Origin of the sequence: Collinsella sp. Sow4_D11, assembly GCF_052116465.1 — a bacterium.
Classification (GTDB): Bacteria; Actinomycetota; Coriobacteriia; order Coriobacteriales; family Coriobacteriaceae; genus Collinsella.
Genome location: NZ_JBQKLA010000005.1, coordinates 1 through 57,061, shown reverse-complemented (window position 1 = coordinate 57,061; position 57,061 = coordinate 1). Strand labels below are relative to the sequence as shown.

At 59.3% G+C, this 57,061-nt stretch carries 54 protein-coding genes and 6 tRNA genes (1 of these 60 cut by a window edge); 36 read left to right on the top strand and 24 right to left on the bottom strand.

The features are described 5' to 3' along the window. A protein-coding gene (gene glgB / locus ACTQ40_RS03565; RefSeq protein ID WP_441563365.1) for a 1,4-alpha-glucan branching protein GlgB crosses the window boundary here: on the bottom strand, positions 1-389 show its beginning. The gene continues 1,870 nt to the left of window position 1, outside the view; the window shows 389 of its 2,259 coding nt (coding positions 1-389); it begins with the start codon at positions 387-389; its stop codon lies off the left edge, out of view. A gap of 97 nt (positions 390-486) precedes the next feature. Here glgB and ACTQ40_RS03560 point away from each other — a divergent pair, with 97 nt between their 5' ends. The 27 genes from ACTQ40_RS03560 to ACTQ40_RS03430 all read left to right on the top strand — a co-directional run bounded on the left by ACTQ40_RS03560 (position 487) and on the right by ACTQ40_RS03430 (position 20,922). Continuing rightward, positions 487-684 (top strand): hypothetical protein, encoded by a 198-nt coding sequence (locus tag ACTQ40_RS03560; protein WP_441563364.1) that lies wholly within the window; start codon positions 487-489, stop codon positions 682-684. A gap of 36 nt (positions 685-720) precedes the next feature. Continuing rightward, a complete protein-coding gene (locus tag ACTQ40_RS03555) occupies positions 721-1,410 on the top strand; it encodes an HAD family hydrolase (RefSeq protein ID WP_441563363.1) in 690 nt (229 codons plus the stop codon). A 9-nt stretch (positions 1,411-1,419) separates the two neighbouring features. Then, positions 1,420-2,085 carry a thiamine diphosphokinase gene (locus ACTQ40_RS03550; protein ID WP_441563362.1) on the top strand — a complete coding sequence of 222 codons (666 nt, stop codon included), beginning with the start codon at positions 1,420-1,422 and terminating at the stop codon, positions 2,083-2,085. Between the two features lie 126 nt (positions 2,086-2,211). Further along, positions 2,212-2,287 (top strand) — tRNA-Ala (locus tag ACTQ40_RS03545). Between the two features lie 385 nt (positions 2,288-2,672). Continuing rightward, a tRNA-Val gene (locus ACTQ40_RS03540) sits at positions 2,673-2,747 on the top strand. A 130-nt stretch (positions 2,748-2,877) separates the two neighbouring features. After that, positions 2,878-2,950 (top strand) — tRNA-Ala (locus ACTQ40_RS03535). Positions 2,951-3,150: 200 nt separating this feature from the next. Continuing rightward, positions 3,151-3,226 (top strand) — tRNA-Ile (locus ACTQ40_RS03530). 317 nt (positions 3,227-3,543) lie between these two features. Continuing rightward, positions 3,544-3,616 (top strand) — tRNA-Ala (locus ACTQ40_RS03525). Between the two features lie 75 nt (positions 3,617-3,691). Next, the gene (locus ACTQ40_RS03520; protein WP_441563361.1) at positions 3,692-5,722 is read left to right on the top strand and encodes an ABC-F family ATP-binding cassette domain-containing protein; all 2,031 of its coding nucleotides are present in this window, start codon (positions 3,692-3,694) and stop codon (positions 5,720-5,722) included. Beyond that, entirely contained in the window at positions 5,709-6,005 is a 297-nt protein-coding gene (locus ACTQ40_RS03515) for a hypothetical protein (RefSeq protein WP_164473297.1), read from the top strand. Before ACTQ40_RS03520 ends, ACTQ40_RS03515 begins: the two co-directional genes overlap by 14 nt. 9 nt (positions 6,006-6,014) lie before the next feature. Beyond that, positions 6,015-6,698: a site-2 protease family protein gene (locus ACTQ40_RS03510; RefSeq protein ID WP_441563360.1), complete on the top strand. Its 684-nt coding sequence runs from the start codon at positions 6,015-6,017 to the stop codon at positions 6,696-6,698. A gap of 84 nt (positions 6,699-6,782) precedes the next feature. Further along, positions 6,783-7,592, top strand: a complete 810-nt coding sequence (locus tag ACTQ40_RS03505) for a segregation and condensation protein A (RefSeq protein WP_427748056.1) — start codon at positions 6,783-6,785, stop codon at positions 7,590-7,592. 11 nt (positions 7,593-7,603) lie between these two features. Beyond that, positions 7,604-8,332: an SMC-Scp complex subunit ScpB gene (gene scpB, locus ACTQ40_RS03500; protein ID WP_427748055.1), complete on the top strand. Its 729-nt coding sequence runs from the start codon at positions 7,604-7,606 to the stop codon at positions 8,330-8,332. Further along, a complete protein-coding gene (locus ACTQ40_RS03495) occupies positions 8,319-9,284 on the top strand; it encodes a pseudouridine synthase (protein ID WP_441563359.1) in 966 nt (321 codons plus the stop codon). The genes scpB and ACTQ40_RS03495 overlap by 14 nt, the downstream gene beginning before the upstream one ends. Positions 9,285-9,350: 66 nt before the next feature. Continuing rightward, on the top strand, positions 9,351-10,037 hold the full coding sequence (gene cmk / locus ACTQ40_RS03490; protein ID WP_441563358.1) for a (d)CMP kinase: 687 nt from the start codon (positions 9,351-9,353) through the stop codon (positions 10,035-10,037). A gap of 3 nt (positions 10,038-10,040) precedes the next feature. Next, positions 10,041-10,769 (top strand): lysophospholipid acyltransferase family protein, encoded by a 729-nt coding sequence (locus tag ACTQ40_RS03485; protein WP_441563357.1) that lies wholly within the window; start codon positions 10,041-10,043, stop codon positions 10,767-10,769. A 2-nt stretch (positions 10,770-10,771) separates the two neighbouring features. Then, positions 10,772-11,668 carry a 4-hydroxy-3-methylbut-2-enyl diphosphate reductase gene (locus ACTQ40_RS03480; RefSeq protein ID WP_441563356.1) on the top strand — a complete coding sequence of 299 codons (897 nt, stop codon included), beginning with the start codon at positions 10,772-10,774 and terminating at the stop codon, positions 11,666-11,668. 2 nt (positions 11,669-11,670) lie between these two features. After that, positions 11,671-13,113 (top strand): DUF512 domain-containing protein, encoded by a 1,443-nt coding sequence (locus ACTQ40_RS03475; protein ID WP_441563355.1) that lies wholly within the window; start codon positions 11,671-11,673, stop codon positions 13,111-13,113. A 10-nt stretch (positions 13,114-13,123) separates the two neighbouring features. After that, positions 13,124-14,458, top strand: a complete 1,335-nt coding sequence (gene der, locus ACTQ40_RS03470; protein ID WP_154516463.1) for a ribosome biogenesis GTPase Der — start codon at positions 13,124-13,126, stop codon at positions 14,456-14,458. Continuing rightward, the gene (gene plsY, locus ACTQ40_RS03465; protein WP_441563354.1) at positions 14,451-15,134 is read left to right on the top strand and encodes a glycerol-3-phosphate 1-O-acyltransferase PlsY; all 684 of its coding nucleotides are present in this window, start codon (positions 14,451-14,453) and stop codon (positions 15,132-15,134) included. Before der ends, plsY begins: the two co-directional genes overlap by 8 nt. A 9-nt stretch (positions 15,135-15,143) precedes the next feature. Continuing rightward, the gene (locus ACTQ40_RS03460) at positions 15,144-16,151 is read left to right on the top strand and encodes an NAD(P)H-dependent glycerol-3-phosphate dehydrogenase (RefSeq protein WP_441563353.1); all 1,008 of its coding nucleotides are present in this window, start codon (positions 15,144-15,146) and stop codon (positions 16,149-16,151) included. 18 nt (positions 16,152-16,169) lie between these two features. After that, entirely contained in the window at positions 16,170-16,841 is a 672-nt protein-coding gene (rpe, locus tag ACTQ40_RS03455) for a ribulose-phosphate 3-epimerase (protein ID WP_441563352.1), read from the top strand. A 6-nt stretch (positions 16,842-16,847) separates the two neighbouring features. Then, positions 16,848-18,026, top strand: a complete 1,179-nt coding sequence (locus tag ACTQ40_RS03450; protein ID WP_441563351.1) for a cysteine desulfurase family protein — start codon at positions 16,848-16,850, stop codon at positions 18,024-18,026. Continuing rightward, a complete protein-coding gene (locus ACTQ40_RS03445) occupies positions 18,023-18,832 on the top strand; it encodes a Nif3-like dinuclear metal center hexameric protein (RefSeq protein ID WP_441563350.1) in 810 nt (269 codons plus the stop codon). The genes ACTQ40_RS03450 and ACTQ40_RS03445 overlap by 4 nt, the downstream gene beginning before the upstream one ends. Next, on the top strand, positions 18,829-19,548 hold the full coding sequence (locus tag ACTQ40_RS03440) for a zinc ribbon domain-containing protein (protein WP_427748044.1): 720 nt from the start codon (positions 18,829-18,831) through the stop codon (positions 19,546-19,548). The genes ACTQ40_RS03445 and ACTQ40_RS03440 overlap by 4 nt, the downstream gene beginning before the upstream one ends. 26 nt (positions 19,549-19,574) lie before the next feature. Continuing rightward, entirely contained in the window at positions 19,575-20,765 is a 1,191-nt protein-coding gene (gene coaBC, locus ACTQ40_RS03435) for a bifunctional phosphopantothenoylcysteine decarboxylase/phosphopantothenate--cysteine ligase CoaBC (protein WP_441563349.1), read from the top strand. 80 nt (positions 20,766-20,845) lie between these two features. Beyond that, positions 20,846-20,922: transfer RNA gene (locus ACTQ40_RS03430), tRNA-Pro, on the top strand. Positions 20,923-21,784: 862 nt separating this feature from the next. Here the strand turns inward: ACTQ40_RS03430 and ACTQ40_RS03425 are convergent. The 3 genes from ACTQ40_RS03425 to ACTQ40_RS03415 form a co-directional block, all read right to left on the bottom strand. Continuing rightward, on the bottom strand, positions 21,785-23,806 hold the full coding sequence (locus ACTQ40_RS03425; RefSeq protein WP_441537380.1) for a gamma-glutamylcyclotransferase family protein: 2,022 nt from the start codon (positions 23,804-23,806) through the stop codon (positions 21,785-21,787). 349 nt (positions 23,807-24,155) lie between these two features. Next, entirely contained in the window at positions 24,156-25,121 is a 966-nt protein-coding gene (locus ACTQ40_RS03420; protein WP_441563348.1) for a helix-turn-helix domain-containing protein, read from the bottom strand. 686 nt (positions 25,122-25,807) lie between these two features. Next, positions 25,808-26,599: a 7beta-hydroxysteroid dehydrogenase gene (locus tag ACTQ40_RS03415; RefSeq protein WP_154516391.1), complete on the bottom strand. Its 792-nt coding sequence runs from the start codon at positions 26,597-26,599 to the stop codon at positions 25,808-25,810. Positions 26,600-27,264: 665 nt separating this feature from the next. Between ACTQ40_RS03415 and ACTQ40_RS03410 the strand changes: the two genes are divergently transcribed. The 6 genes from ACTQ40_RS03410 to ACTQ40_RS03385 all read left to right on the top strand — a co-directional run bounded on the left by ACTQ40_RS03410 (position 27,265) and on the right by ACTQ40_RS03385 (position 32,125). Then, positions 27,265-27,969 carry a CDP-alcohol phosphatidyltransferase family protein gene (locus ACTQ40_RS03410; RefSeq protein ID WP_441031238.1) on the top strand — a complete coding sequence of 235 codons (705 nt, stop codon included), beginning with the start codon at positions 27,265-27,267 and terminating at the stop codon, positions 27,967-27,969. A gap of 66 nt (positions 27,970-28,035) precedes the next feature. Further along, positions 28,036-28,470, top strand: coding sequence for an FHA domain-containing protein (locus ACTQ40_RS03405; protein ID WP_195838557.1), 435 nt, complete (start codon positions 28,036-28,038; stop codon positions 28,468-28,470). A 3-nt stretch (positions 28,471-28,473) separates the two neighbouring features. Beyond that, positions 28,474-29,358 (top strand): transcriptional regulator FtsR, encoded by an 885-nt coding sequence (gene ftsR, locus ACTQ40_RS03400; protein WP_441563347.1) that lies wholly within the window; start codon positions 28,474-28,476, stop codon positions 29,356-29,358. Positions 29,359-29,396: 38 nt separating this feature from the next. Further along, positions 29,397-29,927, top strand: a complete 531-nt coding sequence (locus ACTQ40_RS03395; protein WP_441563346.1) for an adenine phosphoribosyltransferase — start codon at positions 29,397-29,399, stop codon at positions 29,925-29,927. Positions 29,928-29,959: 32 nt separating this feature from the next. Continuing rightward, on the top strand, positions 29,960-31,081 hold the full coding sequence (locus tag ACTQ40_RS03390; protein WP_154516376.1) for a coiled-coil domain-containing protein: 1,122 nt from the start codon (positions 29,960-29,962) through the stop codon (positions 31,079-31,081). Positions 31,082-31,258: 177 nt separating this feature from the next. Further along, positions 31,259-32,125 carry a DegV family protein gene (locus ACTQ40_RS03385; RefSeq protein ID WP_441069232.1) on the top strand — a complete coding sequence of 289 codons (867 nt, stop codon included), beginning with the start codon at positions 31,259-31,261 and terminating at the stop codon, positions 32,123-32,125. Positions 32,126-32,198: 73 nt separating this feature from the next. Here ACTQ40_RS03385 and ACTQ40_RS03380 read toward each other — a convergent pair whose 3' ends face one another. Further along, positions 32,199-32,810: a DUF1836 domain-containing protein gene (locus ACTQ40_RS03380; protein ID WP_427717447.1), complete on the bottom strand. Its 612-nt coding sequence runs from the start codon at positions 32,808-32,810 to the stop codon at positions 32,199-32,201. 154 nt (positions 32,811-32,964) lie between these two features. After that, the gene (locus ACTQ40_RS03375) at positions 32,965-33,903 is read right to left on the bottom strand and encodes an NAD(P)/FAD-dependent oxidoreductase (protein ID WP_441563345.1); all 939 of its coding nucleotides are present in this window, start codon (positions 33,901-33,903) and stop codon (positions 32,965-32,967) included. Between the two features lie 213 nt (positions 33,904-34,116). On the opposite strand from ACTQ40_RS03375, the gene ACTQ40_RS03370 reads away from it, so the two are divergent. Next, a complete protein-coding gene (locus tag ACTQ40_RS03370) occupies positions 34,117-35,322 on the top strand; it encodes an MGDG synthase family glycosyltransferase (protein ID WP_441563344.1) in 1,206 nt (401 codons plus the stop codon). Between the two features lie 455 nt (positions 35,323-35,777). Here the strand turns inward: ACTQ40_RS03370 and dut are convergent, their stop codons facing one another. The 3 genes from dut to ACTQ40_RS03355 are packed head-to-tail and all read right to left on the bottom strand — an operon-like array spanning position 35,778 to position 37,170. Continuing rightward, positions 35,778-36,221 carry a dUTP diphosphatase gene (dut, locus tag ACTQ40_RS03365; protein WP_441563343.1) on the bottom strand — a complete coding sequence of 148 codons (444 nt, stop codon included), beginning with the start codon at positions 36,219-36,221 and terminating at the stop codon, positions 35,778-35,780. Between the two features lie 4 nt (positions 36,222-36,225). Next, complete coding sequence (gene nrdR, locus ACTQ40_RS03360; RefSeq protein ID WP_154516361.1) at positions 36,226-36,669, bottom strand: transcriptional regulator NrdR; 444 nt, start codon at positions 36,667-36,669, stop codon at positions 36,226-36,228. 51 nt (positions 36,670-36,720) lie between these two features. After that, complete coding sequence (locus ACTQ40_RS03355) at positions 36,721-37,170, bottom strand: LysM peptidoglycan-binding domain-containing protein (protein WP_441563342.1); 450 nt, start codon at positions 37,168-37,170, stop codon at positions 36,721-36,723. A gap of 164 nt (positions 37,171-37,334) precedes the next feature. Between ACTQ40_RS03355 and lexA the strand changes: the two genes are divergently transcribed. Together lexA and ACTQ40_RS03345 are read left to right on the top strand one after the other, a co-directional pair. Continuing rightward, a complete protein-coding gene (gene lexA, locus ACTQ40_RS03350) occupies positions 37,335-37,979 on the top strand; it encodes a transcriptional repressor LexA (RefSeq protein WP_427717464.1) in 645 nt (214 codons plus the stop codon). Continuing rightward, positions 37,979-38,683, top strand: a complete 705-nt coding sequence (locus ACTQ40_RS03345; RefSeq protein WP_441563341.1) for a heparan-alpha-glucosaminide N-acetyltransferase — start codon at positions 37,979-37,981, stop codon at positions 38,681-38,683. Before lexA ends, ACTQ40_RS03345 begins: the two co-directional genes overlap by 1 nt. On the opposite strand, the gene hflX is transcribed toward ACTQ40_RS03345, so the two are convergent. From hflX to ACTQ40_RS03270, 15 genes are all read right to left on the bottom strand, one after another. Continuing rightward, positions 38,668-39,957: a GTPase HflX gene (hflX, locus tag ACTQ40_RS03340; protein WP_441563340.1), complete on the bottom strand. Its 1,290-nt coding sequence runs from the start codon at positions 39,955-39,957 to the stop codon at positions 38,668-38,670. The two genes, ACTQ40_RS03345 and hflX, sit on opposite strands and share 16 nt — an antisense overlap. After that, entirely contained in the window at positions 39,957-40,895 is a 939-nt protein-coding gene (gene miaA, locus ACTQ40_RS03335; RefSeq protein WP_441563339.1) for a tRNA (adenosine(37)-N6)-dimethylallyltransferase MiaA, read from the bottom strand. The genes hflX and miaA overlap by 1 nt, the downstream gene beginning before the upstream one ends. Beyond that, on the bottom strand, positions 40,895-42,265 hold the full coding sequence (miaB, locus tag ACTQ40_RS03330) for a tRNA (N6-isopentenyl adenosine(37)-C2)-methylthiotransferase MiaB (RefSeq protein ID WP_441563338.1): 1,371 nt from the start codon (positions 42,263-42,265) through the stop codon (positions 40,895-40,897). The genes miaA and miaB overlap by 1 nt, the downstream gene beginning before the upstream one ends. Positions 42,266-42,329: 64 nt before the next feature. Beyond that, positions 42,330-42,647: a stage V sporulation protein S gene (locus ACTQ40_RS03325; RefSeq protein ID WP_118079896.1), complete on the bottom strand. Its 318-nt coding sequence runs from the start codon at positions 42,645-42,647 to the stop codon at positions 42,330-42,332. Between the two features lie 74 nt (positions 42,648-42,721). Further along, entirely contained in the window at positions 42,722-43,807 is a 1,086-nt protein-coding gene (locus ACTQ40_RS03320; RefSeq protein ID WP_427795683.1) for an ATP-binding protein, read from the bottom strand. Between the two features lies 1 nt (position 43,808). Next, on the bottom strand, positions 43,809-45,362 hold the full coding sequence (rny, locus tag ACTQ40_RS03315; RefSeq protein ID WP_427795682.1) for a ribonuclease Y: 1,554 nt from the start codon (positions 45,360-45,362) through the stop codon (positions 43,809-43,811). Positions 45,363-45,619: 257 nt separating this feature from the next. Then, positions 45,620-46,312 (bottom strand): regulatory protein RecX, encoded by a 693-nt coding sequence (locus tag ACTQ40_RS03310; RefSeq protein ID WP_154516334.1) that lies wholly within the window; start codon positions 46,310-46,312, stop codon positions 45,620-45,622. An 11-nt stretch (positions 46,313-46,323) separates the two neighbouring features. Then, positions 46,324-47,472, bottom strand: a complete 1,149-nt coding sequence (gene recA, locus ACTQ40_RS03305; RefSeq protein WP_154516331.1) for a recombinase RecA — start codon at positions 47,470-47,472, stop codon at positions 46,324-46,326. Between the two features lie 257 nt (positions 47,473-47,729). Continuing rightward, positions 47,730-48,260, bottom strand: a complete 531-nt coding sequence (locus ACTQ40_RS03300; RefSeq protein WP_441563337.1) for a CinA family protein — start codon at positions 48,258-48,260, stop codon at positions 47,730-47,732. A gap of 12 nt (positions 48,261-48,272) precedes the next feature. Continuing rightward, positions 48,273-48,821 (bottom strand): CDP-diacylglycerol--glycerol-3-phosphate 3-phosphatidyltransferase, encoded by a 549-nt coding sequence (gene pgsA / locus ACTQ40_RS03295; RefSeq protein ID WP_229770672.1) that lies wholly within the window; start codon positions 48,819-48,821, stop codon positions 48,273-48,275. A 99-nt stretch (positions 48,822-48,920) separates the two neighbouring features. Next, positions 48,921-50,270 (bottom strand): 30S ribosomal protein S12 methylthiotransferase RimO, encoded by a 1,350-nt coding sequence (gene rimO / locus ACTQ40_RS03290; protein ID WP_427748025.1) that lies wholly within the window; start codon positions 50,268-50,270, stop codon positions 48,921-48,923. Between the two features lie 26 nt (positions 50,271-50,296). Next, on the bottom strand, positions 50,297-50,794 hold the full coding sequence (locus tag ACTQ40_RS03285) for a YajQ family cyclic di-GMP-binding protein (protein WP_427794768.1): 498 nt from the start codon (positions 50,792-50,794) through the stop codon (positions 50,297-50,299). Positions 50,795-50,820: 26 nt separating this feature from the next. Continuing rightward, the gene (locus ACTQ40_RS03280) at positions 50,821-52,311 is read right to left on the bottom strand and encodes a RodZ domain-containing protein (RefSeq protein ID WP_441563336.1); all 1,491 of its coding nucleotides are present in this window, start codon (positions 52,309-52,311) and stop codon (positions 50,821-50,823) included. After that, positions 52,311-55,091, bottom strand: coding sequence for a DNA translocase FtsK 4TM domain-containing protein (locus tag ACTQ40_RS03275; protein WP_441563335.1), 2,781 nt, complete (start codon positions 55,089-55,091; stop codon positions 52,311-52,313). The genes ACTQ40_RS03280 and ACTQ40_RS03275 overlap by 1 nt, the downstream gene beginning before the upstream one ends. A 1-nt stretch (position 55,092) precedes the next feature. After that, on the bottom strand, positions 55,093-56,763 hold the full coding sequence (locus ACTQ40_RS03270; RefSeq protein WP_117654800.1) for a ribonuclease J: 1,671 nt from the start codon (positions 56,761-56,763) through the stop codon (positions 55,093-55,095). Between the last annotated feature and the right edge of the window lie 298 nt (positions 56,764-57,061).

The following is a 57,061-nucleotide window of genomic DNA, read 5'->3' as shown; positions in this document are numbered from 1 at the left end:
GGATCGGCCTTGTAGAGCTTTTCGCCCTCGTTGGTCTCGATGAGGTATTTATAGAGCTGGCCCTGCTCGGCGCCAGGAATAAAGCCTTCCCAGATAGCGCTCGTGTGTACGGGCACCAGCGGGTTGGCTTGTTCGTCCCAATTGTTGAATTCACCGATAACGTGGACGCTCTTAACGTCGGGCGCCCAAACGCAAAAACGCCAGCCGCGCGTGCGCTGCTGCGTGTCGGGATGCGCGCCCATCTTTTCCCAGCTGCGCTCCCACATTCCAATGCCAAACAGATAGACATCGTCCTTGGTGAGCTCCGGTGCGTGCGGGGCGGCTTTACGGGTAGCGGGCTTTTTGGTTGCTGGCTTTAGCTTTGTATCGCTCACGTTTGATCCCATCATGACGCGGCAGCGTGTTGCCTTGGTGACTAGATGCGAAAGGTCCAAGGCTGCACGAATCGAAGGGACGGCGATAGCTCTATGAGTCGTCCCACCTCGCGTGCACGGTGGAACTTTCGGCAAAAACCACAATAACACCTATCCGTTATTTTTATGGACGAAAGTGGATTTACGGTGGCGTTTAATCGGTGAGCGCCATGTTTATGCCACTGACAGAATTGCGATGGTAAAACTCTTGACAGTTTTACCAATTAGGGTTTCAAAATTTTTAGATTTACGTTTGGTAAAACGTTTTTAGCAGGTTGTTTATCATTTGACATTGAAAGGTTTGCGAATGAACCACACAGCCGCCTCTAATGTTGCTTTTATTTTTGATTGCGACGGCACACTGGTAAATAGCACCCCCGTTTGGGCCTATGCCCAGCCCGAACTATTGCGGCGTCACGGCATTGATGTAACGGTCGACGATTTTGCCCAGTTTGAGCATTTGTCGCTCGAGGACGAGTGCCAGGCCTACCACGACACGTGGGGCATTGGCGAAAATGGCGAGGAGCTGTATCGCGAGCTGAGCGACATCCTGATCGATGGCTACTCCAAGGTGCCGCCGCGCGAGGGGCTCCTGGCGTTTTTGGAGCAGGCGAAATTGGCCGGCATTGCTCTGTGCGTGGCCACGTCCACGCCGGTCGAGCTGGTGCAGTCCGCACTCGCGGGTGCGGGGCTCGACGCCTATATGGAGTTTATTACCACGACGGGCGAGGCGGGCCGCTCCAAGCAGTTCCCCGATGTGTACGAGCTGGCGCTGCGTCGCCTTGAGGAGCGCCACGGGCACCAGTTTGAGCGCGCGTGGGTGTTTGAGGACGCCGTCTTTGGCCTTAAGAGCTCTGGCACTGCTGGCTTTAAGCGCGTGGGCATTTATGACCCGCACGGCCGTATGGAGCGCGACGAGGTTCGCGACAACTGCGACATCTTTATCGACAGCTATGAAGACCTGGACCTGGCCCGCGTGCTTTCGTTTGAGGGCTAGGCGAGGGCCGTGGCTTGTAAGGTATTAGTGGTTTGTGGCTCGTCCGTGGTGGCGAGCGCGGATCTGCTGCGTCGACTAGCGGGGGAGTGCGACCACGTTGTCGCCGTGGACCGCGGGCTCGACGCGCTGCTGGGCTCGGGACTAGGTTGCGACGTGTATGTAGGAGATGCCGACACGGTGAGCGACACCGGTCGCGCGTTGGTCGATGCAGCCGAGGCCTTTGAGGTAGAGCGCCACGACCCCTACAAGGACTATACCGATTTGGCACTTGCACTCGATTCGGTCCGCCGTCGCTGGCCGGGTGCCGAGGTGGTTGCGACCTGCGCCACCGGCGGTCGCCCGGACATGGCCCTGTCTGTGTTAGGGCTACTGGCAGGCTATGCGGACGCACCCGTCTGGAGCGAAGAAGACGAAGTGACGGCCAGAATCCTGCACCAGGACGAGACCTGGACCATCGAGGACGCCGAGGGCAAAACCTTCTCCATCATCGCCATAGCCCCTGGGACAGTAGTAAGCGAACACGGCCTAGAGTGGGAACTGGATCACAGCCCTCTAGGCCTGTTAGCTGACACGGGCATCTCTAATGTCGTAAGGAAAACGGCCAAGATTCAAGTCCACCAAGGCATCGCAATCGGTTTTTTATACCGTGAGGGTTTTATCGGGACGGTGGGTTAATTGACTGATTTTGCCGAAGTCAAAATCAGTCAATTCAGCCCCGTCCCAGGAAAACCCGTAAGAAAAAGTTTCAACAAAAATCTCTTGCATCAAGCAAAACATTCCCCTATAGTATCTCCTCGTCACGGGGGCGTAGCTCAGCTGGGAGAGCGCTTGACTGGCAGTCAAGAGGTCAGGGGTTCGATCCCCCTCGTCTCCACCATCGTGAATGCAAAGGCCTTCGGAAAACCGGAGGCTTTTTTTCTTATAAAGAGGCTCAATTGGTTGACTGTGTTCGCGGCGGGCGTTTCGGCGCGAGTCTATAAAAAGGTTTAATCATTTCAATAAATGGTGGTGTGGTCCAGCGGGATTTACGAGTACGAGCATCCCAAGATCTTCGACACCTATTACGAGAAGGTCTTGCCGTATGAAAATTGGTTTAGCTGCTGGTTTTGACGACGAGTGTAGGAACAGGTCGTTGTGCTGCAAGTATGCCGTAAACACGGATTGCTCCGGAGCGGTTTGGCATACGATTTTACAATCGAAGCCAAAAAGTTCTTGGTAATCCTCGCGTTGCTATGTTAGTATCTCTTTTGCCGAAAGGCGACGGGCGATTGGCTCAGGGGTAGAGCATATCCTTCACACGGATGGGGTCACAAGTTCGAATCTTGTATCGCCCACCATCAAAAGCACAGGTCAGAGGTGATAAGCCTCTGGCCTTTTTCTTTTTGACACAGAGAGTGTGATCAAAAAAGTTTCTTCAAAATTGTTCTTGCACCCTTGGAGGAGTTCCCGTATAGTACTTCTTCGCACGGGGGCGTAGCTCAGCTGGGAGAGCGCTTGACTGGCAGTCAAGAGGTCAGGGGTTCGATTCCCCTCGTCTCCACCCGAGCATTGAATGAGGCTCCAACGCAAGTTGGGGCCTTTTTTCATATAGGCACACAAGGTCAAAGGCAGGACCATGATCCTTCCGATCGAAAAGATCGTGCGTTGAATGACCATTGCGCGCATGGTAGTATTTCACGTCGTGGTGCAACGACACGCTAAATGGAACTTCTCCATTGCCTTTGCAACCACTAATATAAAGGGCTCTTGGCGCAACGGTTAGCGCAGGGGACTCATAATCCCTGGGTTCTGGGTTCGAATCCCGGAGGGCCCACCAGGTTTTTCAACAGGTCAGGCAATTTGTCTGGCCTGTTTCTTTTTCATGGCAACATTTTCTTGCAAGTAGCTTGTTTGCCCACTTCCAAACGCCTTGGGTCGCGTTCATGGCGGGAGGTCCCCGGGGGCGACCGGGCTGGAGCCGGAAAGGCGGGCTGCGGCAGCACCGCACGCCTTAGGGCGCGCCCCGCGGGCATGGCCAGGCATCGCGGACCCTCGATCCTGTGCGGGTCCGCGCCCCCGCGCCGCGACGGCGAAAGTTTTTCTAAAATTCTCCTTGCATCGCCGTCCGAGTTCCCGTATAGTACTTCTTCGCACGGGGGCGTAGCTCAGCTGGGAGAGCGCTTGACTGGCAGTCAAGAGGTCAGGGGTTCGATCCCCCTCGTCTCCACCCGAGCATTGAATGAGGCTCCAACGCAAGTTGGGGCCTTTTTTCATATAGGCACACAAGGTCAAAGGCGGCACCATGATCCTCCTGGTCGACAAGATCGAAAAAAGCTTCGGCGCGCGCGTCCTCTTTAGCGGCGCGTCCTTTCAGATCAACCCCGGCGAACGCTTTGCGCTCGTGGGACCCAACGGCGCCGGCAAAACCACCATGCTCAAAATCATCATGGGTATCGACAGCCCCGACGCCGGCCAGGTCCAGTACTCCAAGGACTGTCAGGTGGGCTACCTCGAGCAGGAAACCAACCTGGAGCACAAGGATACGACCATCCTCGCCGAGGTCATGGCCGCCGCCAAGGAAATCCGCCGCATGGGTGAGCGCGCCAACGAGCTGCAAGCCCAGATCACCGAGCTCTCTGAGCAGGGCAAGGACGTCGACGCGCTCCTTAACGAGTACGGCCAGGTCCAGGACCGCTTTGAGCATCTGGGCGGCTACGAGCTCGAAAGCAATGCCCGCAAGATCCTGTCCGGTCTGGGCTTTAAGGTCACCGACTTTGAGCGCCCGTGTTCCGAGTTCTCGGGCGGCTGGCAGATGCGCATCGCGCTGGCCAAGCTCTTCCTGCGCCATCCCGACCTGCTGCTTCTGGACGAGCCCACCAACCACCTGGACCTCGAAAGCGTCCAGTGGTTGCGCGGCTTTATCGCCAACTACGACGGCGCCGTGCTCATCGTCAGCCACGACCGCGCCTTTATGGACGCCTGTGTCGACCACGTCGCCGCGCTCGAGAACCGCCGCGTGACCACCTACACCGGCAATTACAGCAGCTACCTCAAGCAGCGCGAGGACAACCTGGAGCAGATGCGCGCCAAGCGTGCCGCCCAGGAGCGCGACATCGCCCACATGCAGGTTTTCGTCGACAAGTTCCGCTACAAGCCCACCAAGGCCGCCCAGGCGCAGGAGCGCATCCGCAAGATCGAGCAGATCAAAAAGGAGCTCGTCATCCTGCCCGAAGGCCACAAGCACATCGACTTTAAGTTCCCCGACCCGCCGCGCTCGGGCGACATGGTCGTGGGCCTGGAGGGCGTGTCCAAGTCCTACGTCAACAAGCACATCTATAGCGATATCGACCTCAAGCTCTATCGCGGCGAGCATGTGGCGCTCGTCGGCCCTAACGGCGCCGGTAAGTCCACCCTCATGAAGATCATCGCCGGCCTGGAGCCGCCCACTACCGGCACGCGCGAACTGGGTACCAACGTGGGCGTGGCCTATTACGCCCAGCACGCGCTCGAAGGCATGACCGAGTCCAATACCGTCCTGCAAGAAATCGACACCGTTACGCCCAAGTGGACCGTGCCGCAGCAGCGCAGCCTACTGGGCGCCTTCCTGTTTAGCGACAACGATTCCATCGAAAAGCAGGTTCGCGTTCTTTCCGGCGGCGAAAAGGCACGTCTGGCCCTGGCTAAGATGCTCGTGGCCCCCGAGGCACTTCTGTGCCTGGACGAGCCCACTAACCACCTGGACATCGACTCGGTGGACATGCTCGAGAACGCCCTACAAAACTTCCCCGGCACCATCGTGCTGATCAGTCACGACGAGCACCTGGTGCGAGCCGTGGCCAACCGCGTGATCGACATCCGCGATGGCAAGGTCACGGTCTATGACGGCGACTACGACTACTACCTCTACAAGCGCGAGGACCTCGCAGCCCGCGCCGCCGAGGCGGCAGGGGAGAGCACACCTTCCGCGGCCAAGCCCACCAAAGCCAGCGCCGCCCAGGCCGATACCCCCGCTGCAGCGCCTAAGCCTGCCGAGGGCAAAAAGACCAAGGAGCAAAAGCGTGCCGAGGCCCAGGCCCGCGCCGCGCTCAACAAAAAGCTCAAGGGCGTGCGCAACCAGCTCAAGAAGATCGAGGCCGAGCTCGACAAAAAGCGCGCCCGCTATGACGAGCTTATGGAATTGATGGCGAGCGAAGAGCTTTATGCCGATCAGGATAAGTTCAACGCCGCCCTGGGGGAATATAACGGGCTTAAGCAAGAGCTGCCCAAGCTCGAGGACGAATGGCTGGAGCTTTCCACCCAAATCGAAGAGGAGACCGCGCGTGAACTCTCGTAAGGCCGCTGCCGTGGCGATGAGCATCATCGCCATCGCGTGCCGCATCTGCGGCATCTTTATGAGCGCGATGACTGTGCTGCTGTGCTTTAGCGGCCTCACCGCCAAGCTGCAGATTGTGGGCTTTGTCGTCGAGCTTTCGCGCGCGCTGCCGAGCGCCATCGCCGGCTACGGCGTCATCACATCGCCCTTTGGCGGTGTGTTCCGCCTGGATTACGCCATCGTGGCCGTCATCCTGTTTGTGGCCGACTACCTGCTCACGCGCGCCTCGCGCCGCGTCCGCTAGGGGAGCGCCATGTCCAGCAGCTACTTCATGAACCTGCTCGCGAGCGCCGTCGCCGTCATCGTGGGCATCGTGATCCACGAGAGCGCGCACGCCGCCGCGGCCTGGGCGCTCGGCGACAAAACGGCCCGTTCGCGCGGCCGCGTCTCGCTCAACCCGCTCAACCATATCGACCCGTTTGGCACCATCATCCTACCGCTGCTCATGCTCGCCGCCGGCGGCCCGGTGTTCGCCTTCGCTAAGCCCGTGCCCGTCTACCTCAACAACCTCAAGCACCCCAAGCGCGACGAGGTCTTGGTGAGCGCAGCCGGCCCCGCATCGAATATCGCACTGGCGTGCCTTGCGGCCGCCATCATGCACGCAGCATACGGCAACCTCTACACCAGCATGACCTTTGCCGTAGCGTCCCAAATCATGAACTTTGGCGCTACGTTTATCGTGGTCAACCTGTCGCTTGCGTTCTTTAACCTCATCCCGATTCCGCCGCTTGACGGCTCGTCGATCATCGTGCCGTTTCTCAAAGGCAAGGCACTCGCCAACTACTACCAACTTCAGCAATACGCCATGCCGATTCTTATCATCGTGCTGTATCTGCTGCCCATGTGGACCGGCATCGATGTGATCGGCCGGTATTTCGACGTTACCGTGTATCCGCTCGCTGGGCAGCTGCTTAACTTCGCAATCGCCGGCATCTAGAGTAAACTTACAGGTCGACCGTGCAAAACGGTCGCAACATGCACCCAAACCGCGCCGCGAAGGCGCCGTCAAAGGAGGTCGAAGATGTCGTATCGCGTGTCGACGCAGGTCTACAGCGGACCGTTCGACCTGCTGCTGCAGCTGGTAACCCGCCAAAAAGTTGATATCGGCGCCATCTCGATCAGCGAGGTGGCCGAGCAGTACCTTGCCGAGGTCGAGCGTATTGAGGCGCTGGATCTGGACGTGGCGAGCGACTTTTTGCTGGTCGCGGCAACCCTTTTGGACATCAAGGCCGCCTCGCTGGTGCCGCAGGAGGCCCCGCGCAAAGCCGACGACGATGACGAGATTGACGAAGACCTCGAAGAGCTCAGCGCACTCGACGGCGACGCCCTGCGCGAGGTCCTGATCCAGCGCCTAATCGCCTACAAGCAGTTTAAGGGTGCGGCGGCGGCTCTTGGCGCGCGCATGCAGGCCGAAAGCCGCATGCATCCGCGTGTGGCCGGTCCCGACCCCGAGTTTTTGGGCCTTATGCCCGACTACCTGGCCGGTATCACGCTGCGCGGCCTCGCCGTCATCTGCGCCGACCTGGACGGCAAGCGCCAGACCTTCCTGCTGGAGGCCGAGCACGTGGCGCCGCATCGCGTGCCGCTCGACCTGACGGTGGCCTCGGTCGACCGCTTCACCATGGCGCACCAAACTTGCACCTTCCGCGAGCTGCTGGACGGCGACGCCACCACCGAGCAGCTCGTCGTCACCTTCCTGGCCATGCTGGAGCTCGCCAAGCGAGGCTCGCTCACTCTGAGCCAGGACGAGATCTTTGGAACCATCCGCATCAACCGCGTCGAGGGCGCCGAGGCCTACGTGCCCGGCGAGGGCCCCGAGCTCACCGAATAGGAGCGGCAACCATGTCAACCCTTTCCACGCTAGAGGCAAACAGCCTCAAAGGCGCCCTCGAGGCGCTGTTGCTGGTTTCGAGCGATCCGGTGAGCGCGCCCGCGCTGGCAGATGCGCTGGATATCGCCCCGGGCGAGTGTGCGTCGCTTTTGGCCGAGCTCAAAGTTGAGTACGAGGAGGCCAATCGCGGCTTTCAGCTGCGCGAGGTCGCCGGCGGCTGGCGCCTGTTTACGCATCCTGCCTACCACGATGTGGTCGAAGCTTATGTGCTGAGCTGGGATACGCAAAAACTGTCGCAGGCGGCACTCGAGACTCTTGCTGTGATCGCCTACCACCAGCCCGTCACTCGCGAGGTGGTCAAGGGCATCCGCGGCGTCAACTCCGACGGCGTCATCGCGTCGCTCGTTGACAAGGGTCTGGTGCGCGAGCTCGGCCGCGACCCCCAGCGCGGTCAGGCCATCATTTACGGCACGACCAACGCCTTTTTGGAGAAGTTTGGTCTGCGCTCCACCCGCGACCTGCCCGATCTGGAGCAGTTTGCCCCCGACGAGCAGTCGCGCCAGTTTATCCGCGAGCGCCTGAGCGGCCGCAGCATTCAGTCTACGCTCGAGGAGCAGGTCGAGGACCTGGACGAAGAGCGCGAGCTGCTGGATACCGATGTTGAGGATGTCGAGGCAGTCGGTGGCGAGGAAACACTTGCCACCGACGACGCTGCGGAGGATACGCATGACGAGGACTAACGAAGCAGGGGAGACGCGCGCCGCCGGTGCCACGGGCGCGCCCGCGATCGACCCCCAGCCCGTCTACCCGCACACCATGCGCCTGCAGCGCTTTTTGGCGCGCGCGGGCGTGGCGAGCCGCCGCGGCTCGGAGGACCTGATGACCGCAGGCCGCGTGACTGTCAACGGCCAGGTCGCGACCGAACTGGGCACCAAGGTCGATGTGGACCGCGACCATATCGAGGTTGACGGCATGCCCGTCAAGCTCAACCAGGGCGCCGTGTACCTGATGCTCTACAAGCCGACCGGCTATCTCACCACCATGAGCGATCCGCAGGAGCGCCCCTGCGTGGCCGACCTGGTCCCGCGCGACCGCTTTCCGGGGCTCTTCCCGGTGGGTCGCCTGGACCGCGACACCACGGGCCTTTTGCTCTTTACCACCGACGGCGACCTGTCGCAGGACCTGCTGCACCCCAGCAAGCACGTCTACAAGACCTACCAGGCGCTCGTGGACGGCCACCTGACCGATCGCGACTTGGAACCGCTGCGCCGCGGCATCGAGCTCGACGACGGCCTGTGCCAGCCGGCGATCTGCCGCGTCATTACCGCGCGCGAGGCCGAGGCGGTGGCTCCGCAGGGTGTGAAGCCCGGCACAACCGCCGTGGAGGTCATTATCCGCGAGGGGCGCAAGAACCAGGTCAAGCGCATGCTGAGCAAGATCCACCACCCGGTGATTCGTCTGCACCGCTGTAACTTTGCCGGCCTGGAGCTCAAGGACGTGGCCAAGGGCTTGTGGCGCGAGCTCACCGACCGCGAGGTGCAGATCCTCAAGGCCGGCGGCATCCCGCCCAAGCAGGCCAGCTCCAAGCGCGGCGCTGCGCCGGCGACCAACACCGCGAGCCGCACGCGTCACCACGGCAGCCACGGCTCCGCGCCCAAGCGCAACACCTACCGCGAGCGCTACACGGGCTAGCCAGTCCGCCAAGCCGCAGCGCCCGCGTCCCACACCAGCACGTCAACCACCGAAAGGAAGCATTGCATGATCGTCGCCATCGACGGCCCCGCCGGTTCCGGCAAGTCCACCATCGCCAAGGAGATCGCCCGCCAGCTGGGCTTTAACAAGCTCGACACGGGCGCCATGTATCGCGCCGTCACCTTCGCCGCGCTCGACCGCGGCATCGACCTGAACGACGAGGCAGCCATCGATGCCCTCGCCGAGCAGATAGAGATCCGCTTTACCAACGGCACCGGCGAGGACACGCGCCTGACCATCGACGGCGCGGACGCCTCGGCTGCCATTCGCACCCCGCAGGTGGACGCCAACGTCTCCAAGGTCTCGGCCTACCCGGGCGTACGCGCCGCCATGCTCATCCACCAGCGTCGCGCCGCCGAGGACCGCGACATCGTGGCCGAGGGTCGTGACATCGGAACCGTCGTGTTCCCCAACGCGCAGGTCAAGGTCTTTCTGACCGCCGACCCGCGCGAGCGCGCCCGTCGCCGCGTGCTGCAGCGCCACCAAAACGACGCCCAGCCGCTCACCGAAGAGCAGCTCGAGGCCGAGGTCGACGAGACCCTCGACGCCCTCAAGCAGCGCGACAAGCTCGACAGCAACCGCGAGGTCGCGCCGCTCGTGCCCGCCGAGGACGCCGTGCACGTCGACTCCACCGCACATACCATCGACGAGGTCGTCTCGATAATCGAGGGCCTCATCAACCAAAGGAGGTAGCTCATGCGCCTGTTTAAGCAGACGCCCGAGGATTACTACAACGCGCCTTATGCCGAGTTCCCCGTGCTCATCCGCGGCACCGTCTTTGTGGTCATGGGCATCCTGTGGGTCTTCTCCAAGCTCATGTGGCGCTGGAAGGTAGAGGACAGCGACCTGCTGTTTGAGCGCCAGGAAGGCCGCGGCAGCGTGGTCATCTGCAACCACACCTCGATGGCCGAGCTCCTGGCTGTAGAGACGGCGCTGTTTTTTGGCGGCCGCCGCATTCGCCCCATTTTTAAGTCCGAGTTTGCCAAGAGCAAGATCGTGCGCTGGGCCTTTAGCCGCGTGGGCGGCATTCCCGTCGAGCGTGGCACCGCCGACATGAAGTGCCTGCGTGCCGCCCAGCATGCGCTGCAGCGCGGCGAGGACGTCCTGATCTTCCCCGAGGGCACGCGCATCCGCTCGCGCGAGATTAAGCCCGAGGTCCATGGCGGTTTTGCGCTTATCGCCCAGATGGGCAAGGCACCCGTCAACCCGCTTGCCATCTGCGGCTGGTCCGATATTACGCCTGCGGGCAAAAAGCTCATGCGCCCCAAAAAGTGCTGGATCCGTGCCGGCAAGGCCATCTCGCTATCCGATGCACCGGCCGAGCTCAAGCGCAAGGAGCGCCTGGCATGGTTTGAGTCCGAGGCCATGGCCCGCGTCTACGCCATGCGCGACGACCTGTGCGCCGAGCACCCCGGAAGGTTCTAGCCATGGGCGAGAACGTCATGAATACCGCCGCGACCGCCGCTGAGGAGGTCGTCCCCACCATCGAAATCGCAGCGCATGCCGGTACCTGCTACGGCGTGCAGCGTGCGCTCGACATGGCTCTGGCCGCCGCGCCGCAGGCAGGGGAGAGCGCTCAGGTCCACACCCTGGGCCCGCTCATCCATAACCCCATCGTGGTGCGCGAGCTCGCCGAGGCAGGCGTCGGTCTGGCAGACACCTTGGACGACGCCGCATCGGGCACCGTGGTCATTCGCGCGCACGGCGTGGTGCCGCAGGTAATCGAGGCTGCTCGCGAGCGCGGCCTTACCGTGGTCGATGCCACCTGCCCCTACGTCAAGAAGGTCCACGTGGCGGCCGAGCGCCTGGTGCGCGAGGGCTACCGTGTGATTGTCGTGGGCGAGCCGGGCCACCCCGAGGTCGAGGGCATCCTGGGCCACGCCGGCGATGACGCGCAAGTCGTGAGTTGCGCCGCCGACGCCGACGCGCTGCCGCTCAAGGGCAAGGTGGGCCTGGTCGTGCAGACCACCCAAACCGCGCAGAACTTGGCCGAGGTCGTGGCCTCCATCACCCCGCGCGTGCAGGAGCTGCGTGTGATCAACACCATCTGCGCTGCCACGAGCGAGCGCCAGCAGGCGGCCGCTGCACTTGCCAACCGCTGCGACTGCATGGTCGTCGTGGGCGGCAAAAATTCGGGCAATACGCGCCGCCTGGCACAGATTTGTGCCGATGTCTGCGAGCACACCCATCACATCGAGGAAGCCTCCGAGCTTGAGGCCGCATGGTTTGCCAACGCGCGCCGCATCGGCATCACCGCCGGAGCCTCAACTCCGCAAGAACACATCGAACGCGCCGTTGCGCGCATCAAGGAGCTTTGTCGCTAATCATGGACCAGACCGTACCCGCATACGCCGCCGAGGTGGCCGATTACGGGCGCAGCCGCGACCCCGAGCCGGGTGAGGGCGCGCTCGTAAAGAACGTGCGTCCCGAATCGCCCGCATGGGATGTAGGTATCGAGCCGGGCATGCGCGTGCTCACGGTCAACGGCGAGCAGCTGACCGACATGATCGTGTGGCTTTGGGAGGCCGACGAGGACACCGTCGACCTAGAGGTTCTCGACCCGCGCGACGGTACCGTCACCCCCGTCGAGCTCGATCGCTTTCCCGGCGAGGACTGGGGCCTTGAGTTCGACGGCCCCATCTTCGACGGCATGCGTACCTGTGTGAACGCCTGCGTGTTCTGCTTTATGACCATGTTGCCCAAGGGCGGCCGCTCAACGCTCTACATTCGTGACGATGATTACCGCTTGAGCTTTTTACAGGGCAACTTTGTCACGCTGACCAACCTTTCCGACGAGGACGTGCAAAACGTTATCGACCGCAATATGAGCCCCATGAACGTGTCGGTCCATGCCGTAAGCCCCGGCGTCCGCCGACGTATGATGGGCCGCAACGCCCAGCGCGGCATGGACGTGCTCGAGACCATCATGGCCGCCGGCATCGAGATCCACGCGCAGATTGTGCTGTGTCCCGGCATGAACGACGGCGAGGAGCTGCAAAAGACCCTACGTTTTTGCGAGGAACACGAGCAGATCACCAGCCTGGGCATTGTGCCGCTCGGCTTTACCAAGCATCAGAGGCGCTTTACCTGGTCATACAGCGACAAACCTGAGCTCGCGCGCGAAACCATTGCCATGATCCGTCCCTTCCAGGATCGTGCCTACAAGCGCTTTGGCCGCCACACCTTCCAGATGAGCGATGAGTTCTATCTGGACGCCGGCATCGAGCCACCCCAGGCCGATTTTTACGACGGCTACCCGCAGTATTACGACGGCATCGGTATGATTCGCTCGTATCTGGACGAGACTGACGATGTGCTCACCGCCGATGCCGAGCGTCTGCGCCGCGTTCGCGAGGCAATCGCCGCCCTTGGCCAGCGCCTCCTGTGCCTCTCCGGCACCAGCGCGCGCGACACCGTGGCGCGCTTTGTGGAGTCGCCACGGGGCCTTGCCGGCACCGTCACCGCTATCGAAAACCGTTACTTTGGCGGCAACGTGGACGTGACCGGCCTCATCGTCGCCTGCGACATTCTGGAGCAGCTGCCGCAGGACCTCTCGGGGGTTATGCTCTTTGTGCCTAAGCTCATGTTCAACGCTGACGGCATGACGCTTGACGAGTATCATCGTGACGATTTACTCGCAAGCCTTGAAGCTCGCGGCGCCGAGGTTCATGTGGTGTCGACCATGCCGCATGAGCTGCTCGATACCCTGGAGCATATCCTTGGCATTGTGCCCGCAGGCTCTAACATTTCCACTGACCCTACCCATTAAAGGAGTGCAGATGAAACCTATCGTCGCCGTCGTCGGACGCCCCAACGTGGGCAAGTCCACGCTCGTTAACCGCCTGGCCCAGACCTCGGACGCCATCGTCCATGAGTCCCGCGGCGTAACGCGCGACCGCTCCTACCACACGGCCGATTGGAACGGCCGCGAGTTCACCATCGTCGACACGGGTGGCATCGAGCCGCTCAAGAGCGATGACGTCTTTGCCACGTCCATCCGTGACCAGGCCCTCGCCGCAGCCGAGGAAGCCGCCGTCATCCTGTTTGTGGTCGACGGCCGCACCGGCGTCACCGAGGAGGACGAGTCGGTCGCCCGCATGCTCAAGCGCTGCGACAAGCCGGTCTTTCTGCTGGTTAACAAGCTCGACAACCCCGATCGCGAAAACGACAGCATCTGGGAGTTTTATTCGCTCGGCATCGGCGAGCCAACGCCGCTCTCGGCCCTGCACGGCCACGGCACGGGCGACCTGCTCGACGACATCGTTGCCCTGTTGCCCGAGGAGGAGGACGAGGTCGCCGACGAGTTCCCCGATGCGCTGAACGTCGCCATCATCGGCCGCCCCAATGCCGGTAAGTCGTCGCTGTTCAACCGTATCCTGGGCGCCGACCGCTCTATCGTGTCCAACATCGCCGGCACCACGCGCGACGCCATCGACACTGTCGTGGAGCGCAACGGCAAGCACTACCGCATGGTCGACACCGCGGGTATTCGCAAGAAGAGCACCGTGTACGAGAACATCGAGTACTACTCCATGGTCCGCGGCCTGCGCGCCATCGACCGTGCTGACGTGGCACTGCTCGTCGTCGACGCCTCCGTGGGCGTTACCGAGCAGGACCAGAAGGTCATGGGCTTGGCCATCGAACGCGGCTGCGCCATCGTCGTTCTGCTCAACAAGTGGGATCTGCTCGACGACGACCGCAAGCGCGAGGCCTGCATGGAGACCGTCGACCGCCGTCTGGGCGTCATGGCTCCCTGGGCCCAGTACCTGCGCATCTCGGCCCTGACCGGTCGTGGCGTCGAGAAGATCTGGGCAATGGTCGACGCTGCCGAGAAGACGCGCTCGCAAAAGATCACCACCTCGCGCCTCAACACCTTCCTTACCGACCTGCGCGAGTTTGGCCACACCGTGGTGGACGGCAAGCGCCGCCTGCGCATGCACTACGTGACCCAGACGGGCGTCAACCCGCCGACGTTTACATTCTTCGTCAACCACAGCGACCTGGTCAACGACACCTACCAGCGCTACGTGGAGAACCGCATGCGCTCGACCTTCGATTTTTCCGGCACGCCCATTCGTCTCTTCTTTAGGAAGAAGGAGCAAAAGGATGCATAATCCGATTCTGCTGACCGCCATCTGCACCGTGGTCTCGTTCTTTATCGGAGCGATTCCGTTTGGCCTGATCCTGGGCCGCGTGTTCAACCACACGGATATTCGCAAGGCGGGCTCCGGCAACATCGGCACCACCAACGCCCTGCGCGTAGCCGGCCCCAAGGTCGCCGCGCTCACGCTGCTGCTCGACTGCTTGAAGGGCGCCATCTGCGTCCTTATCGCGCGTCCGCTCATCGCGAGCGTGGGCTATGGCTTCCCGGTGAGCATCATGGCTCCCGGTGCCGCCGGCGACTGGATGCTCGGCGTCATTTGCCTGGCAGCGGTGTGGGGCCACATATTCTCGCCTTACCTCAACTTCCGTGGCGGCAAGGGCATCGCCGTGGGGCTGGGCGTCATACTCGCCTGGTACTGGCCCATCGGACTTTCGCTGCTGGGCATGTTTATCGTGGCCGTCGCCATCACCAAGTATGTGTCGGTGGGCTCGCTTGCCGCGGCCATCGGTCTTCCCATCGCCGCCTGCGCGGTCTTTCCGTACAGCAGCCTGGGGCTCAAGTTTTGCATGGCGATGATCGGCATCACCGTGGTGTGGGCCCATCGCTCGAACATCAAAAAGCTCATGACGGGTAAGGAATCCAAGCTCTCGTTTACCAAGCGCGTCACCGAGCCCGACGATAAGTAGGAGAGAGTCATGAATGTTGCGCTGATTGGCTCCGGCTCCTGGGGAACCGCCGTCGCCGGCCTTGCCGCCGCGCGAGCCGAGCGCGTGACCATGTGGGCCCATAGTGAGCAGACGGCCGCCGGCGTCAATGCCGAGCACCGCAATCCCCGGTATCTGGTGGGCTACGAGCTGCCCGGCAACGTCGTCGCTTCCACGGACCTGGCCCAGGCGCTCGACGGTGCCGATGCCATCATCTTTGCCGTGCCTTCGACGCACCTGCGCGACGTCTGCCACCAGGCGGCACCCTTTATCGCCGCCGACACCCCGGTGCTCTGCCTTACCAAGGGCATCGAGCCCGAGTCCGGCATGCTCATGAGCGAGGTCATCGCCAGCGAGATCGGCAACGAGATGCGCGTGGCGGCGCTCTCGGGCCCCAACCATGCCGAGGAGATATGCCGCGGCGGACTTTCCGCCGCCGTCATCGCCAGCAAAGGCTCGCAGGTAGGGGAGACCTTTAAGGACCTGCTCCTATCCACGGCCTTCCGCATCTATCTGTCGCAGGACATGACCGGCGTTGAGGTTTGCGGCGCCATGAAAAACGTCATCGCCATCGTGTGCGGCATCTCCGCCGGTACCGGCGCGGGCGACAACACGCTCGCCCTTATCATGACGCGCGGCCTGGCAGAAATCAGCCGACTGGTGCACGCCCGCGGCGGCCAGGCCATGACCTGTATGGGTCTTGCCGGCATGGGTGACCTTATTGCCACCTGCACCTCCGAGCATTCGCGCAACCGCACCTTCGGCTACGAGTTTGCCCACGGCGTATCGCTCGACGAGTACCAGGCGCGCACGCATATGGTGGTCGAGGGCGCCGTCGCCGCCCGCAGCGTGAGCGAGCTCGCCCGTTCGCTGGGCGTAGACATTCCGCTCACCTTTGCCGTGGAGCAAACGCTCTACAACGGTGTTACTTTGGATAGGGCGCTCGAGATCCTTACCGACCGCGTCCCCTCTCAAGAGTTCTACGGACTCACCGACTAGCGCAGAAAGGCTACTACCATGGGTTCCATCAAAATCGCTCCGTCCGTCCTTTCGGCTGACATGGCCAACCTCAAGGGCGAGCTCGACAAGATCGCCGGTGCCGACTACGTGCACTTCGACGTCATGGACGGTCACTTTACCGGCAACCTCACCTTTGGCGTCGATATCCTCAAGGCCGTCAAGCGCTCCACCGACGTGCCGGTCGACGCGCACCTGATGGTGTCGAACCCCGACGAGACCGTCGATTGGTATGCCGACGCCGGCGCCGATATGATCACCGTGCACTACGAGGCCTCCACGCACCTGCACCGCACGCTCACACACCTACAGCAACGCGGCGTCAAGGCCGGCGTGGTGCTTAACCCCGCCACCCCCGTCTGCGTGCTCGAGAGCATCATCGAGGTCGTCGACATGGTGCTGCTCATGAGCGTGAACCCCGGCTTTGGCGGCCAGAGCTTTATCCCGGGCACGCTGCATAAGCTCCACGAGCTCAAGGCCATGTGCGAGCGCCACGGTGTGTCGCCCATGATCGAGGTCGACGGCGGCATCTCTTCCAAAAACATCGCCGAGGTCGTCAAGGCCGGTGCCGATGTCCTGGTGGCCGGCTCCGCCGTATTTAAGTCCGAAGATCCCGCCGCCGAGGTTGCGCTGCTGCAGAAGCTGGGCAACGAGGCCGCACAGGAGGCATAAACCCTTATGACCGCAGGTCAAAACCGCATACCCGTGAATCTTGACTATGCCGCCTCGACGCCCATGCGCGCCGAGGCGCTCCTTGCGCAGCGCGAGTACGACGAAAGCGAGCTTGCCGGCGTCAACCCCAACTCGCTGCACTCGCTCGGCCGCAAGGCTGCCGCACGTCTGGAGGTTGCACGCCGCGAGATCGCCCGCAGCTTTGGCACACGCGTTCGCCCGTCCGAGATTGTCCTAACCAACGGCGGCACCGAGGCCAACCAGCTGGCGCTCCTCGGACTTGCCGAGGGTGCTCGTCAGCGCGATCGTAAGCGCGAGCGCGTGATCGTGTCTGCGATCGAGCATGATTCAATCCTGGACAACCTATCGCTGCTGCGAGCCGCGGGCTTTACCGTCGACTTGGTGCAGCCCTGCCGTGCGGGCTACATCGAGCCTGCCGAGCTGAGCGACTTGTTGGGCGACGACGTCGCGCTCGTGAGCATCATGGCCGCCAACAACGAGACCGGTGTGGTACAGCCTATTCGTGAGCTTGCCGCGGCTGCGCACACTGCGGGTGCCCTGTTCCACACCGATGCCATCCAGGGCTATCTGCATATTCCGCTCGATGTGACCGAGCTGGGCGTCGATGCCATGACCGTTGCAGCACACAAGATTGGCGGCCCCGTAGCCTCCGGCGCGTTATACCTAAAAAGCCGCACGCCGCTGCGCCCCCGCATCTTTGGCGGAGGACAGGAAGCCGGACGTCGTGCCGGCACGCAGGACCTGCGCACGCAGCTGGCCTTTGCCGCTGCCGCCTCGTCTCTGGCGCCCCATGTGGCTCAGGAGCGCGAGAAGCTGCAAGCCCTTTCCGACAAGCTCTACGCCACGCTTACGGCCCATCCACGCATTCACGCCACCATGGGCGACTACACGCAGGCCGACCGTCTGCCCGGCATGGTATCGATCTATATTGACGGCATGGACTCCGAGGAGCTCATCATCAAGCTCGACGCCGCCGGCTTTGAGGTTTCGGCCGGATCGGCTTGCTCGAGCGGCAGCATGGACCCGAGCCACGTGCTCAGCGCCATGGGTATTGGTCGCGAGCAGGCGCTGGGCGCACTGCGCATCTCCTTCGATGACCGCGTGAATCCGAGCGATCTGGACGACTTTGCCCAGACGCTGCTCTCGATCGTAGGTGCCGCATGATCGTCGCCGAGCTCGAGCGCGCCCTGCTGGCACGCTATCCCAAGACGGACGCCGAGCCCTGGGACCACGTAGGCTTATCCGTTGGTGACCCCGACGACGAGATCCGCGGCGTTGCCTGCGCGCTTGACGCTACCAGGGACAACGTGCAGCGTGCCTTGGAAGCCGGAGCCAACGTGTTGCTCACGCATCATCCCGTCTACATCAAGGCGCCCGAGTCGTTTTGCCCGCCCAGCGCAACGCGCCCCCAGTGCAGCGCGGCGCTCTACGAGGCGGCCCGCTGCGGGGTGAGCATTATCTCGCTCCACACCAACCTGGACCGCTCGCACGAGGCACGTATCTGCCTAAGTAAGCTGTTGGACGCGGCGCCTGCAAGCTCGTTGGAGCACGTGGACGACCCCGAGGCCTGCGGCCTGGGAGTTTTTGCGACACTCAACGACCCGTGCACGCTGCGCGATCTTGCCGCCCGTGCTGCCACGGCCTTTGGCAGCGACCCACGCGTATGGGGCGATGCCGAGCGCCCGTGCCGCACCGTCGCCATTCTGGGCGGCTCCCTCGGCGACTTTGGCGAGCTTGCCATCGCCGCCGGTGCGGATGTCATCCTGACGGGCGAGGCGGGCTATCACGTGGCGCAAGATCTTGCCTTGCGCGGGCTGAGCGTGATTCTGCTCGGCCACGATCGCTCCGAGGAGCCGTTCGTGGATATCTTGATGAACTCTGCGGTTGACGCCGGGGTCGACCCCCGTCATGCGATTAAAATACTGAACCCTTGCCAATGGTGGACTGTGACAAAAGGAGAGAACTTATGAGCGCCGGCGCTACGCTACTCAAGCTGCAACAGATCGATTTGGAGCTCGCCCGCAACAAGAGCGAACTTGCCAATATGCCGGAGCTCAAGGAGCTCGCCTCAAAGCGCAAAACCTATGTAAAGCTTAAGTCCGAAATGACCAAGCTCTATGCTCAGCGCAAGGACCTCGACATTGAGCTGGACGATCTCAACACCACCGAGATCCAGACCAACAACGCCATCGAGGCCGCCAAGAAACGCCACGTCGACGGCTCTGACTACCGCGAGGTCCAGGATCTGGAAAACGAGCTCGCCACCCTAGCCAAGCGCCTGGACAAGATTGAGCACACCCGCAAGGATGTCGTTGTCGCCCACAAGGAGGCGCTCGACCGTGAGGCTCGCGCGCAGGCCATCATCGCCAAATTCGAGGAGGGCGTGAAGGCCGACACCAAGGCCGCCCGTGCCAAGGCCGCCGACCTGCAGGCCCAGATTGATGCCGCCACCAAGGAGCGCACCGCGCTTGCCGCCACGCTGCCGACCGACGTGCTCACCGACTACGAGCGTTTGCTCAAGCAGTTCCGTGGCCTGGCCGTCGAGACCATCAAGGGCAACATCCCCACGGTCTGCCACACCGCGCTGCAGGCGTCGTCCATGAGCGACCTCAACCACGACGGTAGTGAGATCACGCACTGCCCGTACTGCCACCGCCTGCTCGTGCTCCCCAACAAGGAAGCCTAACAATGACGACGGCACCCGACAATTCAATGCAACTTGAGGGAAAAACGATCCTGCTGGGCATTACCGGCGGGATCGCCGCCTATAAGTCGTGCAATATCGTGCGCCTGCTGCAAAAGCGCGGCGCCCGCGTCAAGGTCGTTATGAGCGAGCATGCCACAGAGTTTGTGGGCCCGCTCACCTTTCGCGCGCTCACGGGCGAGCCGGTCGCTGTGGATCTGTTCGACGATCCCTCCGACCCCATCCACCATATCTCGCTGGCGCAGGAGCCCGACTTGGCGGTCGTGGCGCCCGCGACGGCCAATATCATCGCCAAGATGGCCAACGGCATCGCCGATGACCTCATCTCCACCACGCTGCTTGCCACGCCGCGTCCTATCGTGGTCGCGCCGGCCATGAACAATGGCATGTGGAAGGCGCAGGCCACGCAGGCAAACATAACCACGCTGCGTGAGCGCGGTGTCCACGTTGTGGGTCCGGGTAGCGGCTACCTTGCCTGCGGCGATGTGGACACGGGACGCATGAGCGAGCCCGAGGACATCGTCGAGGCCGTCTGCAAGCTGCTCGACCCCGCTCCTCAGGACCTTGTGGACAAGCGCATCGTGATCACCGCCGGCCCCACGCACGAGCCGATCGACCCCGTGCGCTTCATTGGCAACCGTTCATCGGGCAAGATGGGCATCGCCCTGGCGGGGGAGGCCGCGCGCCGCGGTGCCGCCGTCACGCTCGTGCTGGGACCGACATCGCTCGACGTTCCCTGCGGTGTAGAGTGCGTGCGCGTACAAACCGCCGCGGAAATGCTCCAGGCTGCGCTGAGCGCCTTCCAGACGGCCGACGCGGCCATTTGTGCCGCCGCCGTCGCCGACTACACGCCTGCGGCCCCGGCGAACCATAAACTCAAAAAGGCCAACGAGCGCCTGGATCGAATTGAGCTCGTCGAGACCGTTGACATCCTCGCCGAACTCTCACGCCAAAAGGGCGATCGCCGTGTGATCGGCTTTGCGGCCGAGACCGATAACGTCGTGGAGTACGCGCAGCGCAAACTCGTGCGCAAGGGTTGCGATGCCATTATCGCCAACGATGTCTCGCGCGCCGATTCGGGCTTTGGGACCGATACCAACAAGGCCTGGATAGTGAGCACAGCGGGCACGCAAGAACTTCCCGTACTAACAAAACCCCAGCTCGCAGATACAATTTTAGACTTGCTTCAAAATTTGTAAAAAAGTTCTTGCACAAGGACAAAGTTTCGGGTTACTATACTCCCTGTTGCGAGCGAGAGCAGAGCAACAAACATAAGCTTCGGGACGTGGCGCAGCTTGGTAGCGCACTTGACTGGGGGTCAAGGGGTCGCTGGTTCGAATCCAGTCGTCCCGACCAGAAGTTTGCAGGTCAGGCACCTAGTGCCTGACCTTTTTTTATCAGGAATCATCAGGGAATCACCGGAGAATCACCGGCTGTTTTTTAGCCAATAAAGACACGCCCTTCTACCTGCACTTTTGTAGAATCTCGGTTTTAATGGATCCCCCCTTCACTTTCTTTCCATATTTGTTGAATTCACTGATTCGTTTTGATTCCACATTTGTAGTCTATCTAGCCTAAATTTTTCTACATACGCGTAAATCACCTACCTGTGCCTAGCTACTGCGGCTACGACATCCAAGCCAACTGTCCCGCCCTGCTTCACTAATTCCCCGCACGTTCGCACGGAACCCCGACACCGCCCAAGGGCCGCGATACTTTTTCGATTTCTTTCGGCAGCGAGAGGAAGGCTTCCGTGCCTGCCGAAACAAGGCACTGCGCTCCAAAAAGCTAACGCCGCGGGTATTAAGCCGACACCGCTACGGTGCCACCGGCCATCGCTGCGGGCACCTGCGGCGTAATCGCCCCAGAGTCCGCCATCTGGGCCGCCATGCCGGCGAAGTCCTAGGCGACGGCGTGAGCGTGCGGCTCAGGGCGGCGTTCGCGCCGTCATTCTCGTGCGACCTCAAGAGAGTGCGTCGGCGCGGGCTCGACTAGGGCGAGCTCGCCACCGTCATCGACTTCATCGTCGAGAACGCCCCGAAGCGCTGGAGGAACTTCATAGACGCCGCATGCGCACGCTCAAGGGCGCATTGAGGGGCAGGGCTGAGGGCTTGAGGATCGGGGCTTGGGACTAGAAGGGGGCTCGGAAGTCGCGGGTCAGGATTCGAACATCGACCCACGCGCTTGGCGATTCTTACCAGTTCAGACGGCTTTCAGGCTATTCGCGCTGCGGGAGAGACTCGCACCACTGCAGCAATGCGCTCAACATAGCGGGCTTGTCTTGCACGAACTGTTCACGCCTCACACCGCGGCGCGGCTCAAAGCGAATGACGTAACCCCTGTTGTCCAGGTACACGTCATAGCTTTCGGGGGCGCCGGGCAGGTTCAGCGCTACATGGCGCGTGCTGCGAATGCGTTGCGGCGCCTCCGTAAGAGACTCGTTGGGCAGCTGACCGCCGCATATCTCTTCTAGTGCGCGGAAGCGGCGTCCGAAGCTCAGGTAACCGTGGCAACCGCTGTCTGCATGCCCGGCACAGCAGAACTGCGTTTTATAACCCTTATCGTTCAGTATGCGCACATGGGGCTGCAGCTCGTGGTCGATCGCTACCAGGTGATCAGGGCGCTTGCCGCATTCGCATTCGCCCAAGGGCTTAAAGCACTTCGGGCACACGAACAGCATGCACTTCATGGTTTGCTCGGGCGTGAGCTCCCTGATTCCCAGGGCTGCGATTTCTGCCGCAGGGGCTTCGGGCTGCACGCAGGGGCAGCCGCTTGCGCGCAGAATTGCGTCGATGCGAGCCACGGTGGTGCGCTCCATTTTCAGGGCGATGGCTTCGTCGCGCATCGCGCCAAACGCTTCGATGTCTTTCGTAACTGCAGAAAGCGGGGTTCGCCGAGAGATGTACACGAATGCGTTCTTTTCCCTCGCAGCGGGTTCGCCCTCAATCTTCACCGTGACGCCGGCTTTTGCATAGGTGCCGTACTGCACGCCATTCGCTTTGTCCAGCGTCTGGACCTCGCCCCGCGTGAGACCATGCCACAGCACGCCTTCCACAAACGATCCTTCCATGCGCATGATGGTGGGACGGCCCTTCGCGTCGCACGCCAGCGTGTAGCCATAGAGCTTCGCCTTGGTTGCATAAACATGGTGACCGCCCTCGAGCTTTTTGGCAATGCGGTCATGGCTGATGTCAAAGCCATATGCGAAGTACGGGGTTTCCGCATACTCGCGGGTGTCGGCGGAGTGTTCGCGCGCGCTGAACACCGGGACAGAGGGACGATTAAAGTTGTGCACGTCAAACTCAGGCAGGCTGTTGCACCAGCCGAGCAGGGTGCGCAGCAGGGCCTTGCGCTGCTTTTCGAACTCATCCAGCGTAAGGGAGTAACTAAGGTCTGCCTGCAGCGCAGGGTCGCTGCTGCGCACTGCGCGGAACCCTTCGGGGACGTCAATCTTGTAACCGAACTCGCCTGGAATCTTGATTGCCAAGTAGATGCGGTGAGACCCGCAGAAGGTGGCCTCACTCGCTTCCATCACCTGGTAGCGCTTAGAGCGCAGGATGCGTCCATGCTGCTGAAGGCCACGGGGGAAACGGCGTGCGTAGTAACCGGTGTAACGGCATGTGCAATCGGCGATCTGGTGACCTTCACCGCACACGAAGTCGGCGTATTCGCGTGCAGCGGGGAGGTCGATCTTGGCTGCGCCATACGCCGCCGACTCTTCTTGCGCGCGCAAGCGGTCCAGGCTGTCGGCGCGCATGTCGGACATCTGCGCCAAGGTTGCCTCATCAAGCTGCATCACGCGGCCGGCTTCGACCACGCGGTCGATGTAATCGTACTTTTCGGTGTACCTGCGCAGCGGGGTGCGCTCAGAGATGTAGACCATCGCCTCAAGGGTTGCGGGAACCACATCGCCTTCGCGCCCAACGGTCACCGTTTCCTTGCGGTAACAACCAGATGCAATGCCTTCGTAGCGGTCGAGAGACGCCACGTGAGAGCTATCGAGCGCCCACAGCGCGCCTTGCACATGCGACCCCTCGCGCTTGGTGATGGTGAGGTATCCGGCGGTGTCGAACGCCAGTTCATAGCCGTTCAGGGTCGCTTTGCCCAGCAGCACCGCGCCGGGGCAGCGGGTTTCAACTTGATGGATATCAAGGTTGCTACCGTACGCGAAGTTGATGATCGAGGGTGCAGTCTCGGGGTGACGGGCTGAGGCGTTGTTGCGTTTCTCGTTGTACTTCATGGTTCACGCCTTTCGGTGTTGTGATGGGCTTCGGTCGCTCGAGCTGATTGCAGCATACAGTCTGAAGCCGAAAAGGCGTGAAAACCTGAGATTGTCATTTTAAGAAATAGAACGAAAAGGACGGCCATGCACGAAATCGCGCAGGCAGAAAGCGCTGTTCGAGGCGCATCCTGCGAAAGGATACCCGTTCAGAAGGGTTGTTGCCAGTTTTTATCGATTCGATTTTTTACGAGCGCACGAAGAGGTTGCGTTTAGAAAAACGCAAGGGCGGCTGTTTCGCCTGTAAGCAAACATGAAATCGGCCGCAGCGGTACCGCCTGGGAGGGCGGACGAGGGACTTGGCCGCAACCTAATCCCCGGGTGCGGCTGCTACGCTCACTACTTGAGAATCGTAGACCGCCCAGTATGTTCCATCCAAGAGTCGCAACACGAAACAGCGGTCATCTTTGCCTATTTCGGCGGCGTTTACGCATTTCTGAAGATCGGCGTGGCGCGCGTAGCGGCCGACGAGCTCATCTCCATTTACAAGCACGACTTTAAGATTGAGACCCATCTTCTCATACATAACGATACGATCCGAATCGTCCACGCCCTTGCTTGAGTCGAAGTCGGGCCTTAGCCCAGCGAGGCGAACCCCTCGCTTATCCAACGCTTTGTCGATTCCGCCCTTGGCGTAGTCGCTCAGCTGGTAATAGATTCTGCGCGCGAGATCATCTGCCACGACGCGCTCTGGGTCCCCGCCTGACCGTTCCGCTCGAAACTCGCCTAATGCCGACAGCATCAGGTACACCTCATGCAATCGCAGCGGCAGAAAGATCGGGTGGGCCGTCGACTTCAGGCCGCCGCGGCTTGTCGGCTCGGCCTTGATGTAGGAGTCGCCAAAACGCACGCCGTCTGCCAGGGCGCTCAGGCGCTTTTGCACCGCCGTGCGCGAGCAGCCCAGGTACGCGGCGATCGCTTGCTGGGTCATTCCCTTATGCGCCGCTTTGAGCAGCATGAGATTTGCCTCGTCCGTGCCTATGAACGACTTGTCCAGGTTGTAGTGGCGCTTTTTTGGGGCGCCGCCGATCTCGTTGCCCTTTTCGAACAGCTCGTGCACGCTCAGGAACAATTCATGGCGGCCGTTGCTTTGGGGGCCTTCCTCTGAGTTGGCATAATCTGCCAGCGCCTTGCAAAACAAGCGATAGTTTTCGTCAGTGACGAAAGTGGGCCACTGCATGTTGTGAAAGCGTGTGCCTTCACGTGTGTCGGCGAATTTCGAATACGCAGACTCAGGATCGCAACCGACCCTTTCCGCAATTTCCGCAACTCTCATGCCAATCCCTTCCGCAACCCAATCACACGAACGAAAAACCTATCAAGCCAGAAGATTAATGTGGCAAAAAAGAAGAAGAGGCATTACACCCCTCCTTCTGGACAGCCTGCACCCCGGTTCCCTGTCTGCCAGTTCGCCCCCCGAAACCCTCGGGGCGCTGTGGGGTCGAACCCCTCCGCATGGAAAATTCTATCGCGGCCATGCCCGCTATGCGTGTCACGCACACCACGCCAAACGTCAGGTTTACCAGCCGGGACTGAGCCCTCTTTCGAGAGCAGGGTTATATTAGCATCTACAAACTCGAAAAACCCTGCCGCATTTGAGGAGTACCAAGAAAACGGTCTACACCTTGAATATCAACCTCATCCGAACACCTCCCGCATTCACACGAACATGTACGGATGAATGCGGGAATCCGATACCCTGAGGGCCGGATCGGCCGGCCCACTAGGCACGAGCGGGACACGGTCCAGAGGATGCCGGAGCGCAGGGTCCCGTGCAGGGAGATCGCGGGGGAGCCGGGCAGGTCGCCCTAGACGGTGAGCGCCGAGGTGCCGTCGCGCCCACCCATGAAAAGAGGGTTTCTTTGCGGGCGCCGCATCCGCACGCCCCCGCAAAGAAACCCTCGCACTCGCATCTCTACCTGCGAACCCGCACGCGCCCTCGCGCACGCGCCGCGGCAGCTGCTAGTCGCGGTAGAACGAGCCCATGTAGCGGATGTACTCGTCCTCGGTGTGGTTGGCCTTCCAGTCGTGGACGGAGTCCTTGTTGCGCTGCCCGGCGATGACGGAGAGCTCCTTACCCAGCTTCTCAAAGGCCTCGTCGACGCACTCCTCGGGGGTGAGGGCGATCTTCATGACGGCCTCGCCCTGCGGGCCGCCGGGGAGGTTGGACAGCAGGCTGGGGGTTAGGGTGGTGCCGAGGGTGATGACCTCGACGTCGACACCGGTGCCCTCGCACTCGCAGGCCACGGCCTCGGTCATCTTGAGGATGAAGGCCTTGCCCGCGCCGTACTGGCCGTTCCAGGGGCTGGAGCTGATGCCGGTCATCGACGAGACGTTGATCACGGCGCCGCGGTCCTGGGCGGCAAAGATCCGCATGTAGTGGTGGAAGCACTTGAGGAAGGTCACGACGTTGACGTTGATCATGGCCTCGTGCTTCTCCCAGGGAGTGTCCTGGATCTTGCCGAAGCTGTGCAGGCAGGCCACGTAGCTCATGAAGCCCATGTCCAGGCCCTCGGTCGCGGCGAAGACGGTCTCGGCAGCGTCGGGCTGGCTAAAGTCGGCGCGCACGACCTTGGTCTCCACGCCGTAGGTCTCACGGATCTCGCCGGCGAGCACGTTCAGCTTCTCCTCGCGACGGCCGACCATGACGACATTCATGCCGCCGGCGGCGATCTTCTCGCAGAACGCCTTGCCGACGCCCTCGGTCGCGCCCAGGATCAGGCCCCACTCACCGTACTTTTCCCTCAGGTTCATACTGCATCCTCTCTCTCGATGCCCATGCGGGCACCTCTCCTTTAGCGTGCGGCCGCTCAGCCGCATACGGTGCGCCATTATGCGCTGAACAAGAGGGGAGTGCGTTCACGACTTTGCGAACGAACCCGAAACAACGATGAACGGTGTCGGTCTATCACCACAATGAAACCCTTGCAGTATCAAGAGGGGAGGTGCTGGCGGGTGGAACCAAAAGGTGATCGCCGCCATCTCTAGCTCCACCTTATCGGGTTTCCCGTCGCAAGCGATGCTTCAAAGAGCTTGCGCAGCGAAACGTTGGCGAAGGTCCAGGACCACGCTTTGCTGCTGCCCACTGTGACTCGGCCCTCGGCTCTGCGTAGAACCCGAAGCCGCTTTTGCAGTCGATGCGATTGACCCCGTCGAGGTCGGTGAGGGTGTAGCTTTCGCCCTCTCCATCCTGGCTCGAGCGTCCCTTGCGCTCGAAAGCAAAGTAACTTGACGCGAAGAGCACCTCACCAGCGCCGTTATTTTTTGGCATCTTTGGGGGCTGATGTACACAAATGCGACTCCACGTGCCGACCAGCAACGTCCTCCACATGTCTGGACTCTCTATGCTTACGCTGGATAGACATCGCCAGAACGGGTATAGTATCGAGAGTTTTGTCGTTTACCAGCGGGGGAGTCCTGTGGGCATCAAAAAGAAGATCAAAAAGGAGCTTATCGGCACCTCCGATTACCCGTCGAATAAGATTTTCACGATCTCCAATTTCATTACCTTCACGCGCCTGGTCCTCACGCTGGTCTTCCTGTACCTGTTTGTGACGGACAACAACCGTGTCGTCGCCATTGTCATCTATGCCATCGCGGCCTCCACCGACTGGATGGACGGTCAGATTGCCCGTATGACCAAAACGGTCTCGTGGCTCGGCAAGGTTATGGATCCCATCTGCGACCGTGCGCTGCTATTTACAGGCGTTTTAGGTCTCGTGGTTCGCGGCGAGCTTCCCATCTGGGTCTGCGTGCTCATCATCGGTCGCGATATCTACCTGGGCATCGGCACGCTCATCGTGCGCCACTACCACCGCCGCCCCATCGACGTAGTGTTTCCCGGCAAGATTGCCACGGCGCTGCTCATGACCGGCTTCTCGCTCATGCTGCTGGGCTTTCCCACCGTGGACGGCTGGCATCTGCTGCCCGCCACGTTCACGGCCTTCCCGGGCCTCAACGGCAGCTCGGTACCGCTCGGCATCTTCTTTGTGTATGGCGGCGTCATCTTCTCCATGCTCACCGCTGTCATCTATTCCATTAAGGGTGGAGCGGCCATTAAACAGGCTGTTGCGCATCCAGAGGACGAAGACGTCGACTTTCTTAACCCCGAAATCGAAGACTAAGCCATTGGGGTATTATTACGTACAGTTCATTCTTTGCGGCATGTCCGCGTTAAGTTAGGGGTTGTCATGGACAACATGGTTAACAATATGCCTCAAAACGATAAGACTGCCGACGCAACCTGCGTCTTCCGTGTGCCTTCGAGCGACGTTACCGTTCCCGATCTTATGGCGAACGTTCGCATCACTGCCCCCGTTCTGTCTATTGTCAAGGGGCCGCAGACCGGTGCTGCCTTTGAACTCGAGGATGATGTGACCACCATTGGCCGCGATCCGGCAAACGGCATTTTCCTCAATGACATGACCGTATCGCGTAGCCACGCACGCATTATTCGCGAGGGTCTGGCTGCTCGCATCGAGGACTTAGGCTCGCTCAACGGCACGTGGGTTGATGGCGCCATCGTCAATGCCGCCCCGCTGCACGACGGATCTTCCGTCCAGATCGGTACGTTTACGCTCATCTACCACGAGAGCACGCCGGAGCGCATCGAAACCGGTGAGTAGGGCATGGCCGAACGCAACTATCTGAGTATCGGCCAGGTCGTCAATTTACTTCGAGGCGCATACCCCGATCTTTCGAACTCAAAAATTAGATTTCTAGAAGATGAGGGGCTCATCACCCCTCATCGTACGCCTAAGGGGTATCGCCAATACTCCAAGGAGGACGTTGACCGTCTAGAGGTCATTCTGCACCTGCAGAAGACGCGCTACATGCCGCTCAACGTGATCAAGCAACGCCTGGAAAACGCTACAGATCTCTCCACGCTTGCCTACGAGGTGGGCCTGCTGTCCGATGTTCCGCTCAAGACGGAACCAAAGGAAACCAAGCAGAAACTGCACCCCATCGAGACCATTCCGGATATGTTGGGCGTCGAGATCTCGTTTATTCGCTCCTTGGCCGAAAACGACCTTATTCGCATTATCAAGAGTCCGCAGAACCGCGAGCTCGTCGACGGGCGCGATTTTCCGATTATCCGCTACTGTTCCGAGCTGTCACGCTTTCATATCGAGCCGCGAAACCTTCGTCAGTACGTATCATCCGCCAACCGCGAGTCTTCGATGTTCGAGCAAGTGCTCGTGAGTATGCTTGGCATGGACACCTCCGATGATGAACGCGATGCCAAGCTCGAACGCGCGTTTAAGAAGTTACATGACCTCACCGAGGGCGTGCATACTGCGCTGCTCAAAAACCGCGTGTTTGAGTCACTCAACGCTGTAGTCGAGGACGCCGATATCGATGCCCTTGATGAGGAGATCGCACGCTCCGAATCAACCAAGGCCAAAAGCGAAGAGGCATCAGCCTCCGCGGTCCTCGTGCGCGAGGAATCCCTCGTGCAGCCGCTTAAGGTTGTCGCCCCCTCGCACACTGGCACCGCCAGCGCGGACAAATAAACGCTTCTACAAACCAGCCTCCCATGAAAGGTCACGCCATGTACGACTTCGAACCTCACATCGTCGACATCCCCGACTATCCCGAGCCCGGAGTCGTCTTTAAGGACATCACGCCGCTCTTTAGCAATCCCGAAGCGCTTAAAGCCATGGTCGACGCGCTAGCGGAGCATTTCTCCGGCATGGGCATCACTAAGGTTGTAGGACCCGAGGCTCGCGGCTTTATGGTAGGCGTGCCTGTTGCCGTGGCACTCGGCGCCGGCTTTGTTCCTGCACGTAAACCGGGAAAACTGCCACGTAAGACCGTTAGCCAGGAATACGAGCTCGAATATGGAACCGATTCGATTGAGATTCACGTCGATGCCATCACCTCTAAAGATACCGTGTTGATTCTGGACGACTTGGTCGCGACAGGCGGAACCGTTGAGGCAACAGGTAAACTAGTGCGAGATATGGGCGCAAAGCTCGTAGGTTATGGTTGTATCCTTGAGCTTGCGTTTCTTAATCCGCGCAAGAAGCTCACGCCTTCTAACGAGGACGTTGAGCTCTTTAGCCTGGTAACGGTGGACTAACCGCTACCCTTAGATACCGGAAAGGAAGCTCCATGCGCACAGCAAACACGCACAAAAACATGGCACGCTGCGCTGCTACGGCAACCCTCGCTTGTGTTTTGGGCTTGGGCCTCGCGGCTCCTGCCTATGCCGATACCGCGTCCGATCTTGCCGCCGCTCGTACCAAACTCGAGCAGATCGGTACGCAAACCCAGCAAATTCATGAAGAACTCTCCGCTCAGACGCAGGAGCTTGATCAGACTGCAGGCGAGATCACGCAAAAGCAGCAAGAGATTGCCGAGGGCCAGGCAAAGCTTTCGAGCTACGTTGCCGGTGAGTACAAGACCGGCGGTCTGAGTCTCCTTCAGGTTCTGACGGGCGTCGACGATCTGGGCGATATGCTCAACCGTTTGTTCTACTACGGCAAGGTTTCCGACAAGCAGGCCCAGACCATTCAGGAGGTCAAGGACCTTAAGCAGCAGCTCACCGATAAGCAGGCCGAGCAGGAGAAGAACGTCGCCGCGACGCAGAAGAAGGTCGACGAACTTAACGCCCAGCAGGCTGAGGCCCAGAGTGTCGTGAACTCCCTGGATTCACAGCTGCAGGCCGAGCTTGCTGCCGAGGCCGAGGCGAACGCCGCGCTGCAGGCTGGCATAAATGCCAGCACCGCCGAAAAGGCCACGGTGAGCAACGACACCGCCGGTACGACCGAGAACACCAACAATGGTGGCGGTACGACCAACAACGGCGGCGGCAACACGCCCGCGCCCGCGCCCGCTCCTGCTCCCACGCCGCAGCCCTCGACGCCCGCCCCGGCACCGGCCCCTTCCGCACCGAGCCAGTCCGTTGACGGCGGCAGCGTTGTCTCTCGCGCTTATAGCAAGCTTGGTTGCGCTTATTCCTGGGGCGGTATTGGCCCGAACAGCTTTGACTGCTCCGGCTTTGTAAGCTACTGCCTCACCGGCCGCTACTGTCGCCTGGGCACTACCGGCACCTTCATGGGTTGGCCCCGTGTTTCTGATCCTCAGCCGGGCGACGTCGTGGTTAACTCTTACCACACCGGCATCTACATTGGTAACGGCCAGATGATCCATGCTTCCGACTACAGCACGGGCGTTATCATCAGCTCCGTTGCCGCTGGCATGAACAACAATTATATTTTCGTTCGCTATTAAGTGTTTTAACTCAGCTAACGAAAGTGGACCTCGTATCCTTTGGGAGCGAGGTCCATTGTTTTATCTCGACCGCCCATTTTGTGTGTAAACTACAATCTAGTTTTGAATACTAGATATGCGCAGCATCTGTCCAAAAGATAGCTATAATTGTTGAGGAACAACTAGAAAGGACCCTCAATGAGCTGGGCACTCATCTCAGATTCGAGCTGCAATCTTCGCGATTGGCAACCAACCGCACCTCATACCACCTTTGCATTTGCACCCCTTAAGATCCGAGTGGGGGAGCGTGAATTTGTCGACGACCTCTCGCTCGATGTTCACGAGCTTAATGTTGCCATTCAATCGGAATCCAGCGCATCATCGAGCTCCTGCCCAAGCGTAGGGGAGTGGGCTGAGCTCTTTAAGCTCGCCGACAAGACGATCTGCATGCCCATCTCCGAGGGCGTCTCGGGAAGCTACAATGCCGCGGCCACCGCGCGTGACATGGTGCTTGCCGAAGAGCCCAATCGTAAGATTCACCTGGTTAATTCGCGCGCAGCAGGCGGCAAGATGGACCTGATCTTCTTACTGTTTGATCGCTATCTTGCAAGTAAACCGGATGCCTCCTTTGAGGAAGCCTGCGCCTACTTCGATAGCTTGGAGCAGAACAGCAAGATCCTCTTTAGTTTATGCAATTACGAAAACCTTGCGAAGGCCGGACGTATCCCCAAGGCGGCCGGTGTTATTGCCAACAAGCTCAACATCCGCATTTTGGGCACGGCGAGCGAAGCGGGCGAAATTGAACTCGTTGGGCATACGCGTGGCGAAAAGAAGATGCTCACCAAGATTGTCGACACCATGGAGGCCGAGGGTTTCACGGGCGGCGAGGTCATCATCGATCACGTTGAGAACGAAGCTGGAGCCCAGGCGCTTGCCGACCGCATTGTGGAGCACTGGCCGGGCTCCAAGACTATCATCATGCCCTGCAACGGCCTAGATTCCTATTACGCCGAGATGCATGGTCTCATCATCGGCTACGGCATGGGCGTGGCTTCGGGCCAATAAAGCCCAACCAAGCAAAAACGCGGACGGGACAAAGTGACTGATGGCTCTTTATCCCGCCCGCGTTATACGTCGCCTAGCTATTAAACCCATTGAACTTGAGGTAGCTCATCAGGTACGCCTTCGATACAAAAGACGAAACCGCACTGCGTACGAGCAATGACTCGCGCGTAACCTGATGTGCGGTATCGGGCACGGGAGTCTGCTCAAGGGAAAAAGCCGCACGAATCGATGCCTCAAGTTGATCGACTACATAATCGAAAGCCGTCGGAGCGTCGTAGCTCAATCGCTGAATATTAAAGAGCGCCTGAACCGCAGCGATGGGCAACACCTGTTTAAAGATACAAATGGCGATGAGACGCGCAATCTGCTCACGGCCATACTGCTTTTTAACCGGAGCAGGAACGAGGCCGACCTTTACGTAGTTATTGATCATCGAAGGCGTGATAACGGGCTGCTCTACGCAAATCGAAAGCGGCTCCATCCACAGCGCAACATATTCAATGACCTGATCGCGATAGAGCGTTACGTTGGGCAGCTGGTCATAGCGTGGCAGGCAGAGCGTATTGAGCTTGCGAACCATATCGGACTGAATAAATGCATCCGGCAGCACCGTCGGCTGAATATCCTCCGGCTTAATGCTGACCGATGTATCGGACATCGGGATAACATGTTTGACGTGGTTCATAAGAGACCTCCGTTCGTTTTCTATATTGTATTCTAGATTAACTTGTTTTGCATACCACATGGCCGCTAAGTAAAAGTGGTTGGACAGCACATTGGCGCACCGTCCAACCACTTTGTAAATAGATAGCAACCTTACATAAGATATATTATCGTACTTATCCTCGTAAGAAGGCGTATGCGCTGGTTGCCGCTATGGCTCCGTCCGAAACGGCGGTCACAACCTGGCGTAAACGCTTGGAACGGATATCGCCGGCAGCAAACAAGCCCGGCGTGCGCGTGGCCATCGAATCATCGGTAACGATACCGTCGTCAGGCGCCAGATCCACCAGATGCTGTACTAGCTCGGTATGGGGCTGTGTTCCGGCAAAGACAAAGATGCCAAACGAACCTGGATCGAAGGACTCGGAATAGGTATCACCGGTGGCGTTGTCCTTAAACGTGATAGTTGTAGGCATGGCCTCGCCCGATAGCTCCACAATACTAGTTTGGTACCTAACAGAAATATTATCTTTAGCGAGCACCTTTTGAACCACGCCATCGGGAGCACGGAACTGATCGCGGCGCAAGACGATGGTCACGCTGCTGGCAATTTCTGATAAGAACAGGGCTTCCTCGCAGGCAGCATTACCGCCGCCAATGACAAAGATCTGTTTGCCACGAAAGAACATGCCGTCGCACGTCGCACAATACGAAACGCCGCGACCGCGATACGTATCCTCACCGATAAAGCCAGCAGAGCGCGGCGTGGCGCCCATGCAAGCGATAACACTCGAGGCCAGCGTATCGCCCGTATCGTGATGCACCGTAAACAGCGCCGCATCCGCATCGTAATCGATACCCGTAACCATGCTCCATGCAACCTGTGCTCCCAGGCCCTCTGCATGTTGCTGAAAACGCTCGCCGAGTTCGGCACCGCTCAAGAGCGGAATGCCCGGATAGTTTTCGACCTCATTGGTTGTGGCGATCTGTCCTCCCGACATGCCTTGCTCGATCACGGTCGTCGTTAGATTGGATCGCGCAGCATAAATGGCTGCAGCATAGCCCGCTGGGCCGCCGCCGATAATCGCAACATCGATCGGCTGATTGGTAGTCATGGAGTGTCCTCTCATCGAAACATTGGTGTTCTTTGCGCTCATACCCAAATTTAGGAGAACATGACAGTCATGCACTACAATGATTCTTTGCGAAACAACGATGAAGGGGAGTTATCGATGGATCAAACGCAGATGGGCAATGACGCTCCCCTGCCCACGCAAAGCGCCCCTCAATCGGAGCAATTGATGCCGTCACCTGGACAAAAGCCCTTAGTGACCATTGTCCACGCATCGGTTGGTTCGGGACACAAAGCGGCAGCCAATGCTATCGCACAAGCATTCGAGCTTATACGCGGTACCAAGGGCATACCGCAGGATGTCGAGATTGAGGTCTTGGATATCCTCGATTTTGGACGCATAAAATTCGACGGCAACAAAACGGCCGCATCGTTTACCGGCGCCACACGCCCAATTTATGACTTGACCTGGCGATATACCCTTACCGGACACCTGCTTTGGGGCGGCGGCACGGCATGGTCGCGCATTATGTTCCCCGCATTTAACGAATACGTTCGCACTCGTAGGCCTATTGCCGTGGTCGCCACACATATCACGGCAGCCAACGTTGCGGTTGGTGCGCGCGTCATTACGGGCATCGACTATCCCGTCATTTGCGTGCCGACCGATTACGAGGTCGAGGGCTGGTGGCCCCATAAGGACACTGACTTATTCTGCGTGGCAAACGAGTTTATGGCCGAGACGCTCCGCCCACGCAAGGTTCCCGAGGCAAAGATACGCATTACGGGCATCCCTATTCGCACTGGATTTGACACGGATTACAATCGTGAGGAAGAACTCGAGAAGTTCAATCTCCCTATCGACAAGACCATTGTGCTGGTAATGGCCGGCGCCAGTTTGCCTCAACCGTACGTTCGCTTTCGCGCGGCGATGGACCACACCCTCCCCTTCCTCCGTAGCTTCGAGGATATGCACTTTGTCTTTTTGCCGGGCAAGGACACGGAATACGCCACGCGCCTGAAAACTCTCTTCGAAGCCATGAAACTCGAAAACGTCACGGTTCTTGACTATGTCGATGACATGGCAGCGCTCATGCACGGCTGCGATCTGGCAATTCTCAAATCGGGCGGACTCACTGTTACCGAATGCCTGTGTGCACACCTGCCGATGATTCTGCTGGGCAAGTCCTATGGCCAGGAAAAGGCCAACACCACCATGCTCACCGACTTGGGCGCCAGCATGCATGTCACCACCGCACGCGAGCTCATTGTGACGCTGCGCCATCTCCACGATCATCCCGAGTCGCTCAAGGCACTGCTCATCAATGGTGAAGTGCTACGCCGTCCACACGCGGCCGAGGACATCGCCATCGCAACCATGGAACTTGCAGGCAAGCCCCAAAAGCGCAAACGAGCCTTCTGCCGCTTCTACTGGGGCGGAAAACCCGCGCATATCCGCTAGGCGAAAGTCCGCTGCTCGGCGGGAGCCGCCCATATATCATTCCATGCTCAAACATTCTCGCTTCGCTGCGAAACTGCGCGTGGAACGATATATGGGCGGCTCCCGCCGAGCAGCTACGTTTACGTGCTAGCAGCTATGCCAGATTCCCCACCATTAGAATCTGCAAAGGCGAAACCGGAAAATTCAAATGCAGTAAGCCAATGCGACAAAGGGACTGTTCCTTTGTCGCATTGGCTTACTAGAATGTAAATATTTTTCAAGCGAGTAGCCGCCCGCCCGCCTCTCACACATATCGTTCCACGCGCAGTTTCGCAGCGAGCGAAGCGATGCGAGAATGTTTGAGCATGGAATGATATGTGTGAGAGGCGGGCGGGAGGGATACGAGCGCCCCCGCGAGAATGTTTGAGCATGGGATGATATATAGGGCCCTCCCACGGGTGAGCGGACGGAAGCAACTAGGCGACGCCGCTGGAGCCGAAGCCTCCGTTGCCTCGGTCGGTTTCGTCTAGTTCGTCTACCTCCACGAGATTGACCGTGGGAACTTCTTGGATGACGAGTTGAGCGATTCGGTCGCCCTTGTATATCTGGATTTCATTGGATGGATCCAGGTTGATAAGGATGACTTTAAGCTCTCCTCGGTAGTGGGCGTCTATAAGACCGGGCGTGTTGACTATAGACAGACCCTGCTTAATAGCCAGGCCACTGCGAGGCTGAACGAAGCCAGCGTATCCATCGGGCAGCGCGATCGCAAGGCCGGTAGAGACCAAGCGTCGCTCGAAGGGCTTAAGGGTACAGTCCTCATTGGCACGGAGGTCCAAACCGGCATCTGTAGGATGGGCGTATTTGGGAAGCTCGATCGTAGGGTCGAGACGCTTAATGTTGACCGTAATGTTGGACATAAAATCACCTTAACTTGTCGAGCTCTTGCAAAAACTCATCGATGTCTTTGAAATCGCGATAGACCGAGGCAAAGCGAATGTAGGCCACCTTGTCGATCTTGGCCAGGCGCTTAAGCACCATGTCGCCCAGGTCGTGGGACGTAACGGCCGTCAGTGTACGGGAACGCAGCTCAACCTCGATGTCATCGATGAGCTCATTGAGCTTTTTCGTGTCGATGTCGCGCTTAATCGTAGCGCGCATTAAGCCGACCAGCAGCTTATTGCGATCGAACCGCTGCTTTGACCCATCAGATTTGATGACCTCGATGGGGTCTTCGCATCGCTCGAATGTTGTGAAGCGATAGTTGCACGAACAACATTCACGACGGCGTTTAATGGTGTTATTAGATTCCTGCATACGGGAATCGACAACACGGGTATGTGCATTGCCGCATCTGGGACAGCGCATGGTACCTCCTCCAAAACGATAACAAGGGTACCATGTGCCGGAGTTTAAATCTTACGAACGCGCAGGAACTTTAAGAACGTCACCCGCATCGAGTGACCCATGCTCCAGATGATTGACACTGCGAATTATGTCAGAAGTCTCCTGCGTAGAAAGACCGTCAACGGAATGCTCCTGAGCAAGCGACCACAAGGAATCACCAGACTGAACACGGACGGTCTCATAGGTAACGTTAGATGCCGAATCGGCATATGCGGCGTAACGAGCGCTGAAGATCGAGGTAGCAAGTACAAAGAAGAGCGTGAGCGCAACGGCCAGGGCGACAATCGTCGAGGCCTTCAGAGCAACGGGGGCCGAAGTCGTGGCGACGCACTGGCTGCGGACGGGCTTGCCAGGCAGTGTTTGAAAACCAGATCGGCCGCCTTTGACAACCGTGAAAGCCGGCGCCGCAGGCGTCTCGAGCTTAAGGGCGAGGTTTCCCTGGACCATATCCGTTGCATTCATCATGTTCTCCTCTCGCGTTTTTTTGACGAGAACTGTTTTATCAAGCCGCGAGGACAAAAAAGTCTAGCGCGGGAACGAGTGTTCGGTTATTATTATCTTCGAACAGTTGTTCCTGTCAAGCAAACATAGAACATTTGTTTGGGTTAGGTAGAGAGGAATCCCTGATGGCTCGCAAAATTACCAAGCGACAGCAGCAGATTTACGACTTCATCAAGGAGTATCAGCAGGAAAAGGGCTATCCGCCCAGCGTGCGTGAGATGGCTTCGGCTGTGGGTCTTTCCTCCCCTAGCACCGTACATGCACATCTCTCCGCACTGGAAGCACGCGGCCTGCTCAAACGTGACGCCACCAAGCCTCGTGCCCTAGAGCTCTTTGACGAGGACGGAGCCTCCGTCTCCATCTCAAAGTCCGATGAGCCCACGGCACCCCGCGGAACAGTATCGCTACCCCTCGTGGGCCGTGTCGCCGCGGGGATCCCCATCCTTGCCGAGCAGAATATCGAGGACACCTTTACCATCCCGACCGAGATCGCAACGGACCAGGGGTCTTTTATCCTCGAGGTCCACGGCAATTCGATGATTAACGTCGGTATCCTTAACGGCGACTATATCATCGTTCGCGAACAGAAGAGTGCCATGAATGGCGAGATCGTTGTGGCCATGATCGATGGCTCCGCAACGGTCAAAACGTTCTACAAGGAGCAGGGACGAGTTCGCTTGCAGCCCGAAAACGACACCATGGAGCCCATCTATGCGACAAATCCGACGATCCTGGGCAAGGTTGTTGGATTGATGCGCCGGTTCTCGTAATGCAAAACCGCATCACGGTCTTTGATACCATTCGCGGATTTACCATGCTGTCGATGGCAGGATTTCATGCTTGCTACGATCTTGCCTATCTTTATGGTTGGGATATGCCCTGGTTTACTCAGACCATCTTCCAAGACATCTGGCGTGCCAGCATCAGTTGGATTTTTTTGTTTATTGCCGGCTGGATGTGCACCCTCTCGCGCAACAACATCAAGCGTGCCGTCAAATATGCCACTGCCGCTTTTGTTGTATGGGTCGCGACGACGCTCGTCTCAGTCGATGACTCGGTGAACTTCGGCATCATGTTCTGCATGGCGGCCTGCACCGCCATTGTCGCGCTCGCGCGTCCGGTGATCGTTAAAGTGCCGTCGGTATGGGGTATAGCAATTTGCCTCACACTTTTTGCCCTTACCTGGAGCATTCCTAAAACGGTTTATCCTATCCCCTATTTAGCTTGGCTGGGTTTCCCAAGTCCAGACTTTGTCTCTGGTGATTACTATCCAGTCATACCATTCTTATTTATGTACCTTGCAGGCTTCTTTGCCGCCCACACGACTCAGGAAGCAAACTATGAGGCGCCGGGATGGGCCTATGCGAATCCCATCCCGGCGCTCGCAAGTCTCGGGCGCCATGCGCTGCCGTTCTACCTGCTTCATCAACCGGTTATCTTGGGTGTACTGGAGCTGATTTACTCTGTTCGATAACGCTCGAGACGCGGTGCGATACGGGCTGGAAGCTTTGCCACAATACGAACGCCGTCCTCGAGGTATTCCTCGTGCAGAAGGGTTCCCTGTTCGTGCACGAGCGTGATTAACGCGCCCTCTCGATACGGGATATCGGCCGAGAGCAACACGTCCGTAGCGGCCGCTTCACGAGCGATGCGGTCCACTAAGTCATCAAGGCCCTCACCCGTCTGAGCCGAGAACAATACCGCCTCGGGATAGCGCCGGCGAAAGCTCAAGCGGTCGACGCTATCGAGCAGATCGATTTTATTGAACACGGTAAGCGTCAGGCGCTCACCGGCACCAATCTCGTCAAGGACGCGATCAACCGCCTCAAGCTGACGCTCGTAATCCTCATCGGAAGCATCCACAACTTTAAGAACCAAATCGGCGCCGAGCACCTCGGAAAGCGTAGATTTAAACGCGTCGACCAGGCCATGGGGCAGCTTTTGAATAAAGCCAACGGTATCAGTGATCGTCATGCCACGGCCACCGGGTAAACGATACGAACGCGTCGTAGGATCGAGCGTGGCAAACAGCTTATCCTGCGAAAGTACCGTGGATCCCGTCAATCGATTAAGCAACGTCGACTTACCGGCATTGGTGTAGCCAGCCAACGCTACGCGAAACGCCGGCGATTCAATACGGCTTTTCGATTGCACATCACGACGTTGTTCTACCTGTTTCAATTCACGGCGAAGCGCAGCGATCTTATCGCGAATCAGGCGACGGTCGACCTCGAGCTGGCTTTCGCCCTGGCCAAAACGCGATCCAATGCCGCCACGCGTCTGTTCCTTAGCAAGGTGGCTCCACATACCTCGCAGACGGGGCAGCAGATACTGCAACTGAGCCAGCTGCACCTGTAAGCGACCCTCACGCGTCTGAGCATGCAGGCCAAAGATATCCAAAATCAACGCCGTACGGTCAATAATTTTGACCGGTTCGCCCACGGCTTTCTCAAGATAGGTCTGCTGTGAAGGAGTCAAGTCGTCGTCGAAGATTACAACATCCGCATCCATACGATGCACCAAACCGCATAGCTCCTCGACCTTACCGGAGCCGATAAACGATTTGGGATAAGGTTTGACCAGACGCTGAGACAAGCGTGCCACGCATTGGGCTCCAGCAGTGTGAGCCAAGCGCTCGAGCTCGTCGAGCGAACGGTCGAGCGGCCAGGCGTTATCGCGCCACTCAACACCAACCAAGACGGCACGCTCAGGTTCAGGCGCCGTGGGAACCAAGGGAAAACGTGCCATTAGGCAGCCTCGATACGACGGTAGATATCATCGACGACCTCATCGATCGTAAACTCATCCATATCGAACCACACGATGCGGTCGTCACGCTTAAACCAGGAAAGTTGGCGCTTGGCATAGCGACGTGAGCGCATCTTAATAAGCTCGCGGGCCTCATCCATGGTAATAGCGCCTCGCAAGGCATCAATAATCTCTTTGTAACCGATTGCCTGCATCGAAGTGAGTGCATCACCCAGGCCCTGGTCCATAAGGCCACGGACCTCATCAACCAGCCCCTGCTCAAACATAAGGTCGACACGCAGGTTAATACGCTCATACAGCACTTCACGGCTACGCGTCAGACCAAACCACAAGGCATGATAACGCTCACGTGGAACGCTGAATTTAGACTTCTGCTGGGCATACGACACACCGTCATCGTACATCTCGAGCGCACGAATCACGCGGCGAACGTTATGAGGATGAATCACAGCAGCCGATTCCGGATCACGCTCGGCAAGCAGGGCATGCAATGCTTTCTCGCCAATACGCTCGGCAAGCTCCTGATAACCCGTGCGACGTTCGTCCTCGAGCTCTCCCGAAGGAAAGTCCATTTCATCGAGCGCAGCCTTAAGATACAAGCCCGTGCCGCCGCAAAAGACCGGAAGCCGTTGCTCACCAAGCAAACGCTCGATATACGCCCGGGCATCAGACTGATAGAGCGCAGCAGAATACGCGACGCCCGGGTCCACGATATCGACAAGGCGCAGGGGCACCGAGCACTCCTCGGGCATCATCTTGGCCGTACCGATATCCATACCGCGATAGATTTGCATCGCGTCACACGATAACACTTCAGACGACAGACGAGCAGCCAGGCGGTCGGCAACATCACTCTTGCCGACCGCCGTCGGACCGACGATCGCTACGGCAGAAAGGTTTGTGCCGGGGGAAACCATTAGCGAGGCTCACCCACAACGGAGCCAGACAGATACCACGTCTTGGCGACATCCACATCGACGTCGACGATTTTGCCGATAAGCTGATCGATGCTATAGCCAGCGGGAATCGGCGCATGCACTGTCTGGTTCTTAGGACTTTTACCAAGAAGGACAGCGTCGTTTTTCTTGCTCGTGCCCTCAATAAGCGCAGGCACCACGGTGTGAAGCTCGCCCTGGTTATACTCGTATGCCGTCGTCTCGATAACCTTGACCAGACGGTTAAAGCGCTCAAGGATAACCTCATGCGGGGTGGGATCATAGATCTCAGCTGCCGGGGTACCGGCGCGCTTGGAGTAAATAAACGTGTAGGCCTGGGCATAGCGCACCGTCTCGGCAAGCGAGAGCGTCTGCTCAAAGTCTTGCTCGGTCTCGCCCGGGAAGCCCACAATGATGTCGGTCGAAAGCGCAATTTCGGGCATACGGTTACGAATGCGATCGACCAGGCCCAGATAATCCTCGCGCGTGTACCGACGATTCATCTCTTTAAGGATGCGCGTGGAACCCGACTGAACGGCTAGGTGAAGCTGCGGCATAACGGCAGGTGTCTCGGACATAGCATCGATGGTCTCGGGAAGCAAATCCTTGGGGTGCGAAGAAGTAAAGAAGATACGTTCGACGCCCGTATCACCCACGGCGCGCAGCAGGTCGGCAAAGCGCGGCTTGCCAAAGAGATCGCGACCGTAGGAGTTAACGTTTTGTCCCAGCAGCGTAATCTCGCGCACACCCTGACGCACCAGACCCGTCACCTCGTCGACAATCTCCTCGAAGGGGCGGCTCTTCTCGCGACCACGGACGTACGGCACGATGCAGTACGTGCAGAAGTTGTTGCAGCCCGTCATGATGGGCACCCATGCATGATACTGCGTCTCGCGATGCCACGGCATACTCATGGCGTCCGTATCTTCATGCTCATTCGTGCGGATATGGCGCTTGCCATCTATAAACGCCTCGGCGATAAGCTCCGCCACGTGCGCAATCGAATGCGTACCAAAAATAACGTTGACGTTATCGACGTTGGTGAGCAGGCCCTCGCCATCGCGCTGAGCGATGCAACCACCCACGGCGACCACACGCTTGCCCGAAGGAGAAGGAGGAAGACTCTTGCAGGAATTGCACTGACCGTACAGGCGCGTATCGGCAGCCTCGCGCACACAGCACGTCATGAATACGACAATATCGGCATGCTCCGGATCGAGCGCCATAAGACAGCCATAGGAATCGAGCAAACCGCTCACGCGCTCGGAGTCGTGCTGATTCATCTGGCAGCCGAATGTGCGGATAAAATAGGTTTTACCGGCAAGAATATCGCGTACGAAGCGCTGGTCCATGAGTTTACATCCTAACGATGATATCGACGGGGCACAAAGGTGCTAAAAACGTGCGAAAACTCGCTTACGCAACAGGCTTAACGTCGTCCATGACGACATTGTCCATAGCAGCCCGATTAATCTGGTGAACGTAGATAGAGAGACGGATTGCCGTGCGAGACTCCCCGTTAATGAGGATGTCAGAGAACACCGGCGCACAAGAGACATCAAAGCCAGTAGGGATCAAAAAACCTCGCGCAATGGCAACGGCCTTTATGGCCTGGTTGACGGCGCCGGCACCGACGCACTGAATGTTGACGGGAACGCCATCTTTGACCATACCGGCAATGGCGCCGGCAACGGACGCGGGCGATGATTTGCTTGATACCTTCAGGCAATCCATGAAGAAACTCCTGCGTTTAAAAGTACGTTTTAACTGCAATAACTGTATCGTACCGAGCGGACTCGGTAAAGATGCTACTCCTCTTTGGCAAGATCGAACGTCACGGTGATGCGATCACGTGAAACGCGAATCTTAGGGTCGCCGCACAGATTGAGGTAATACCGGGCGGCGAGGTCATTGAAGTCGCGCTCAACAGCACGCGAAAACTGCGCCATGTCATCCTTGGCAATGCGAAGGCCTCGACGGTCCTTGGCAAGATCGACTGGAGCCGGCAATTGCGAGGTGGAATCGCGCTCGCGCAGCAGACGCGCGCACACACCGCGAACGGGCTTAATCTGTCCCGAAAGAATACGGTGGGCAGTACGCTCGGACATCTCGAGACCCAGCCCGGAGCAAATCCGGATAAAGTCCTCGGCATCCGAAGCGAGACCTAAACGATCGATAACCGGAAGCTCACACTCGTCATCGATAAAGAGCAGGCGTGACGTATCGAGACGACTGGAAGCCTGGGCGTACAGGGTCGCAGCGATCTCGGACGGAGAGCCCAGATACACGTCGCAGTCGCGCAGCTCCTCAAGGGCAAACTCGCAGGCTGCGCGAATGATGTTGTGAGGACCACGAGCGCATACATAGCGGCCGTCTTCGTCTTTAACCGCCTGAGGCCAGCTCGACTGGTCGGCGCGCTCAGCCAAGCGATCGGTGTCAACGCACACCTTAAACGCTGAGCCCAAATCGACGCCCGATGTAACAACGCGTGCCTCATCGGTGTTCTGCTTGATAGAGAACAGCGCCATACCACGACCGTGAACACCCCAACGGTCCATCTTCATGCTCTCGAGCTTGGAGGTGACACGGGCATCGAAGATACGCTCCTGCATATCCTGCGGCACACCCGAACCGTTATCCAGGAAGAGGAGGGTACGAACACCCTCCTCCTTGGTCGTGGCTAGATAGACCTTATCGGCTCCGGCATCGCGAGCATTACGCAGCATCTCGATGACAATGTCCTCTACATGCTGAATGTCATGCTTGGCCTGACGGCGCTCGGCCTCCGAAACGCGGAGGCGGACATACCCCTCGCCAAGGTTTTCCTCGACGCGAAGGTTGCCCTCCCCCGACATCGACGCGATAAATGAGATGAGCTCGTTCGCGTCGTTCATGTTATTTAGCGATATCGACGGCACGGCTCTCGCGAATCACGACAACGCGCACCTGACCGGGATACTCCATCTCTTCCTCGATCTGATGGGCGATATCGTGCGCAAGCACCGTGGACTGGGCATCGGAAATCTTGTCCGGCTGAACCATGACATGGACCTCGCGACCGGCCTGCATAGCATAGGTACGCTCGACGCCGTCATGAGAGTTGGCAATCTCCTCGAGCTTCTCAAGGCGCTTAATGTAGCTCTCGGCCGACTCGCGACGGGCGCCGGGACGAGAAGCGGAAACAGCATCGGCAGCCTGGACCAGAACGTCGAGCACCGTGTTGGGATCGACATCGGCATGATGGGCCTCGATTGCGTGGACGATAACGGGCTTCTCGCCATAACGGCGGGCAAGCTCGGCACCAATCACAGCATGCGGACCCTCAACGTCGTGGTCGATGGCCTTGCCCAGGTCATGCAAAAGACCCGCGCGCTTGGCGGTCACAACATCCAGACCAAGCTCGGAGGCCATGATGCCGCACAGGTCGGAGACCTCAAGCGAGTGCTGTAGCACGTTCTGACCAAACGAGGTGCGGTAGCGCAGAGCGCCCAGGGTTTTGACGATCTCGGGATGCAGGTCGTGGATTCCGGTATCGAAGGCGGCCTGCTCGCCGGCTTCGAGCACACGCTGCTGAACCAACTCAGCGGCCTTGTGGTACATCTCCTCGATGCGGGCGGGGTGAATACGACCGTCGGCAATGAGGTTCTCGAGCGCCACGCGGGCGGTCTCACGACGGACCGGATCAAAGCTCGAAAGCACGACAGTCTCGGGGGTGTCGTCGATCACAAGGTTGACGCCGGAAACCTGCTCGAAAGTACGGATGTTACGACCCTCGCGACCGATGATGCGGCCCTTAAGGTCATCGGAGGGAATATGAACGGACGTGACGGTGACCTCGGCGGTATGGTCGGCGGCACAACGCTGGATCGCCAGGGAGAGAATCTCCTGAGCAGTCTTGTGGCACTCGGCGCGGACCTGTTGCTCGGACTCACGGATGATGGTGGCCGCCTCATGGGTAACCTCGCCGCGGACCTTGTCGAGCAGCTCCTTGTGAGCATCCTCGCGCGTAAGGTCGGCAATACGCTCGAGCTCGGAGGTCTGCTTGGCGCAAAGCTCCTCAAGTTCGCGAGAGCGCTTCTCGACCTGACCGGCCTGGCTGGACAGCTGATGCTCGCGTTTATCGAGCGCATCGTTGCGTCGGTCGAGCGATTCCTCGCGCTGCATCACGCGATTTTCGAGCGCGCGAATCTCGCTCTTACGCTGCTTGTCCTCGGCCTCGGCGGCCTGTTTGTTCTTGATGATCTCTTCCTTAGCCTCGAGCAGAGCCTCTTTTTTGAGGGTCTCGGCCTGACGCTTAGCATCACCGATCAGGGACTCTGCCTGCGCGTGTGCCGACTGAATCTTTTCTTCGGCCTCGTGAAGACTACCCTGCTTGGCGGTGCGCATGTAGGCAATGGCGACGATGGCACCCAAAACAATGCCAACGAGCGCTGCAATGATAGGCGGCATGCTCACTCCTTTTTATGGATTCGTTACACAACAAAGCGAACCGTCCATACGAACGGCTCGCGACATTTGAGTAATATGGGCGCAGCTTATGCGGGTCGGATACAGATAAACATATAAACAAACTCATCGCAGATGAGCACATATCACAATGCAAATGACAGTAATTATCCTACGTTGAACCGCAACAACTGTCAAATTAACGCACCCAGCACGGCGCCTATCGAGCGGTGAACGGCAGGAGCGTAACGTGCGCATGCTTAAACGTCGCATTTCTCGCTTAAGGCATCAAGGCGCGCCTTAACGGCATCCGCGGCAATGTGATAGGAAAAGCCCTTGCCCATCAAAAATCTGACGAGCTTTTCGAATGCACGTGCCTCGGGAACGCGACGCTTAGCGAGCAAAGCCGATGCGCGAGCCAAGTCGTCATCCTCGGCAAAATAAGCCTCGGGATACCCTGGAATCTCATCAAGTGCAACATGGCGACGCTTGAGTTCAGTCTCGATTTTGCGCTGCCCCCAACCACGACGCTTACGCTCCTCGATAAAGTACGAGCAAAAGCGGTTCTCATCTAAAAAACGATACTCGATGGCACGATTGACGGCAAAGTCGATCGCGGGCTGACGAAAGCCATAGCGCGCCAACTTATCGCGCACCTCGCCCGTAGCATGATCACGACGCGAAAGCATCTCGGTCACCATGGTGAGCGCACATTTGCATTCGATAAGCTGTACCGCCTCGCGAAAGTCATCCCAGTCGCAGGGAAGATCGAGACGGTTCTGAACGTACACACGTGCCACACGCACGGGAATCCAAATGGACCGTTCAAAACCGCCCTCCAGATCGCAATCGATATGTGCACAGGGCTTTTTAGACGCATAACCGCTCGAGAACGAGGAGGCCGTCTTCTTATCCGGAAAAACGACCCTAGCCTCGGTCACCGTATACGACATGTCGGCATCCGTTACTCGTCGTCATCGTCGAGCATCGCGGAGCCATCGATGGCATACAGCTCGTCAAACTCCTCGGGGGCGGGCTGATCGGTCAACTCAACCTCGGAGGGGGCATCATCGTCATACTCAAGACCGCAGGCAAGGCGAACCTTGTGCTCGATCTCGTCGGCGCAATCGGGATGCTCGCGCAGGAACGTCTTAGCGGCCTCGCGACCGTTGCCGAGTTTGTCCTCACCATAGGCAAACCAAGACCCCATCTTTTTGCATATGCCGCACTCGACAGCCATATCCAGAATCGAGCCCTCTTTAGAAATGCCGGTGCCATACATGATGTCAAATTCGGCCGAGCGGAACGGAGCAGCCACCTTGTTCTTAACGACCTTGGCGCGTACGCGATTGCCGATAACCTCGTCCTTAAGCTTGATGGTATCGATTTTGCGAATATCGATACGCACGGAAGAGAAGAACTTGAGTGCGCGGCCGCCTGTGGTGGTCTCGGGGTTGCCGAACATGACGCCGATCTTCTCGCGCAATTGGTTAATGAATATGCAGGTTGTGTTGGACTTGGCAAGCGAGCCGGCGAGCTTGCGGAGCGCCTGACTCATCAAGCGAGCCTGCAGACCCACCGTCGTGTCACCGATCTCGCCCTCGATTTCGGCACGTGGAGTCAAAGCGGCAACAGAGTCGACGACGATGGCGTCGATGGCACCGGAACGCACAAGCATGTCAACGATCTCGAGCGCCTGTTCGCCCGTATCGGGCTGGGAAATCAGCACCTCGTCGATATCGACGCCGATGCGCGCGGCGTAGGTGGGATCAAGCGCATGCTCAGCGTCGATAAAAGCCACGACACCGCCCATGGCCTGAGCCTCTGCAAGAATCTCGAGCGAAAGCGTTGTCTTACCGGAGGACTCGGGGCCATAAATCTCAACGATACGGCCGCGTGGCACGCCGCCGATACCCAATGCGGCATCGAGCGCCAGAGAGCCCGTCGGAATAGCCTCGACCTCGAGCTCGGGACCGCCGTCGCCATACCTCATAATAGAGCCCTGGCCGAACTTCTTCTCGATCTCGGCCTTGGTAGTGGCGATCATCTCGTCGCGCTCTTTACCCGTCGTGCGCGTATGAACGGTACGTACGGGACCTGAATTCTTGGCCATGAATAGCCCTCCTCTTAACAACCTGAATCGATGATAAACGAACGGCTGTTCGTGGTCAACCGTTCAGGTTCATCATATGCACCCGTCCATTCCAAAACCCGACCAAACGCCGACCAAACGCCGACCAAAAGCTTGACCATGCCAATCGCAAATACGAGTGCTCGTACAAATTAAAGACATGTGCCAGCGCAAGCGCATTCATTGCCAAAGGTCCCTATCTCCACAATTAAGGGGCCCTAAGGCCCCTTAAAACACGTCTATTCCATGGAATTGAGCACGCGGACAATGCGTTCCAAAGCCTCAGCGACCGCATAGGCACGGACGCACGACCGATCACCCTCGTAGTGACAGCGCGCAGACTCAACGACCGTCGCTCCCCCATCGGCCGCACGATACGCCCAGCCGATATAGAACGTGCCGGCGGGGTCTTGCTCGGTACCGCCGCCAGGCCCAGCGTAGCCCGTTGCGCTCACGGCGACATCGCTCTGATAGAGGTCCAGCGAGCCCGCGGCCATCTCACGCGCCGTCTGTTGCGACACGGCGCTAAACCGATCGAGTGTTTCCTGCTCGACGCCGAGCACGCGATGTTTGATCTCATCGCAGTAGGTCACCGCACCGCCACGAAGCACCGCCGAGGCACCCGGGATATCGGCAATCGTCGAGGCGATCATGCCCGCCGTCAGCGACTCCGCCGTCGACACCGTCACGCCACGGGCACTCGCGCGCTCGACAATATCGCGCGCCAGCTCCTCGTTGTTTGCGGCGATCTGCAAATAAGACTCCGTCATACCCACCAGGACCTAGACCGAAAAGACGATCTTGCGGCAGTTCCAGAAGTACTGGGCACCCGAGATAATGGTCAAAATGACAGCGATGACGTACAGGAAGCGCGACACCGAATAGACACCGAGCAGCAACGACGCCGGCCCCAGCTGAAGACCGGCCATCGCAAAGACGCACAGATAGCCACAGATGGAGACCATCGTGGTCGCCGTCTTGTACTTGCCGAGCTTATCGGCGGCAACGACCACACCGGCAGCACTCGCGACCATGCGAAGTGCGCTCACCAACAGCTCGCGGAACAGGATAATGAACACGGACCACACGGTCACCGCGCCAAAATCCAAGAACAGCAGCAAGGCCGAGAACACCAGCAACTTGTCGGCGATGGGGTCCAAGAACTTGCCGAAATCGGTGATCTCGTTGCGTGAGCGCGCCAGATAGCCGTCGACCTTATCGGTGCACGACAGGATCACATACAGAATGAAGGCAGCGGCGGCGAGCGGGCCGTCGAAGGTGCTCCAGTCCGTACCGGCAACGCTCGCGTGAGACAGGGCCGAGACGATCATGAACACCGGAATAAAGACGATGCGAACACACGTCACGATGTTGGCGGGCGTCCAAACGCTCGTCAGTTCCTTATTGCTCTCGTTTGCCACGACGCTCTCCTACTCCACAACATGGCCGATAAGCTCATAGCAGAAGCTATCGGTAAACTCGACGGTCAAAATATCGCCCACGGACGCCTCGCTGGCGTCCAGATGCACCGCGCCATCGGAATCGGGCGCCTGGAACCAGGCATGACCAATCAGCTCGGCGCCGTCCTCGGTCTCCTCGATACCGTCGACGATTACCTGGGCGCGCTCGCCCACATGGGCTGCCGTGGCGGCAAAACCCAGCGACTCGGCCAGATCCATGGCCTCCTGGGCGCGCTCGAGCTTGACCTCCTCATCGACCTGGCCCTCCATATTGGCGGCCAGGCTGCCCTCCTCCCGCGAGTAGGCAAAGACGCTCGTATAGTCAAAGCCGACGGTGTCCATAAAGTCGATAAGATCACGGAACTCGTCGTCGGTCTCGGTCGGAAAGCCGACCATGGCCGTGGAGCGAATCACGATGCCGGGGATACGATCACGAAGATCGCGGAACAGTTCCTCGAGCTCCTGACGCGAACCGGAGCGACGCATGGCCTTGAGGATGCGCGCGTCGCAGTGCTGCACGGGGATATCGATATAGGGCAATACCTCGGGCGTATCGCGAATCGTCTCGATAAGCTCGTCGGTCATGCCCTCGGGCTGCAGATAGAGCACGCGAACCCAGACGTTGTGCGGGCGTACAGCCTCGGCGACGGCGCGCAGCAGCTGCGCCAGATTGCGCGGTGAGGCCTCAGCGGCGTCCTCATCGGCAAAGTCGGTGCCCCAAATGCCCGTGTCCTGGCCGATCAGCACGATCTCGCGCACACCGCCGGCAACCAGGTCGCGCACCTCGGAGATAATGCTTTCGGCATTGCGCGAATGATAGCGACCGCGAATGTAGGGAATCATGCAGAAGCTGCAAAAACGATTGCAGCCATCGGAGATCTTGACGTAGGCGACAGCGCCCTCGACGGTACGCTTGACCTGCGGGATATAGGCAGCGATTTCACGCTCCACACCAAGAACGCCATCGATGACAGAGACGATACCGTCTTCCTCATCGGCCTTCACAAATGCCGCGACCTCGGGCAGCTCGTCGGGCAGGTCGTCGCCGTAACGAGACGGCACGCAACCGCACATGACAATGGGGCAGGAGCGAACGCCGTCCTGCACCTCGTTAGCGAGCTCGAGCGTGGTCTCGATGCTCTCAGACGTCGCCGAGGTAAGAAACGAGCACGTATTGACAATGGCGATATCGGCATCCTGAGGATCGAATGCCTCCTCGTAGCCCGCAGCGGCCAGCAGCGAACGCATGCGGTCGGTATCGACCTCGTTCTTGGCGCAGCCAAGCGTGATATAGAGTACGGAACCCAACGGAGTATCCATGTTGGAAAGCGGTCCTTTCGAGTAAATTAGCGGTAGTTGGTAAACTGCAGCGGCTGGCCGTAGTCCTGGTCGCGCAGGAACTGAATCACCGTCTGTAAAGCGTCCTTAGAAGCCGAGGAAACGCGCAGCTTATCGGCCTCGATGGTCACCTTGACCTTAAGCTTTTGATCCTTGATGTCTTTATTGATCTTCTTTGCGGTCGTCTGGTCGATGCCCTCGACGATATGACCGAGCACGCGCACGGTACCGCCCGAAGCCGCCTGCGGGGCGTCCCAAGAGACAGCCTTGAGGTCGATACCGCGCTTGATGAGCTTGGAGCTCAAAACATCGATGATCTGCTTGGAGACAAAATCGGCCGGAGCGTTAATCGTAAAGAGCTTGTCGCCCTTCGAAAGCTCGATGGTGGCGCCGGAGTCTTTAAGGTCATAGCGCTGGGAAATCTCGCGGGCGGTCTGCTGGAAGGCGTTATCGACCTCCTGCATGTTAACCTCGGAAACAACGTCAAAGCTGGAATCTTTAGCCATGGTTCTTCCTTTCGGTACGGGGAGCCTTAGTAGCTGTCGTACGAATAGTCATCTGAATCGTTCACTGTCTGGCCGTCGGATGCCGTGTCGGTGCCGACGGTAGACTGGGCATCGGTGCCGTCGGCATTATCGGTACCGCCGGCATTATCGCCGTTCGCGGGGTCAGCGGTCTCCTTCTTGGGAACGGTAATGGTCACGCGCGCCACACCCGATGTCTTGGTGTCATAGCGAACCTTTTCACCATTCTTGGTGACCGTGACATCGGAGGGCTTGGACGTGGTGATCTCAATCGAGGACTCGGGCGTGTACTCCTGCTCAAAAGGACCGGTCGCTTGAGCGCCATAGACCGATTTACCGTCGACCTTGACCTCGATCCAGGCGGTCTTGCCCTTGGCAACAGAGACCTTGACCTTGGTGACCTCGTCCTCTTCCTTTTCCACCGTCGCCTTGGCAGCATCGGAACCGGCCGCATCCGTCGCCTCGTCGGCGTCTTCATCCTCGTCAGTGGATTCGGTCTTCTTGGAAGATTTCTTAGTCGTCGTCTTGGTAGCCACGGGTGTCTCGGGCGTCGACTCGGGTGCAGCAGAGCCGCAACCACGCAGGAGTACCACGATGAGCAAAATCAACAGCAGCACCACGGCACCGATGCCGACGTAAATAATGCGCGGATCGATCGTGTTGTATTGAGAGGCGCGCCCAACGCCGCGTCCGCGATTGGAGCTACCACGACCATTACCCTGCGGTATGCGGCCGCGACCGCTATCGGGACGACCACGATAGCTACTCTGGCGCTGCGAACCCCGCCGGCCCGGACGCGGCGCAAGCTCGCCACGGCCCTGATAGCCGCGCTGGCCAGAGCGAGGCACCGAAGAGCGCTGCCCATAGGGCTGGGATTGCGAACGGAGGCGCGGCGTCACCTGCGTGGTATCGGCGTCGGAATAGCCATCGCGGGAACGCCCGGCGGGTTCTCCGCGATAGCTACGACCGGAGTATCCGCCGTCGCCGTAACCGGCGCGAGGATCGCGACTCAACCCGCGAGCGGCGGGAAGCGCACGGTCATCTGGCAGGGGCGTACTGCGAAAACGATCTCGCTGAGAACGAATTTCCTCGCTGGAGCCCGTCTCGGTGATATAGCCCGCCTGCGGAGGGCGCTGGCCGTACCGTGTCGTACGACCACCCTGAACCATCAAAAAACGACCGTTATCGACCGAAGAACGCGAGTTAACGTAGCCGGCAGCATCCTGAAAACGACCGCCCTGCTGCGAGGTATCGCGTTCATATTCCATGAGGTCGTCAAAATAAGCGTTGACGACCTCGCGCGGGTTAAGCCCCAAAAAGCGAGCGTAGCTCGAAATCATGCCCTGCGCATAGCCACGCGGGGGCATCGATGCAAAGTTACCAGTCTCGAAAAACTCGATGATCTGCGGCCTGATTTTGATGGTGTTGGCGACCTGCTGGATGGAAAGGCCCATCCGGCGACGCTGCTCGAGCAGCATGTCACCAAAGCGTGCAGCCATCAGAATCCTCCAAACTCACGATCTTCACGTACCATCTCGGCGTCGACAGACTCCAGCGCGGCGAGCCCTTCGTCATCCAGCAGGACCTCGCGCGGCTTGGAACCGTCGGGCGGGCCGACGACGCCCTTTTCTTCCAGCATGTCCATAATACGCCCGGCGCGCGCATAGCCAACCTTGAGGCGGCGTTGCAGGCCAGATGTGGAGCCCAGCTGCGATTCCACCACAATATGGGCGGCCTCCCAGATAAGCGGGTCGTCATCCTGCGGCTCGGCAACGCCCGTGCGAACAATGCCGCCACCAGCCATGGGCATGGAAGCAGGCGCCACGGCAGACAGAATCTCCTCGTGGTAGTCGGGCTCGCTTTGCGACTTAACGAACTCGACGATCTCGTTGATCTCATCATCGGAGACAAAACAGCCCTGGATTCGGCGGGGCTTGCCCCAGTCGACCTTGGAGAACAGCATGTCGCCCAAACCGGTGAGCTTTTCGGCGCCCATCTGGTCGATAATGACGCGGGAATCGATGCCCGTGGCCACGTTAAAGGCGATACGATTGGTGATGTTGGCCTTAATGAGGCCCGTCACCACGTTGGAGCTGGGGCGCTGCGTAGCCACGATAAGGTGAATACCGGCGGCACGGCCCAGCTGGGCGATACGAACGATCGAGGCCTCGACATCCTTGCCGGCAACCATCATCAGGTCCGATAGCTCGTCGATGATAATGACCAGATAGGGCATCTTTTGCGGCGGGTTATCGTAGTGTTCGAACTCGCCGGCGGCCTGCTTTTCGTTATACGTCGAGATCTTGCGAACGTTGAGGCGCTCGAAGACCTTCAGGCGACGCTCCATCTCGGAAACAGCCCATTGCAAGGCACTCGCAGCCTGCTTGGGTTCGGTCACCACGGGCACATAGAGATGGGGCAGGCCGTTATAGCCGGCAAGCTCAACGCGCTTGGGATCGACCATGATCAAGCGAACGTCCTCGGGAAGCGCGCGCATGAGCAGGGTCGTGATGATGGAGTTGATCATGACCGACTTACCGGAACCGGTGGTACCGGCAATAAGCAAGTGGGGCATCTTGGCGAGGTCGGCGACAACCGGCGTACCCTCGGCATCGCGGCCGATGGCCAGCTCGAGCGGACCGCCCTTCACATAGGGAAGCACGTCGCCCAGGTTAACGTTCTGGCGCTTGCGATTGGGAATCTCGATACCCACAAGCGAGGTGCCGGGAATCGGCGCAAAGATTCGCACCGACTGGGCGGCAAGCGAAAGCGCGATATCGTCCTCGAGGCTCGAAATCTTGCTCACGCGCTCGCCCTCGCCGGGCTGCAGCTTAAAGGTCGTCACCGTGGGACCGGCAATCCAGCCGACGACGCGAGCGCTACGGCCAAACTCCAGCAACGTGGACTGCAGCGACTCGGCAGTCTGCTCCAACTCCTTGTCAGAAGACGCGGCGGACGCCGACTGCGGGTTGGCGTGCAGGATTTCGAGCGGCGGGAGTTTGAGGCCATCCTCTTGCTCGCCCTCGACATCGGCAGCGGTGCCGTCAGCTCCCCCATCGCCGGCTGCAACAGGAGCAGCGGAAGCCGTAGGGGTGGGGGCATCGGCAACCTTGGGGTGTTTCAGGAAATCGGGGATCTGCGGGGCAGCAGACACGGGGTTCACGGCAAACGGCGGCTCGGACTCGTCGACCTTGTCCGGGTCGTCTTCCATCGAAAGCTGTCCGGTGACCTGTCCTCGCCTGTCTTGGCGACGCGGCAGCAAAGTTGTCTTGGCGGTCTCGAGCGGACACTCGTCATCCTCGTCATCGCCCGCGGTGAGTTCGATTTCGCTATCGGACCAAGACGGGTCGGGCTCACTCGTGTTGAGCTTAGGCGCGGACTTGCCATGCTTGGCATGGCGACGCGGCAGCAGCGTGGTCTTGGCGCGCTCGGCCTCCACGGCCTCGGACACGTCGACAAACGGATCATCGTCCTCGTCATCATCGTCCAGAACAGGGTCCGCATCATTGCCCATGACCGTGGTCACGGCCATATCGGAGCCCTTCTGACGAAGAATGCTCAGGTGCGGACGGGCGACGCCGGGAACCGACAGGGCCTCTTCGTCGCCCCACGGGCTCGCATTGACATCGGCACGACGGCGCTCGGCAAAATCGGCAGCGCGATCGCGCGCAGAACGCAAAACGCCACCCACCGAAAAGCCGATGATGACAAAGCCAACGACGGCCAAACCCAACAGGACCACCATCGCGATAGGTTTACCCAGGGCATTCTGCAGCGCACTCGCAATAAACGCACCGATGTAGCCGCCCGAGGCGGACAGGTTTTGCGGCACAAACATGAGGTCGCACGAATCGCTCGTGCCCGGCACCATCAACGAAAGAATGGAGACGACGGCGATAAAGACAACGGCGCCACCCGCGACCGAGCGAATGTTGAGCGGCGAGTCCTCACCCAAAAAGAGCGTGGCGGCAAACAGCAAAATGACGATCGGCAGCACGTAGGCGCCCAGGCCAAAGCCAAGATGGTAGAAACCGGCAACCACTGCCGTCACGGGTGCCGTTGCCGGAGAAATCACGGCAATGAAAGACGCAATCGCCAAAACGGCAATAACCACGCCGGCGATATCGCGGTTGGCCGAAGGCTCGACCAGGGGCTCACAATCGTCGAACTCGGCCTCGTGGCCCTTATTGGCACGAAGATGGGAACCGGCACCCTTAGCAGATGCCGGTTGGTTGTTGGCTTTATTGCCTTTGGCGTTTTGTGCAGATCCGCGCGCCAAACTAAACCTCCATGACGACCGGGATGATCATCGGACGGGTGCGCGTACGGCTCCAAATGAAGTTGGAGAGCGAATCGCGCACGGCCTTGCGAATGGCATCGGAGCCGCTGCTCGTAAAGCTAAACTTGCCCTTCTCGATTGTCTTCATGATGGATGCGGAGGCATCCTCGGAGAACTGATCGTCGATGGCAAATGAAACGCCACGGCCCGAGAACTCGATAGCCTCGATTTTCTTATGCTTGAGCGAGACGATGGCGACAGCCGTGACCATACCGTCATTGGCGAGCTTCTGACGATCGCGCAGGACGATGGGGTCGGTATCACCGATGCGCAGGCCGTCGACGTAGACGACGCCGGATTCGACGGGCGTGCCGCGCTTGACAATACCACCGCGCATCTCGAGCGTGTCACCGTTATCGAGGATAAAGATGTGATCATCCTTAATACCCATCTTACGGGCAAGCTGGGCATGGGCTCGCAGGTGCACGGCCTCGCCGTGAACCGGCATAAAGTAGGTGGGCTTGGCCATGGCCATCAGAAGCTTGAGCTCCTCCTGGCTGCCGTGACCCGAGACATGGACGAGGGCGCGATTCTTATCCCACACGTCGCAGCCAAGCTTGGCCAGGCTGTTGACGACCTGCTGGACGGCCTTCTCGTTGCCGGGGACCGGCGTTGCCGAGAGGATGACGGTATCGCCCTCGTGGATGGAGAGCGTCTTGTGCTCGCCGTTGGCCATGCGGGACAGCGCCGACAGCGGCTCGCCCTGAGAGCCGGTGCACATGACGACAATCTTGTCGTCAGGCAGGTTATCGATATCGAAGGCATCGATGATATCGGCATCGTCGATGTTGAGGTAGCCCAGCTCGCGCGCCACGCGGGTGTTGGTGAGCATGGAACGTCCGGTCACGACGACCTTGCGGCCGCACTTGCGGGCGGCGTCGCAGATCTGCTGCAGGCGATGGATATGGCTCGAGAACGACGCGACGAACACGCGGCCCGGGGCATTCTTGATGGCGTGCAGCAAGTTGGGGCCGACTTCGGCCTCGGACTTGGTAAAGCCCGGAACCGTGGCGTTGGTGGAGTCAGAAAGCAACAGGTCGATGCCCTGCTTGGCAAAGCGACTGATGGCGGCATAATCGGGCGTGACGCCATCGATGGGCGTCTGGTCGAGCTTAAAGTCGCCCGTGTGCATAACGGTGCCCTGGTTGGTGCGAATGAATACGCCCAAAGCGCCCGGAATTGAGTGCGTCATAGAGAAGAAGTCGAGCGAAATGCCACCAAGATTGACATGGCTACCGCCCTTGACCTCGCGGAACTTGGGCGCGCGGATGCGGAACTCGGAAAGCTTGCCCTCGATGAAACCAAGCGTCAGCTTGCTCGAGAAGATGGGCACCTTGTTGTTGAGGTCCTGCAGCAGGTACGGAAGCGAACCGGTATGGTCCTCGTGGCCGTGGGTGACGATGATGCCGCGGAGCTTCTCCTCGTTCTCCAGAACATAGGTGTAGTCGGGAAGCACCAAATCGATACCGGGCTGGGAGTCGTCGGGGAACATAAGGCCGGCGTCGACGAGCACCATGTCGTCGCCGCACTCGAAGACCGTCATATTCTTGCCGATGCCGTCAAGGCCTCCGAGCGGAATGATCTTCAAGGGAGATGATTTTTTAGCTGCCATAGGTTCGTGCGGTTTCCTTTCTTCGAAACGGGTCTGGAACAACCGACGGGGCGCTTCTGGCAAACCGACCGCCGGGAACGTACAAACATGCATCACGGAGTCGATGCAGTAACCGCATTATGATACCCATTTGCCCACCAACAGACCACCCATGCATCAAAGCCCCATCCAAACCGGTCTATCCCGCCGGGGGGGGGGGGGGGGGGGGGGGGGGGGGGGGGGGGGGGGGGGGGGGGGGGGGGGGGGGGGGGGGGGGGGGGGGGGGGGGGGGGGGGGGGGGGGGGGGGGGGGGGGGGGG

Excerpts from the sequence above, each read along its gene's own strand:
- ACTQ40_RS03555 (WP_441563363.1), top strand. The coding sequence starts at position 721 with ATGAACCACACAGCCGCCTCTAATGTTGCTTTTATTTTTGATTGCGAC.
- ACTQ40_RS03520 (WP_441563361.1), top strand. The coding sequence starts at position 3,692 with ATGATCCTCCTGGTCGACAAGATCGAAAAAAGCTTCGGCGCGCGCGTC.
- ACTQ40_RS03510 (WP_441563360.1), top strand. The coding sequence starts at position 6,015 with ATGTCCAGCAGCTACTTCATGAACCTGCTCGCGAGCGCCGTCGCCGTC.
- ACTQ40_RS03505 (WP_427748056.1), top strand. The coding sequence starts at position 6,783 with ATGTCGTATCGCGTGTCGACGCAGGTCTACAGCGGACCGTTCGACCTG.
- scpB (WP_427748055.1), top strand. The coding sequence starts at position 7,604 with ATGTCAACCCTTTCCACGCTAGAGGCAAACAGCCTCAAAGGCGCCCTC.
- ACTQ40_RS03495 (WP_441563359.1), top strand. The coding sequence starts at position 8,319 with ATGACGAGGACTAACGAAGCAGGGGAGACGCGCGCCGCCGGTGCCACG.
- cmk (WP_441563358.1), top strand. The coding sequence starts at position 9,351 with ATGATCGTCGCCATCGACGGCCCCGCCGGTTCCGGCAAGTCCACCATC.
- ACTQ40_RS03485 (WP_441563357.1), top strand. The coding sequence starts at position 10,041 with ATGCGCCTGTTTAAGCAGACGCCCGAGGATTACTACAACGCGCCTTAT.
- ACTQ40_RS03480 (WP_441563356.1), top strand. The coding sequence starts at position 10,772 with ATGGGCGAGAACGTCATGAATACCGCCGCGACCGCCGCTGAGGAGGTC.
- ACTQ40_RS03475 (WP_441563355.1), top strand. The coding sequence starts at position 11,671 with ATGGACCAGACCGTACCCGCATACGCCGCCGAGGTGGCCGATTACGGG.
- der (WP_154516463.1), top strand. The coding sequence starts at position 13,124 with ATGAAACCTATCGTCGCCGTCGTCGGACGCCCCAACGTGGGCAAGTCC.
- plsY (WP_441563354.1), top strand. The coding sequence starts at position 14,451 with ATGCATAATCCGATTCTGCTGACCGCCATCTGCACCGTGGTCTCGTTC.
- ACTQ40_RS03460 (WP_441563353.1), top strand. The coding sequence starts at position 15,144 with ATGAATGTTGCGCTGATTGGCTCCGGCTCCTGGGGAACCGCCGTCGCC.
- rpe (WP_441563352.1), top strand. The coding sequence starts at position 16,170 with ATGGGTTCCATCAAAATCGCTCCGTCCGTCCTTTCGGCTGACATGGCC.
- ACTQ40_RS03450 (WP_441563351.1), top strand. The coding sequence starts at position 16,848 with ATGACCGCAGGTCAAAACCGCATACCCGTGAATCTTGACTATGCCGCC.
- ACTQ40_RS03445 (WP_441563350.1), top strand. The coding sequence starts at position 18,023 with ATGATCGTCGCCGAGCTCGAGCGCGCCCTGCTGGCACGCTATCCCAAG.
- ACTQ40_RS03440 (WP_427748044.1), top strand. The coding sequence starts at position 18,829 with ATGAGCGCCGGCGCTACGCTACTCAAGCTGCAACAGATCGATTTGGAG.
- coaBC (WP_441563349.1), top strand. The coding sequence starts at position 19,575 with ATGCAACTTGAGGGAAAAACGATCCTGCTGGGCATTACCGGCGGGATC.
- ACTQ40_RS03425 (WP_441537380.1), bottom strand. The coding sequence starts at position 23,806 with ATGAAGTACAACGAGAAACGCAACAACGCCTCAGCCCGTCACCCCGAG.
- ACTQ40_RS03420 (WP_441563348.1), bottom strand. The coding sequence starts at position 25,121 with ATGAGAGTTGCGGAAATTGCGGAAAGGGTCGGTTGCGATCCTGAGTCT.
- ACTQ40_RS03415 (WP_154516391.1), bottom strand. The coding sequence starts at position 26,599 with ATGAACCTGAGGGAAAAGTACGGTGAGTGGGGCCTGATCCTGGGCGCG.
- ACTQ40_RS03405 (WP_195838557.1), top strand. The coding sequence starts at position 28,036 with ATGGACAACATGGTTAACAATATGCCTCAAAACGATAAGACTGCCGAC.
- ftsR (WP_441563347.1), top strand. The coding sequence starts at position 28,474 with ATGGCCGAACGCAACTATCTGAGTATCGGCCAGGTCGTCAATTTACTT.
- ACTQ40_RS03395 (WP_441563346.1), top strand. The coding sequence starts at position 29,397 with ATGTACGACTTCGAACCTCACATCGTCGACATCCCCGACTATCCCGAG.
- ACTQ40_RS03390 (WP_154516376.1), top strand. The coding sequence starts at position 29,960 with ATGCGCACAGCAAACACGCACAAAAACATGGCACGCTGCGCTGCTACG.
- ACTQ40_RS03385 (WP_441069232.1), top strand. The coding sequence starts at position 31,259 with ATGAGCTGGGCACTCATCTCAGATTCGAGCTGCAATCTTCGCGATTGG.
- ACTQ40_RS03380 (WP_427717447.1), bottom strand. The coding sequence starts at position 32,810 with ATGAACCACGTCAAACATGTTATCCCGATGTCCGATACATCGGTCAGC.
- ACTQ40_RS03375 (WP_441563345.1), bottom strand. The coding sequence starts at position 33,903 with ATGACTACCAATCAGCCGATCGATGTTGCGATTATCGGCGGCGGCCCA.
- dut (WP_441563343.1), bottom strand. The coding sequence starts at position 36,221 with ATGTCCAACATTACGGTCAACATTAAGCGTCTCGACCCTACGATCGAG.
- nrdR (WP_154516361.1), bottom strand. The coding sequence starts at position 36,669 with ATGCGCTGTCCCAGATGCGGCAATGCACATACCCGTGTTGTCGATTCC.
- ACTQ40_RS03355 (WP_441563342.1), bottom strand. The coding sequence starts at position 37,170 with ATGAATGCAACGGATATGGTCCAGGGAAACCTCGCCCTTAAGCTCGAG.
- lexA (WP_427717464.1), top strand. The coding sequence starts at position 37,335 with ATGGCTCGCAAAATTACCAAGCGACAGCAGCAGATTTACGACTTCATC.
- ACTQ40_RS03345 (WP_441563341.1), top strand. The coding sequence starts at position 37,979 with ATGCAAAACCGCATCACGGTCTTTGATACCATTCGCGGATTTACCATG.
- hflX (WP_441563340.1), bottom strand. The coding sequence starts at position 39,957 with ATGGCACGTTTTCCCTTGGTTCCCACGGCGCCTGAACCTGAGCGTGCC.
- miaA (WP_441563339.1), bottom strand. The coding sequence starts at position 40,895 with ATGGTTTCCCCCGGCACAAACCTTTCTGCCGTAGCGATCGTCGGTCCG.
- miaB (WP_441563338.1), bottom strand. The coding sequence starts at position 42,265 with ATGGACCAGCGCTTCGTACGCGATATTCTTGCCGGTAAAACCTATTTT.
- ACTQ40_RS03325 (WP_118079896.1), bottom strand. The coding sequence starts at position 42,647 with ATGGATTGCCTGAAGGTATCAAGCAAATCATCGCCCGCGTCCGTTGCC.
- ACTQ40_RS03320 (WP_427795683.1), bottom strand. The coding sequence starts at position 43,807 with ATGAACGACGCGAACGAGCTCATCTCATTTATCGCGTCGATGTCGGGG.
- rny (WP_427795682.1), bottom strand. The coding sequence starts at position 45,362 with ATGCCGCCTATCATTGCAGCGCTCGTTGGCATTGTTTTGGGTGCCATC.
- ACTQ40_RS03310 (WP_154516334.1), bottom strand. The coding sequence starts at position 46,312 with ATGTCGTATACGGTGACCGAGGCTAGGGTCGTTTTTCCGGATAAGAAG.
- recA (WP_154516331.1), bottom strand. The coding sequence starts at position 47,472 with ATGGCCAAGAATTCAGGTCCCGTACGTACCGTTCATACGCGCACGACG.
- ACTQ40_RS03300 (WP_441563337.1), bottom strand. The coding sequence starts at position 48,260 with ATGACGGAGTCTTATTTGCAGATCGCCGCAAACAACGAGGAGCTGGCG.
- pgsA (WP_229770672.1), bottom strand. The coding sequence starts at position 48,821 with ATGATCGTCTCGGCCCTGTCTCACGCGAGCGTTGCCGGTACGGACTGG.
- rimO (WP_427748025.1), bottom strand. The coding sequence starts at position 50,270 with ATGGATACTCCGTTGGGTTCCGTACTCTATATCACGCTTGGCTGCGCC.
- ACTQ40_RS03285 (WP_427794768.1), bottom strand. The coding sequence starts at position 50,794 with ATGGCTAAAGATTCCAGCTTTGACGTTGTTTCCGAGGTTAACATGCAG.
- ACTQ40_RS03280 (WP_441563336.1), bottom strand. The coding sequence starts at position 52,311 with ATGGCTGCACGCTTTGGTGACATGCTGCTCGAGCAGCGTCGCCGGATG.
- ACTQ40_RS03270 (WP_117654800.1), bottom strand. The coding sequence starts at position 56,763 with ATGGCAGCTAAAAAATCATCTCCCTTGAAGATCATTCCGCTCGGAGGC.